This is a genomic window from Actinoplanes sp. ATCC 53533, from assembly GCF_003947245.1.
Genome location: NZ_QHHV01000136.1, coordinates 1 through 55873, shown reverse-complemented (window position 1 = coordinate 55873; position 55873 = coordinate 1). Strand labels below are relative to the sequence as shown.

The 55873-nt window shown below is 71.5% G+C and carries 55 protein-coding genes and 1 riboswitch (1 of these 56 cut by a window edge); of the genes, 24 read left to right on the top strand and 31 right to left on the bottom strand.

The features are described from left to right. Positions 1-220, top strand: the 3' portion of a protein-coding gene (locus DMB66_RS38165) for a YggT family protein (RefSeq protein ID WP_233625131.1). 38 nt of this gene lie to the left of the window's left edge; only the last 220 of its 258 coding nucleotides appear in the window; its start codon lies off the left edge, out of view; the stop codon is at positions 218-220. 96 nt (positions 221-316) lie between these two features. Here DMB66_RS38165 and DMB66_RS62960 read toward each other — a convergent pair whose 3' ends face one another. Beyond that, a complete protein-coding gene (locus tag DMB66_RS62960) occupies positions 317-487 on the bottom strand; it encodes a hypothetical protein (RefSeq protein WP_199752863.1) in 171 nt (56 codons plus the stop codon). A gap of 88 nt (positions 488-575) precedes the next feature. Between DMB66_RS62960 and DMB66_RS38160 the strand changes: the two genes are divergently transcribed. Then, positions 576-1283 (top strand): nucleotidyltransferase domain-containing protein, encoded by a 708-nt coding sequence (locus DMB66_RS38160; RefSeq protein WP_158647507.1) that lies wholly within the window; start codon positions 576-578, stop codon positions 1281-1283. A gap of 22 nt (positions 1284-1305) precedes the next feature. Here the strand turns inward: DMB66_RS38160 and DMB66_RS38155 are convergent, their stop codons facing one another. The 3 genes from DMB66_RS38155 to DMB66_RS38145 all read right to left on the bottom strand — a co-directional run bounded on the left by DMB66_RS38155 (position 1306) and on the right by DMB66_RS38145 (position 4857). After that, positions 1306-3522 (bottom strand): FtsX-like permease family protein, encoded by a 2217-nt coding sequence (locus DMB66_RS38155; protein WP_125808998.1) that lies wholly within the window; start codon positions 3520-3522, stop codon positions 1306-1308. After that, positions 3519-4247, bottom strand: a complete 729-nt coding sequence (locus DMB66_RS38150) for an ABC transporter ATP-binding protein (protein ID WP_125808997.1) — start codon at positions 4245-4247, stop codon at positions 3519-3521. Before DMB66_RS38150 ends, DMB66_RS38155 begins: the two co-directional genes overlap by 4 nt. Positions 4248-4332: 85 nt before the next feature. After that, the gene (locus tag DMB66_RS38145) at positions 4333-4857 is read right to left on the bottom strand and encodes a PadR family transcriptional regulator (RefSeq protein WP_125808996.1); all 525 of its coding nucleotides are present in this window, start codon (positions 4855-4857) and stop codon (positions 4333-4335) included. A 156-nt stretch (positions 4858-5013) separates the two neighbouring features. Here DMB66_RS38145 and DMB66_RS38140 point away from each other — a divergent pair, with 156 nt between their 5' ends. The 5 genes from DMB66_RS38140 to DMB66_RS38120 all read left to right on the top strand — a co-directional run bounded on the left by DMB66_RS38140 (position 5014) and on the right by DMB66_RS38120 (position 12052). After that, positions 5014-6426, top strand: a complete 1413-nt coding sequence (locus tag DMB66_RS38140; protein ID WP_125808995.1) for an ATP-binding protein — start codon at positions 5014-5016, stop codon at positions 6424-6426. Positions 6427-6496: 70 nt separating this feature from the next. Further along, positions 6497-7120: a TetR/AcrR family transcriptional regulator gene (locus tag DMB66_RS38135; protein WP_125808994.1), complete on the top strand. Its 624-nt coding sequence runs from the start codon at positions 6497-6499 to the stop codon at positions 7118-7120. 3 nt (positions 7121-7123) lie between these two features. Next, entirely contained in the window at positions 7124-8860 is a 1737-nt protein-coding gene (locus tag DMB66_RS38130) for an ABC transporter ATP-binding protein (protein WP_125808993.1), read from the top strand. 72 nt (positions 8861-8932) lie between these two features. After that, complete coding sequence (locus DMB66_RS38125) at positions 8933-10861, top strand: ABC transporter ATP-binding protein (protein ID WP_125809017.1); 1929 nt, start codon at positions 8933-8935, stop codon at positions 10859-10861. 114 nt (positions 10862-10975) lie between these two features. Next, complete coding sequence (locus DMB66_RS38120; RefSeq protein ID WP_125808992.1) at positions 10976-12052, top strand: hypothetical protein; 1077 nt, start codon at positions 10976-10978, stop codon at positions 12050-12052. 70 nt (positions 12053-12122) lie between these two features. Here the strand turns inward: DMB66_RS38120 and DMB66_RS38115 are convergent, their stop codons facing one another. The 9 genes from DMB66_RS38115 to DMB66_RS38080 form a co-directional block, all read right to left on the bottom strand. Continuing rightward, a complete protein-coding gene (locus DMB66_RS38115) occupies positions 12123-15266 on the bottom strand; it encodes a Calx-beta domain-containing protein (protein WP_158647506.1) in 3144 nt (1047 codons plus the stop codon). A gap of 510 nt (positions 15267-15776) precedes the next feature. Continuing rightward, a riboswitch (cyclic di-GMP riboswitch) is annotated at positions 15777-15855 on the bottom strand. Between the two features lie 303 nt (positions 15856-16158). Then, positions 16159-17397 carry a hypothetical protein gene (locus tag DMB66_RS38110; protein ID WP_199752862.1) on the bottom strand — a complete coding sequence of 413 codons (1239 nt, stop codon included), beginning with the start codon at positions 17395-17397 and terminating at the stop codon, positions 16159-16161. Positions 17398-17425: 28 nt separating this feature from the next. Then, the gene (locus DMB66_RS38105) at positions 17426-18943 is read right to left on the bottom strand and encodes a sugar transferase (protein ID WP_125808990.1); all 1518 of its coding nucleotides are present in this window, start codon (positions 18941-18943) and stop codon (positions 17426-17428) included. A 442-nt stretch (positions 18944-19385) separates the two neighbouring features. Next, positions 19386-19601, bottom strand: a complete 216-nt coding sequence (locus DMB66_RS38100; protein ID WP_125808989.1) for a ferredoxin — start codon at positions 19599-19601, stop codon at positions 19386-19388. Continuing rightward, positions 19598-20833 (bottom strand): NADH-ubiquinone oxidoreductase-F iron-sulfur binding region domain-containing protein, encoded by a 1236-nt coding sequence (locus tag DMB66_RS38095; protein WP_125808988.1) that lies wholly within the window; start codon positions 20831-20833, stop codon positions 19598-19600. Before DMB66_RS38095 ends, DMB66_RS38100 begins: the two co-directional genes overlap by 4 nt. Next, positions 20830-21405, bottom strand: coding sequence for a ferric reductase-like transmembrane domain-containing protein (locus DMB66_RS38090; RefSeq protein ID WP_125808987.1), 576 nt, complete (start codon positions 21403-21405; stop codon positions 20830-20832). The genes DMB66_RS38095 and DMB66_RS38090 overlap by 4 nt, the downstream gene beginning before the upstream one ends. Further along, positions 21402-21545, bottom strand: coding sequence for a hypothetical protein (locus tag DMB66_RS61645; protein ID WP_158647505.1), 144 nt, complete (start codon positions 21543-21545; stop codon positions 21402-21404). Before DMB66_RS61645 ends, DMB66_RS38090 begins: the two co-directional genes overlap by 4 nt. Then, positions 21542-22456 (bottom strand): FAD:protein FMN transferase, encoded by a 915-nt coding sequence (locus tag DMB66_RS38085; protein ID WP_125808986.1) that lies wholly within the window; start codon positions 22454-22456, stop codon positions 21542-21544. Before DMB66_RS38085 ends, DMB66_RS61645 begins: the two co-directional genes overlap by 4 nt. A gap of 1 nt (position 22457) precedes the next feature. Next, positions 22458-22736, bottom strand: a complete 279-nt coding sequence (locus DMB66_RS38080) for a hypothetical protein (RefSeq protein ID WP_125808985.1) — start codon at positions 22734-22736, stop codon at positions 22458-22460. 334 nt (positions 22737-23070) lie between these two features. Between DMB66_RS38080 and DMB66_RS38075 the strand changes: the two genes are divergently transcribed. After that, entirely contained in the window at positions 23071-23934 is an 864-nt protein-coding gene (locus DMB66_RS38075; protein WP_125808984.1) for a carboxylesterase, read from the top strand. Here DMB66_RS38075 and DMB66_RS38070 read toward each other — a convergent pair whose 3' ends face one another. The 6 genes from DMB66_RS38070 to DMB66_RS38045 form a co-directional block, all read right to left on the bottom strand. After that, entirely contained in the window at positions 23935-24552 is a 618-nt protein-coding gene (locus DMB66_RS38070) for a response regulator transcription factor (protein WP_125808983.1), read from the bottom strand. It lies immediately after the preceding gene. Further along, complete coding sequence (locus DMB66_RS38065) at positions 24549-25691, bottom strand: sensor histidine kinase (protein ID WP_125808982.1); 1143 nt, start codon at positions 25689-25691, stop codon at positions 24549-24551. The genes DMB66_RS38070 and DMB66_RS38065 overlap by 4 nt, the downstream gene beginning before the upstream one ends. Beyond that, the gene (locus tag DMB66_RS38060; RefSeq protein WP_125808981.1) at positions 25688-26506 is read right to left on the bottom strand and encodes an ABC transporter permease; all 819 of its coding nucleotides are present in this window, start codon (positions 26504-26506) and stop codon (positions 25688-25690) included. Before DMB66_RS38060 ends, DMB66_RS38065 begins: the two co-directional genes overlap by 4 nt. Continuing rightward, a complete protein-coding gene (locus tag DMB66_RS38055) occupies positions 26503-27339 on the bottom strand; it encodes an ABC transporter ATP-binding protein (RefSeq protein ID WP_125808980.1) in 837 nt (278 codons plus the stop codon). The genes DMB66_RS38060 and DMB66_RS38055 overlap by 4 nt, the downstream gene beginning before the upstream one ends. Before the next feature lie 160 nt (positions 27340-27499). Then, positions 27500-28267, bottom strand: coding sequence for an ABC transporter permease (locus DMB66_RS38050; protein WP_125808979.1), 768 nt, complete (start codon positions 28265-28267; stop codon positions 27500-27502). A 241-nt stretch (positions 28268-28508) separates the two neighbouring features. Continuing rightward, positions 28509-29423, bottom strand: a complete 915-nt coding sequence (locus tag DMB66_RS38045; protein ID WP_125808978.1) for an ABC transporter ATP-binding protein — start codon at positions 29421-29423, stop codon at positions 28509-28511. An 839-nt stretch (positions 29424-30262) separates the two neighbouring features. Between DMB66_RS38045 and rnhA the strand changes: the two genes are divergently transcribed. Then, positions 30263-30724 carry a ribonuclease HI gene (gene rnhA / locus DMB66_RS38040; protein ID WP_125808977.1) on the top strand — a complete coding sequence of 154 codons (462 nt, stop codon included), beginning with the start codon at positions 30263-30265 and terminating at the stop codon, positions 30722-30724. Between the two features lie 15 nt (positions 30725-30739). Here the strand turns inward: rnhA and DMB66_RS38035 are convergent, their stop codons facing one another. Then, on the bottom strand, positions 30740-30931 hold the full coding sequence (locus DMB66_RS38035; protein WP_125808976.1) for a hypothetical protein: 192 nt from the start codon (positions 30929-30931) through the stop codon (positions 30740-30742). A gap of 440 nt (positions 30932-31371) precedes the next feature. Here DMB66_RS38035 and DMB66_RS38030 point away from each other — a divergent pair, with 440 nt between their 5' ends. Continuing rightward, the gene (locus DMB66_RS38030; RefSeq protein WP_125808975.1) at positions 31372-32916 is read left to right on the top strand and encodes a multicopper oxidase family protein; all 1545 of its coding nucleotides are present in this window, start codon (positions 31372-31374) and stop codon (positions 32914-32916) included. Between the two features lie 56 nt (positions 32917-32972). Here the strand turns inward: DMB66_RS38030 and DMB66_RS38025 are convergent, their stop codons facing one another. Beyond that, entirely contained in the window at positions 32973-33404 is a 432-nt protein-coding gene (locus DMB66_RS38025; protein ID WP_233625130.1) for a MarR family winged helix-turn-helix transcriptional regulator, read from the bottom strand. A gap of 52 nt (positions 33405-33456) precedes the next feature. On the opposite strand from DMB66_RS38025, the gene DMB66_RS38020 reads away from it, so the two are divergent. From DMB66_RS38020 to DMB66_RS38005, 4 genes are all read left to right on the top strand, one after another. Next, positions 33457-34062 carry a TIGR03086 family metal-binding protein gene (locus tag DMB66_RS38020; protein ID WP_125808973.1) on the top strand — a complete coding sequence of 202 codons (606 nt, stop codon included), beginning with the start codon at positions 33457-33459 and terminating at the stop codon, positions 34060-34062. Positions 34063-34192: 130 nt separating this feature from the next. Continuing rightward, positions 34193-34993 (top strand): LLM class flavin-dependent oxidoreductase, encoded by an 801-nt coding sequence (locus DMB66_RS38015; RefSeq protein WP_233625129.1) that lies wholly within the window; start codon positions 34193-34195, stop codon positions 34991-34993. Beyond that, positions 34990-36144, top strand: a complete 1155-nt coding sequence (locus DMB66_RS38010) for an epoxide hydrolase family protein (RefSeq protein WP_125808971.1) — start codon at positions 34990-34992, stop codon at positions 36142-36144. The genes DMB66_RS38015 and DMB66_RS38010 overlap by 4 nt, the downstream gene beginning before the upstream one ends. A gap of 219 nt (positions 36145-36363) precedes the next feature. Further along, the gene (locus tag DMB66_RS38005; RefSeq protein ID WP_125808970.1) at positions 36364-36888 is read left to right on the top strand and encodes a carboxymuconolactone decarboxylase family protein; all 525 of its coding nucleotides are present in this window, start codon (positions 36364-36366) and stop codon (positions 36886-36888) included. A gap of 19 nt (positions 36889-36907) precedes the next feature. On the opposite strand, the gene DMB66_RS65345 is transcribed toward DMB66_RS38005, so the two are convergent. Continuing rightward, complete coding sequence (locus DMB66_RS65345) at positions 36908-37030, bottom strand: hypothetical protein (RefSeq protein WP_255441214.1); 123 nt, start codon at positions 37028-37030, stop codon at positions 36908-36910. 363 nt (positions 37031-37393) lie between these two features. Here DMB66_RS65345 and DMB66_RS38000 point away from each other — a divergent pair, with 363 nt between their 5' ends. Next, complete coding sequence (locus DMB66_RS38000; RefSeq protein ID WP_158647504.1) at positions 37394-38203, top strand: SGNH/GDSL hydrolase family protein; 810 nt, start codon at positions 37394-37396, stop codon at positions 38201-38203. 38 nt (positions 38204-38241) lie between these two features. Here DMB66_RS38000 and DMB66_RS37995 read toward each other — a convergent pair whose 3' ends face one another. Genes DMB66_RS37995 through DMB66_RS37985 form a run of 3 tightly spaced genes read right to left on the bottom strand, consistent with a single transcriptional unit; the run spans position 38242 to position 42273 of the window. Then, the gene (locus tag DMB66_RS37995) at positions 38242-38622 is read right to left on the bottom strand and encodes an MmcQ/YjbR family DNA-binding protein (RefSeq protein WP_125808968.1); all 381 of its coding nucleotides are present in this window, start codon (positions 38620-38622) and stop codon (positions 38242-38244) included. A 40-nt stretch (positions 38623-38662) separates the two neighbouring features. Then, on the bottom strand, positions 38663-39310 hold the full coding sequence (locus tag DMB66_RS37990; protein WP_125808967.1) for a hypothetical protein: 648 nt from the start codon (positions 39308-39310) through the stop codon (positions 38663-38665). Between the two features lie 32 nt (positions 39311-39342). Beyond that, positions 39343-42273, bottom strand: coding sequence for a LuxR family transcriptional regulator (locus tag DMB66_RS37985; RefSeq protein WP_125808966.1), 2931 nt, complete (start codon positions 42271-42273; stop codon positions 39343-39345). A gap of 111 nt (positions 42274-42384) precedes the next feature. On the opposite strand from DMB66_RS37985, the gene DMB66_RS37980 reads away from it, so the two are divergent. Then, on the top strand, positions 42385-42633 hold the full coding sequence (locus DMB66_RS37980) for an SCO4226 family nickel-binding protein (RefSeq protein ID WP_125808965.1): 249 nt from the start codon (positions 42385-42387) through the stop codon (positions 42631-42633). Positions 42634-42677: 44 nt separating this feature from the next. Here DMB66_RS37980 and DMB66_RS37975 read toward each other — a convergent pair whose 3' ends face one another. The 3 genes from DMB66_RS37975 to DMB66_RS37965 all read right to left on the bottom strand — a co-directional run bounded on the left by DMB66_RS37975 (position 42678) and on the right by DMB66_RS37965 (position 45417). Beyond that, entirely contained in the window at positions 42678-43625 is a 948-nt protein-coding gene (locus DMB66_RS37975) for an intradiol ring-cleavage dioxygenase (protein WP_233625128.1), read from the bottom strand. 227 nt (positions 43626-43852) lie between these two features. After that, positions 43853-44284 (bottom strand): GNAT family N-acetyltransferase, encoded by a 432-nt coding sequence (locus DMB66_RS37970; RefSeq protein WP_233625127.1) that lies wholly within the window; start codon positions 44282-44284, stop codon positions 43853-43855. A gap of 29 nt (positions 44285-44313) precedes the next feature. Next, the gene (locus DMB66_RS37965; RefSeq protein ID WP_255441213.1) at positions 44314-45417 is read right to left on the bottom strand and encodes an acyltransferase family protein; all 1104 of its coding nucleotides are present in this window, start codon (positions 45415-45417) and stop codon (positions 44314-44316) included. A gap of 206 nt (positions 45418-45623) precedes the next feature. Here DMB66_RS37965 and DMB66_RS37960 point away from each other — a divergent pair, with 206 nt between their 5' ends. From DMB66_RS37960 to DMB66_RS37950, 3 genes are all read left to right on the top strand, one after another. Further along, entirely contained in the window at positions 45624-46655 is a 1032-nt protein-coding gene (locus tag DMB66_RS37960; RefSeq protein ID WP_125808962.1) for a LacI family DNA-binding transcriptional regulator, read from the top strand. Between the two features lie 66 nt (positions 46656-46721). Continuing rightward, complete coding sequence (locus DMB66_RS37955; protein WP_125808961.1) at positions 46722-47075, top strand: hypothetical protein; 354 nt, start codon at positions 46722-46724, stop codon at positions 47073-47075. A 4-nt stretch (positions 47076-47079) separates the two neighbouring features. Further along, complete coding sequence (locus tag DMB66_RS37950) at positions 47080-48036, top strand: DNA polymerase domain-containing protein (protein ID WP_125808960.1); 957 nt, start codon at positions 47080-47082, stop codon at positions 48034-48036. A gap of 36 nt (positions 48037-48072) precedes the next feature. Here DMB66_RS37950 and DMB66_RS37945 read toward each other — a convergent pair whose 3' ends face one another. From DMB66_RS37945 to DMB66_RS37935, 3 genes are all read right to left on the bottom strand, one after another. Then, positions 48073-48816, bottom strand: coding sequence for an SDR family NAD(P)-dependent oxidoreductase (locus tag DMB66_RS37945; protein WP_125808959.1), 744 nt, complete (start codon positions 48814-48816; stop codon positions 48073-48075). 108 nt (positions 48817-48924) lie between these two features. Then, the gene (locus DMB66_RS37940; protein WP_125808958.1) at positions 48925-49416 is read right to left on the bottom strand and encodes an SRPBCC family protein; all 492 of its coding nucleotides are present in this window, start codon (positions 49414-49416) and stop codon (positions 48925-48927) included. A gap of 48 nt (positions 49417-49464) precedes the next feature. Continuing rightward, positions 49465-50007 (bottom strand): hypothetical protein, encoded by a 543-nt coding sequence (locus DMB66_RS37935; RefSeq protein WP_233625125.1) that lies wholly within the window; start codon positions 50005-50007, stop codon positions 49465-49467. 130 nt (positions 50008-50137) lie between these two features. Here DMB66_RS37935 and DMB66_RS37930 point away from each other — a divergent pair, with 130 nt between their 5' ends. From DMB66_RS37930 to DMB66_RS37910, 5 genes are all read left to right on the top strand, one after another. After that, positions 50138-50356 carry a hypothetical protein gene (locus tag DMB66_RS37930; RefSeq protein WP_125808957.1) on the top strand — a complete coding sequence of 73 codons (219 nt, stop codon included), beginning with the start codon at positions 50138-50140 and terminating at the stop codon, positions 50354-50356. 5 nt (positions 50357-50361) lie between these two features. Beyond that, positions 50362-51474 carry a sensor histidine kinase gene (locus DMB66_RS37925; protein WP_125808956.1) on the top strand — a complete coding sequence of 371 codons (1113 nt, stop codon included), beginning with the start codon at positions 50362-50364 and terminating at the stop codon, positions 51472-51474. Between the two features lie 2 nt (positions 51475-51476). After that, positions 51477-52133: a response regulator transcription factor gene (locus tag DMB66_RS37920; protein ID WP_125808955.1), complete on the top strand. Its 657-nt coding sequence runs from the start codon at positions 51477-51479 to the stop codon at positions 52131-52133. A gap of 10 nt (positions 52134-52143) precedes the next feature. Then, positions 52144-52671, top strand: coding sequence for an adenylate kinase (locus DMB66_RS37915; RefSeq protein ID WP_125808954.1), 528 nt, complete (start codon positions 52144-52146; stop codon positions 52669-52671). A gap of 221 nt (positions 52672-52892) precedes the next feature. Then, positions 52893-55873: GH92 family glycosyl hydrolase (locus DMB66_RS37910; protein WP_125808953.1), on the top strand; the 2981-nt coding region annotated here is incomplete at its 3' end.

Below are 55873 nucleotides of genomic sequence, written 5' to 3'. Positions count from 1 at the left end.
CGTGCGTGCGGTGCTGGACTGGACGGTGGCGCTGGCCGGACCCTCCGCCTACGGCTCGGTCCGCTCCCGGCTCACCGCCGGGGTGCACGCGGTCACCGAGCCGATCCTCGCCCCGGTCCGGCGGATCGTGCCGCCGCTGCGCCTCGGCGGGATGTCCATCGACCTGGCGTTCATCGTGGTCTTCCTGGCCATCGTGATCATCCGCTCGCTGATCGGCTGATCCCCCGTCCGACCGCCCCGCCACCACCCTTGGCCGGACTGAAGGCTGCCCGTTCGGTGGCCCGGCTGAGCGTTCAGCCGGGCCGCCGGTCGCGGCTCAGGCCGGCTCCGGCACGTTGCCCGGGTCGTCCGGGCCCGGCATGGGCTCGACCGGCGCCGGCGGCAGGGTCTCCGGCGTGTCCGGGGAAAGCTCGCCCGGGTCGTCGGGAACGGGCTCGCTCGGATCGATCGGCGGGTAGTCGTCCGGATCGGGCCCTGGCTGCACCATGTGCCCCAGTGTGCCCGACCACCGACCAACCCGCCGACCCGCCGCTCCCCCGGCGTGGCGCGGCCATCCGCCGGATAGCGTGACCGGCATGGATCCACGGCTGGCCGCGGCACCCGTCGTCCCGGCGTTCGCCGAGGCGATCCGGCCGCTGACGCACGCCCTCTATGTCGGCGGCTCGCTGGCCTCCGGCGACTACCGGCCCGGCATCAGCGATCTGGACCTCTGCGCCGTCGTGCCGCGGGAACCGGACGAGCGACAGCTCGTCGACCTGCACCGCGCCCTGCCCGGCGCGGACCTGCTGCACTGCGCCTACCTGCCCCTCGATGATCTCCACGAGCTGGGCCGCGAGCACCTGATCTGGGCACATCAGGAGCTGTACCGGCGGCCGTTCGGCGCGATCGCCCGCGCCGAGTTGTTCGCCTTCGGCCTCACGGTGCACGGCCCACCGCCGGCCGACCTGCTCCCCCCGGTCGACGACGCGACGGTACGGGCCGCGGCGCGCGACGAACTGTCCGGTTACTGGGCCGGAGCCTCCGCCAAGCCCGAGCTGTGGCAGCAGGCCGTTTACGTCGATCACGGGTTGACCACCCTCGCGCGGGCCGCGGCCACCATCGCCACCGGACGGCTCATCAGCAAGCAGGAGGCCATCGACGACCTGCACCGGCACGGCGTACCCGCGGAGCTGATCGGACAGATCCGCCGGCGCCGCGCCGGCGAGACGGTGGCCGTGTCGCCGGCGGACGCCGAGCTGAGTCGCCGGATCATGATCGAGCAGACCGCCCGGATCCTGGCGTGACCCCGGGGCAGGCGCAGCTACCTCATTCGTTGCGGGCCGCCTCCGGGCCGGTGATCCGGCGCAGCAGCGGCATCGTGGAGGCGATCACGGCAAGCGACGCCGCCAGCCCGCCGGCCACGATGGCATAGAACGAGATCGCGGGTGGGCTCAGCGACAGCTGCATCTGGGCGGTGAGGAACAGATGCGCCGCCACCAGCCCGGCGCCCAGCGCGACCACGGCCGCGATCACCAGCGGGGTGACGCTCTCCAGCAGGACCACCCGGCGCAGCGTGCCGAGCGAGACGCCGGTGAGCCGCAGCATGCTGAACGGGCGCTTGCGCTCGCTCAGGCCGCCCGCGACGCTCACCGCCAGGCTGCACCCGGCGATGGCCAGGCTGGCCAGGATCACCACGTTCGCCAGCCGCTTCCAGCCCTCGAAGACCCGCGCGGTATCCGCCCGGAACTCCACGTCGGAATAGGGCGAGTAGAGCATCGGGTGGGCTAGCTCCAGGGTGGTCCGGGCCGTCTCGAGCGCGGCGGTGGAGCCGTCCGTCACGGTCACGATCGACTGCACCCGGAACGTGAGCAGCGAGGCCGGATCGACGTCCGCGGCGGGAAAGCTTCCCGTCCAGTCGTCCGGGCCGGTCAGGTCGGGCCAGACCCAGGCGGTCCGGGCCCCGGCCGCGCACTGCGTGAAATCCGGCAGCCGGGCGATCTCGGCGCACGAGGCCAGCAGGTACGGCCACCCGAAGGCGCCGGCCTGACCCTTCGGGACCGGCACGCTCTCCGGCGGGATCCGGGTCACCACGTTGCCGAGCACCCCCGGCTGGGTCAGCAGCGCGGCCGGGACCGGGTCACCGGTCGGCGCCGCCTCCTCGTCGCGGAACAGGGTGAACAGGGCGGCGGCGCCCCGGTCCCGGCTCGGCGTGTCCTGCTGGGCGGCGATCGAGCCCATCACCCCGACGGCCACGCTGGTGACGAAGAGGGCGAGCACCAGCCCGCTGACCGAGCGGAAGCCCGCCCGCGGGTTGTCGGCGAGCCGGCGCGCGGCGATCAGCGCGGCCGGCCGGTCCGCGCGGCCGGCGACCAGCCGGGAGCCGGCCATCGTCAGCCACGGGCCGGCCACGATCAGGCCGATCATGATGACGAAGATGCCGGGCAGGAAGGCGAGGATCTGCCCGTTGGTGGTGCCCGGCCGGCGGCCCACGAAGTAGGCCAGTTCGGCGAGGCCGAGGGCCAGCGGGATCAGCCGCCAGGCCCGCGGCGGCCGGGGCGTGACCCGCCGGGTGACACCCAGCGGCGAGATCCGCACCCGGCGCAGCGCCAGCCGGGCGGCGAGCGCGGCGATCAGCGGCACCCCGAGCGCCACGCCGAGGAACGTCACGGGGTCGAGCGCCAGGTCCGCGGGGAACATCGGCGCGCCGGTGAGCGGGATCGCCGCGAAGGTGTCCCGGAAGGCGAAGAACAACGCGAAGCCGAGGACGGTACCGGCGAGCGCCGACACCGTGGACTCGACGGCGGCGACCACGGAGACCTGCGCCGGGGTGGCGCCGACCAGCCGCATCGCCGCGAACCGTTGCTCGCGGCGGGTGGCGGCGAGCCGGGTGGCCGTACCGATGAGGATGAAGAGCGGGAAGATCAGCGCCGCCGCGACCACCGACAGGACAAGCTGGAGCCCGGCCGCCGGGATGCCGCTCCAGCAGCCGTTCGGGCACAGGGTCGGCGCGGTGGTCGCGATGGTGCCGACCCGGGACACTCCGGCGCGCCGCGAGAGCTCCGCGGGGGTGTAGCCGACGACGGCCACCAGCGAGTCCGGGGCGGGCAGCGCGGCCGGGCCGATCGTGCCGGCGAGCCGGCGGCCCGGGAAGCGGTCGGCCAGCTCGGCGGCCGGGGTGGCGGCGATCAGCCGCACCAGCGCCGGCGACGCGTAATACTCCCCCGGGCCGGGCAGCCGGGGCAGGCCCGGCGGCACCGGCGAGTTCGGCCCGGTCGCGGCCAGATCGACCCGGCCGACGGTACGGCGATCGAAGCCGTCCACCCGCAACTGCCACCACAGTGGATCCGCGCCCCGTTCGGCGCCCGGCGCGTCCGCCGAGTTGGCCCAGCCGTACCGGTCGTTCTGGCTGGTCACGCCGTTGAGCCCGGCGAGCGCGAGCAGCAGCATGCCGGCCCCGAGGGCCACGGCCAGGGCGATCACGACCAGGCGTACGGCTGCCTCCCGGCCACCCGCGAGGGTGAGCCGCAGTCCGAAGCGGATCATGCGCTCGCCTTCAGTCCGGTCAAGGGCGGCGGCGGGGCGGTTGGACGAGGGATCGCCTCGGCGGTCAGCGAGTGCACCTTGCCGTCGCGGACGACGACCTCCCGATCGGCGTACGCCGCGACCCGAGCCTCGTGGGTGACCAGCACGACCGTGGTGCCCTGCTCGCGGGCCGCGCTGACCAGCAGGTCCATGACGTGCTCGCCGGTGAGCGAGTCGAGGGCGCCGGTCGGCTCGTCGGCGAACAGCACCCGTGGCCGGGCCACCAGCCCACGGGCCAGGGCGACCCGCTGGGCCTGGCCGCCGGAGAGCTCCCCGGAGCGCCGCTCCTCCAGCCCGTCGAGCCCGAGCCGGCCGAACCAGGTGCGGGCCTCGGCCACCGCCGCGGCCCGGCGCACGCCGCCGAGCAGCAGCGGCAGGGCGACGTTCTCCTGCGCGCTGAGCTCCGGAACGAGCTGGCCGAACTGGAAGACGAAACCGAACTTGTCCCGCCGCAGGCGGCTGCGCTCGGTCTCGCCGAGCCGGTCCACCCGCCGGCCCTCGAAGTGGATCTCACCGGCGTCGGGCACCAGGATGCCGGCCAGGCAGTGCAGCAGGGTGGACTTGCCGGAGCCGCTCGGCCCCATGATCGCGAGCAGCTCACCCTCGGCGACGGCGAGCTGGGCGCCCCGCAGCGCCGGCGTCTCGCCGAACGAAAGAACCACGTCGCGCGCCTCGATGACGGTCATGACCGAGCCACCTTTGTCCTGCCCTGCTGGCCCTCGCCGGCGAGGCCGCGGCGCGGTGCGGCCGGGTGCCGCCCGGTGCGGTCGGTCATGACCGCACCTCCCTGGCCAGGGCGTCGAGGCGGGCCGAGGTGAGATCGATCCAGCGCAGATCCGCCTCGAGGTGGAACAGGCCGTGGTCGGCGAGCAGGGCGTCGACCAGGCCGCCGGTGCGCTTGATCTCGGTGAGCTCGCGCATCCGTCGCAGATGGGCGGCGCGCTGGGTGTCGAGGTAGGCCTCGGCGTTGCGGCCGAGCATGAGGGCGAGGGTCACCTTGGCGAAGAGCACGGTCTGCAGGTGCGGCTCGGCGGCGACCGGCTCGGTCAGCCAGGCGTCCACCTCGGTGGCACCCAGGTCGGTGATGACATAGCGCTTGCGGTCGGGGCCCTCGCCGGGCTCCAGGTCACTGATGACCACCTTGCCGTCGCGGGCGAGCCGGGCCAGCGTCGAGTAGACCTGGCCGAACGAGAGCGGCTTGCCCCGCCCGAAGTAGGAGTCGTAGTCGCGCTTGAGGTCATAGCCGTGGCTGGGTTCGCGTTCGAGAAGCCCGAGAAGGGTCAGTGGCACCGTCATGCGAGCGACTATACGCTGAGAGTATACGCTGAGGAAATACCCCGATCTCGCCTCGCCTCGCACGCCGCCGCGGGTCTCCGTTCCGGAGCGGCCCGACGGCTACGCAGATCGGCGTATCCGCCACGCGACTGGTGGTCGTTGACTAGCGTCCAGCGCGTGGACGAGCGGGCAGCGCAATTCATCGCCGTGTTCCAGACCTTCCTCGACGAGGTGGTCACCGAGCACCGCGACCGGCAGCAGAGCGACGGTCCCACCCTGGCCGCCCTGCTGGAGGCCCATCTCGGCGTCGATCCGCGCCGGCTGCCGGTGGTCAGCGAGGAGATCCCGGCCTACCGGTTCGTCGACCTGGATGTCGCGCTCGCCGAGGTCGAGCAGCGCGGCGGGCCCGGACAGCTGCTCGGCATCGGCGGCGGGGAGCAGCGCCGGCACCACTCGCTCAGCGAGATCCTGGAGGCCTCCGGGCGCTTCGGTCAGTTCCCGGTCGGCGCGGTCGACTACGGCAGCACCGCGACCGGACCAGACAGCACCCGGCAGGTGGTGTCGTTCGGGATCCGGCTGTTCACATTCGCCGACGCGCCGGTGGCGGTCCTGCAGCGCGCGGCCGAACCGCACTCCGGCAACGCCGGCGCACGCATGGAGGTGCTCACCCCGGCTCCGGGCGCCGCCGCCACGCTGATCAGCACGGTCCGAGCGGTGATGCTCGAACGGTCGGTGCTGCGGGGACAGGTGCTGACGCTGGGCGGCTCGGACTTCGAGCCGGGCGTCGGCGGCATCACGTTCCACCGGCGTCCCACCCTCGCGCCCGAGGACATCGTGCTGCCCGCCGGCGTGCTGGAACGGCTGCAGCGGCACGTCGCCGGGGTCGCCCGGCACCGCGAGCGGTTGCGGGCCGCCGGGCAGCATCTCAAGCGCGGGCTGCTGCTCTACGGGCCGCCGGGCACCGGCAAGACCCACACGGTCCGCTACCTGCTCGGCGCGCTGCCGGACCTGACGGTCATCCTGCTGGCCGGGCCGTCCATCCAGTACGTCTCGGAGGCCGCGCTGATGGCCCGGGCCCTGCAGCCGGCTCTCGTGGTGCTGGAGGACTGTGACCTGGTGGCGGAGAGCCGCGACCACTACCAGGGTGCGCAGCCGCTGCTGTTCGAGGTGCTGGAGGCGCTCGACGGGCTCAGCGACGACGCCGACGTGGCGTTCCTGCTCACCACCAACCGCGTCGACGTGCTCGAACCCGCGCTGGCCCAGCGACCCGGCCGGGTGGACCTCGCCGTGGAGGTGCCGCTGCCGGGCCAGCAGGCACGCCGGTTGCTGGTCGCCCGGTACGCCCGCCGGCTCCCGTTCAGCGAGGGAGCTCTCGACGAGGTCGCGGCGCGCACCGAGGGCACCACGGCCTCGTTCGCCAAGGAACTCGTCCGCCGGGCCGTGCTCATCGCCGCCGAGGCCGACCGGGAGCCCGGCGATGCCGATCTGCGGCAGGCGGCGGACGAGATGCTGTCCGAGGCCCAGAACGTCACCCGCTCCCTGCTCGGCGCCACCGAGACCACGCCGACACAAATATCAATGGCTGAGTGAGTGCTCGCTCATTAGTATTCCCCGGGTGAGTCCTTCCGCACCGAGTCCGCGCCGCCGGCGGGTGCCCGCCATGGCACCCGAGGATCGGCGGGCCGCGCTCATCGCCGCGACGATCCCGCTGCTGCACGAGCACGGGCTCGACGTCAGCACCAAGCAGATCGCGCAGGCCGCCGGCGTCGCCGAGGGCACCATCTTCGGCGTCTTCCCGGACAAGCGGTCGCTGCTCACGGCGGCGATCGTGCACGCCTTCGACCCCGCGCCGACCCTCGACGCCATCGCCGCCATCGATCCGGGCCTGGGTCTCCGGGCCCGGCTGTCGGCCGCCGCCACGCTGATCATCGGCCGGTTCGCCGGCAACGCCCGGCTGATGTCCGCCGCCCGGCTGGCGCACCACGCCGCCGACCCCGACGGGGTGGCCCGGATGCACCAGGCCCGCGCCGACCTGCTCGCCGCGCTCACCGCGCTGATCGAGCCGGACGCGGCACTGCTGCGCCGCCCGCCCGCCGCGGTGGCCCGGCTGGTTCTGCTCTTCTGCGGAGCGAATACCTACGGCCCGTTCGGCGACCGGCGCTACGACGGCGACGAGCTGGTGTCGCTGCTGTTCGACGGGGTGCTGGTCGCCTCCGACGGCGCCACGACCTCGGCGATCCCGCTGATCGCCGCCCAACCAGACCAGACCGACGGGGGTGCCTGACCGGTGCTTGTCCGACTCCTGCGAGCGCGGCTCCGGCCGTACGGGAATGCGATCTTGCTGGTCGTGTTGTTCCAGTTCGTCGCCACGCTCGCCACGCTCTATCTGCCCACCCTGAACGCGGACATCATCGACAACGGCGTGGTGCCCGGCGACACCGGCTACGTCATGATGGTCGGCGCCCAGATGCTCGGCATCACGCTGGTGCAGATCGCCGCGCAGGTGGCCGCCGTCTACTTCGGCGCGCGCACCGCCATGGCCGTCGGCCGCGACATCCGGGCGGCCATCTTCGCCCGGGTGCTCGACTTCTCGGCCCGCGAGGTCGGGCAGTTCGGCGCGCCGTCGCTGATCACCCGCACCACCAACGACGTCCAGCAGGTCCAGATGCTGGTCCTGATGACGTTCCTGCTGATGGTGTCCGCGCCGATCATGTGCGTCGGCGGCATCCTGCTGGCGCTGCGTCAGGACGTGCCGCTGTCCTCGCTGTTGCTGGTCGTCGTGCCCGTCCTGGTCGCCGTGGTCGCGCTGATCATCGCCCGGATGCGGCCGCTGTTCCGCACGATGCAGGTGCGCATCGACAAGGTCAACCGGGTGATGCGCGAGCAGATCACCGGCATCCGGGTGATCCGCGCGTTCGTCCGCGACGACCGCGAGCAGGCCCGCTTCGGCGTCGCCAACGCCGAGCTGACCGACGTCTCGCTGCGGGTCGGCCGGCTGATGGCGCTGATGTTCCCGACCGTGATGCTGCTGGTGAACGTCTCCAGCGTGGCGGTGCTGTGGTTCGGCGGGCACCGGATCGACGACGGTTCGATGCAGATCGGCGCGCTGACCGCGTTCCTCAGTTATCTGATGCAGATCCTGATGGCGATCATGATGGCCACCTTCATGTTCGTGATGATCCCGCGCGCCGAGGTCTGCGCCGAGCGCATCGACGAGGTGCTGGCGCTGTCGTCGAGCGTGGTCATCGCCGCGAATCCGGTCACCGAGCTGAGCCGGCACGGCTTCCTGGAGCTGCGTGACGTCGACTTCCACTACCCCGGCGCCGAGGCGCCGGTGCTGTGCGGGATCGAGCTGACGGCCCGGCCGCGGGAGATCACGGCCGTCATCGGCAGCACGGGCAGCGGCAAGACCACGCTGCTCAACCTGGTGCCCCGGCTGTTCGACGCCACCGGCGGCACCGTGCTGGTCGACGGGGTCGACGTCCGGGAGCTCGACCCGGTGCTGCTGTCCCGGACGGTCGGCCTGGTGCCACAGAAGCCTTACCTGTTCAGCGGGACCGTGGCCTCGAACCTGCGCTACGGCAACCCGGACGCGACCGACGAGCAGTTGTGGACCGCGCTGGAGGTGGCGCAGGCCCGGGACTTCGTCGAACGGATGGAGGGCGGCCTGCAGGCGCCGATCGCCCAGGGCGGCACGAACGTCTCGGGCGGCCAGCGGCAACGGCTGGCGATCGCCCGGGTGCTGGTGCACCGGCCGGAGATCTACCTCTTCGACGACTCGTTCTCGGCGCTCGACTACGCCACGGACGCGGCGCTGCGGGCGGCGCTGACCGCGCACATCGCCGACGCCACGGTGGTGATCGTGGCGCAGCGGGTCAGCACGATCCGGGACGCCGACCGGATCGTCGTGCTCGACGGCGGAAAGGTGGTCGGCACGGGCACCCACGCGGAGCTGATGGACGGCAATGCCACGTACCGCGAGATCGTTCTTTCCCAGCTCACCGAACAGGAGGCCGCGGCGTGAACGACCGCACCGGAGCGCACGCCAAGGAGGTTCAGCGTGACCGCGCCTGAGCGTCGGCCCGCCGGGCCGCCGATGGGTGGTGGCCCCGCCGCCCGCATGATGGCCGGCGGCATGCCGACCGAGAAACTGCGGGATTTCAAGGGCTCCAGCAAGCGGCTGCTGGGCATGCTGCGCCCGCAACGGGTGCTGGTCGGCGTGGTGCTGCTGCTCGGCGCGGCCAGCGTGACCCTGTCGGTCGTCGCTCCCTACCTGCTCGGCCACGCCACCGACATCATCTTCGACGGCATCATCGGCAAGGGCCTGCCCGCCGGGGTCAGCAAGGCGGAGCTCGTCGAGCAGCTGCGCGCCGAGGGCGAGACGAACCGGGCCAGCATGCTGGCGTCCATGGACATCGTCCCCGGCCAGGGCGTCGACTTCAACCGGCTCGGGCACGTGCTGCTCTGGGTGCTGGTGCTCTATCTGGCCGCGTGGATCTTCGGGGTGTTCCAGGGCCGGCTGACCGCCACGGCGGTGCAGGCCGTCGCCTCCCGGCTGCGCGGGCAGGTCGAGGAGAAGCTGGCCCGGCTGCCGCTGTCGTACTTCGACCAGCAGGCGCGCGGCGAGGTGCTGAGCCGGGCGACCAACGACACCGACAACATCGCGCAGACGCTGCAGCAGACGTTCAGCCAGCTCGTCACGAGCCTGCTGACCATCGTGGGCGTGCTGGCGATGATGTTCTGGATCTCACCGCTGCTGGCGCTGATCGCGCTCATCACCGTACCGGTGTCGGTGCTGGTCACGACCAGGATCGGCAAGCGGTCGCAGCCGCAGTTCGTCGCCCAGTGGGCGACGACCGGCCGGCTCAACGGCCACATCGAGGAGATGTTCACCGGCCACTCGCTGGTCAAGGTCTTCGGCCGCGAGGGCGAGGCCGCCGAGACGTTCCGGGAGCACAACGACAAGCTGTACGTCTCCAGCTTCCGCGCGCAGTTCATCTCGGGCCTGATCCAGCCGGCGATGATGTTCATCAGCAACGTGAACTACGTGCTGGTCGCGGTCGCCGGCGGCCTGCGGGTCGCCTCCGGCTCGCTGTCGCTGGGCGACGTGCAGGCGTTCATCCAGTATTCGCGGCAGTTCAGCCAGCCGCTGACCCAGGTGGCCAGCATGGCGAACCTGGTGCAGTCCGGGGTGGCGTCCGCGGAGCGGGTCTTCGCGCTGCTGGACGCCGAGGAGCAGTCGCCCGATCCGGCCGGCCCGGTGCTCGGTGACAAGGTCCAGGGCCGGATCGCCTTCGAGGACGTGTCGTTCCGCTACCTGCCGGACAAGCCGCTCATCGACAACCTGTCGCTGGTGGTGGAGCCCGGGCAGACGGTGGCGATCGTCGGCCCGACCGGCGCCGGCAAGACCACGCTGGTCAACCTGCTGATGCGCTTCTACGACGTGACCAGCGGCCGGATCACCATCGACGGGGTCGACATCGCGGTCATGCCGCGCGAGGAACTGCGCGAGCACATCGGCATGGTCCTGCAGGACACCTGGCTGTTCGGCGGCACGATCTACGACAACATCGCGTACGGGGCCGATCACCCCACCCCGGAGTCGGTGGCGGAGGCCGCCTCGGCCGCGCACGTGGACCGGTTCGTGCGGTCGCTGCCGGACGGCATGGAGACGGTGATCGACGAGGAGGGCTCGAACGTGTCGGCGGGCGAGAAGCAGCTGATCACGATCGCCCGGGCGTTCCTGGCCGAGCCGAGCATCCTGATCCTGGACGAGGCGACCAGTTCGGTCGACACCCGCACGGAGGTGCTGATCCAGCGCGCGATGAACACGCTGCGGGTGGGCCGCACGTCGTTCGTGATCGCCCACCGGCTCTCCACGATCCGCGACGCGGACGTGATCCTGGTGATGGAGGACGGCGCGATCGTCGAGCACGGCACGCACGACGACCTGATCGCGGCGGACGGCGCCTACGCCCGGCTGTATTCGGCGCAGTTCGCTGAGGCGGCCGTCGAGGTCGAATAGCCGGCCGGATCGACTCCGGCCCGGCCTTTTCTCAGGTCCGGGCCGGATTCGTCCGAAAGATGCGGCGACGTCACCCCACTCCGGGTGGCGCGTTGCTGATGGGGGAGGCCGCCGGTGCGCAAGATCCATCAGCTCGGGATGACGGCGGTCGTGACGCCCACCTTGCTCCTCTCGGCGCCCCCGGCGGTGGCCGAACCGGCCGAGCCGGACCGGACGTTCGCGGTGACCGCCGGACATTCCTACACGATCAACACCTGGTACCAGGCCGGTTCGGCGGTTCGGGCGATCGCGTACGCGTACAGCGCGGCCCATGGGTGGCGCAAGTGGTTCACCGGTGCGCCGTACGGGCCGGCGACGACCTGGGCGCGGCTGGAGGCTACGACGCCGGCCGTACCGGCCGGCACCGAACAGCTGCGGGTGGACTTCGGCGCGGGCGCCGCGACCCAGGAGGTGACGCTGGACGACGCGACGGCGTTGCTGGCCCGGCCGGATGCGCGGCCGCGGGCCTACCGGCCGGCGCTGGGCCGCACCTCCGGGCTGGTGACCAACGGGTACGCGTACAGCAATCCGAAGCGCCGCGACGCGGTGCTCTCGGCGGTGTGGGAGGTGACTTCCGGCTCGCTGTTCGCGGTGCACGGCACCGGATACACCGGCAAGATCGACGACGGCTCCCCCGGCCCCCGCTCCACGGATTCCACCGGCTCGGCGGTCTTCCGGATGAACACCCGGCGCGCCGACTTCGCCAACGTCAAGGTGGCGTTCGACCTGAACATCGCGGCCCAGACGGCCACCTCGTACACCCCGGCGGTCAGCTACGACGGTGTGCACATCTGGCTGCGCCACAAGACCCAGTACGAGCTGTACGCCGCCAGCGTGGCCCGCCGGGACGGCAAGATCCTGATCAAGAAGAAGTGCCCGGGTGGGCCGAGCAACGGTGGCACCTACCACCTGCTCGGCGCCGAGGCCCCCGGGACCCCGATCGTCCGGGGCAAATGGCGACGGGTGGCCGCGACGGTGCAGAACAATCCCAGTGGTTCGGTGACCATTGTGATCTTCGTGGACGGCCGGGCGATCATCAGCGCGGTGGACCCGGGCATCGGCTGCGGACCCATCACGGCAGCGGCCACCGTCGGCATCCGCGGGGACAACACCCGGTTCCGCTTCGACGACTTCACGGTCACCCGGCTCTGACAACACACCAGGGGCGGCCCGTCGGGCCGCCCCTGGCTATGTCGTTCCGGAAGCTATGTCGTTCCGGAAATTACCTGACCCTGACGGTCCTGGTGTACGAGGAGTATCCGGTGAGGATTCCCCGCGAACCGATACCCACGATGTAGGCCTTGTAGGTGTAGGACCTGCCGGACGCCAGACCCGTGAGGGTCTTCGTGAACGTACCGGTCGCGGTCAGCCGGCCGGAGCCGACCAGGGTGAGGCGGCCGCCGGCGTTGACGCGGAAGACTCGGGCCTCGAGGCCGCGGATCTTCGGGTCACCGGTGACGGTGAGCTTGACAGTGCGCCTGCCGGTGGAGGTGGCCGCGATGTCCGGGTCCTCCCGGATGGAGACCTTGACCGCCGCCGAGGACAGATCGTTCGCCTTGGCCATGAAGTACATACCGTGGGTGGTCATCGCCGGGTTGAAGGCGAAGGCCCCCGAGGAACTGGCCGTGGTCTGGGTGATCTTGGCGTAGTCACCCTCGTCGGAGTCGGCGTTCCGACCCCACAGCTCGACGGTCGCACCGGCGGCGGCCTTGCCGGAGAGGCTGGCGTTACCGGCACCGAGCCGGAAGGAGGCCAGCGACTTCAGCGTCGGAGCGTCGTCGTCCGGCACGGTCGTTCCGGTGTTGGCCTTGATGATGGCTTCGCCGGAGGCCTTTCCGACAGTGGCGCCGGCCGGACCGGGCGTACCGAGCTTGACGAAGAAGTTCTCGTTGGCCTCGGTCAGGTTGTCGCTCTTGATCGGAACGTTGATCGTCTTCGACAGGGTGCCGCCCGGGATCGTGAGCGTGCCCTTCGTCTCGGTGTAGTCCGCAGGCTCCACGGCGCTACCGTCGACGGTGTAGTAGGGAATCGACACGGTCTGAGTGGTCGACGTCGCGTCGTTGTCGCTCGTGAAGGTCAGGTTGACCGCGATGTCGACGGACTGCTCGTTCTCACCGATCGAGACATCCTCGATCGACGCCGACGGCGGCAGATCCAGTGTGTCGTCGGCGATCTTGACGGCTGCGGTCGAGGTGGCGAAGCCCTTGAGCGACGACGTCGCCTCGCTCGCCGTGAACGTGAACGTCTCGGTCGCCTCGTCGATGTTGTCGTTCTTCAGCGCGAACGCGAGCGGCACGAAACTGACCGGCGCGTCCGTGAGCAGCCCCGTGAATCCCGCGGGAATCGTGATCGGGGTCGCGAGGGCAGTCGGGCTGGTGAAGTCGACGCCGCCCGACGTCGCCGGGTTGTCTCCGCTGCCGGCAGCCGCGAAGCCGATCTTGTACTCGTACTGCGAGGCACCGACGACGGTCCCGGTCACGTCCACGGTCCCGCCTTCCGGACCGCTGAACTGCCCGAAGGTGAGCTTCGGCGTGGCGTCGTCATTGCCGATCGTCACCCGTGCCGTGCTTACGGTGTCCGGCGAACTGTTGTCGACCTCGGCCGGCGGGGTGAAGTCAACGGTGAACGACTCCTCCCGCTCATAGACCTCGTCGCCGTTGACCGGTACGTCGAGGTATCCGACGGTCTCGCCGGCCTTGATGGTCACGGTCGTGCTGAGCTGGTTGTAGTCGTTGCTGCCCGTCGTCGAGGCGGCGTCGACGGCGCTGCCGTCGTTGAAGCCGGCGACGAAGATCGCATCCGCCATGGCCGGGCCACTCAACTTGACCGGGATCCGCGCCAGGGCCGTTCCGGAGTTGCCCTCCTGAACCGCCACATCCTCGGTCGTCCAGGTCGGCGGGTCGTCGTCGTCGGTGATGGTGAACGGGACCTCGCCGATGTCCGTAGCGTTGGCAACCCCGCTCGGGTCGGTCACCACCAGCTTGAAGGTCTCGTGCGGTTCGTCGATCCGATCGGCCTTGATGACGACCGGAATCGACACCGCGGCGGCGCCCGCGGCGGGAACCGTGATACTTCCGGCAGTCCCGACGTAGTCTGTGCCGTTCTTGGCAGTGACATCGACGAAGGTGTAGTTCAGCGTCGTCGGCAGGTCCCCGTCATCGAACTTGACGAAGATCTTCTTGTCGGTGGTGCCGTCATCCCCTTCGGCGAACGTACTGGTGTTGAACGGCCCGTCGTTGACGGTGCTCCACAAGACCGCCTGGCCGTCTTCGTCGTCAGTGATCAGGCCGTTCGCGGTCGACGGCGTGCCGAGCGTGGCATTGTCCGGATCACTGAGCGTGACCCTGACGTTCTCCGGGCCCTCGAAACCGGTAACGACCGGCGGCCCCACCGCCGGCACCGGGTGCACCGGGACCGGGATCATGACATTGGTGGTCTTGGCATACGCCGGAACCGCCACGTTGTCCGGGCCGTTGACCCAGGTGATGTCCGTGGCCACCGTCGCCGCAGCGGCGCTGCTCGTGGCCACACCCACTGCAGTGAGCTGGGCTTCCACTCCCAGCTCTGATGGATTGCTCAGCGTGAGCGGGAAGGTCAGTCGCCCACCCTCCTTGGCCGTCGCCGCATCGCCGACGCTGATCGTCGGCACCGCGTCGTCGTCCTTGATGCCGATCTCCACGGAGCTCTGGGCGTTGAACACGTCACCGCCGAGCGTCGTCCGGCTCGCGTCCTCCTCGACGGTGAAGGTCTGGGTGTCCACCTCGTCGGAGGTGTCGTCCCAGAGCTGCACCGTGGTGGTGCCGACGGTCTGATCCGCCGGGATGACGATTGTCGCGGTGGACGACAACGCCGTGTAGTCCCGGTTCGCCCCGCCCGTGGAGATCGCCGTGCCAGAGGTGGTCTTCACCGGAATGACGACATCGTAAGGCTGCGGGTTCGTCGAGGTGGCGGTGATGGTCACCGACTTCTGGACGCCGCCGGTCGCCGTCTCCGGAACCGTCGTCGCCCCGCTGAGGACGATCTCGTTGGTCGACGGGCTCTCAAAGATCGTGCCCGAGCCAGTCGAGGCGTTTTGGCCCGAGGTCGCTGCGATCAGCCGGAAGGTTTCGGACGCTGTGGCGTCACCGTCGACGAGCGACTGAACCGTCACCGTCACGGCGTTGGTGCCACCAGCAACCGTGCCGGGGAAGGTGTACGAGGTGAGGCTGGGCGTGGCGGTGAAGTCGGTGCCGCTTGTCGCGGCGGCGACGGCGCCCTCGTTGTTGGCCGCCACGAAGGTGACAGCCCCCGAGGAACCGGAACCGCCGTAGGTCACCGTGAAGGACGCCTTTCCGCCCTCCCAGGTCGTGGCGTCCGTGACTGTCAAGTCAGGGACGGCTGTCGGGCTGTCATAAATCGTGCCCGTTCCGTCTGCGGTGTCGGTTGTTGTGTCAGTGGCCCTGAGAAGGAAGGTCTCGGCATCGTCGGCGACTCCATCGGCGCTCGTCTGCACCGTCACCGTCAGCGTGTTGGCGGCACCACCGCCGCCGGGGAAGATGTGGGAGACGGGGCTGGACGAAAAAGGAGCGAAATCCGCGTTCGCCGTAGTGCCGTTGACCGGAGCGAAGTTGATGAGCCCCGAGTTGGCGGCGCCAGTGTAGGTCACCGTGAAGGACGCCTTCCCGCCCTCCCAGATCTCGGCGCTCGAGATGGTTAGGTCGTCAGCGGGTGTCGCTTGGGCGGGCGAGGCGACCATGACCGCCGGCACGAGGCCGAAGCTTCCGGCGACGGCAACTGACAGAGCGGTCCGCAGCCTTCTGGGTATGCGGCGCCTGGGCGGGACGGAGCCGCGCGGAGCCGCGTGGGCTGGTGGAAAGCGCATTTTCTTCCTATCTCCTTCGGCGGCTGGGCGACCTCCGCGGGGGAGGCCCCTGGCTTTGCGTCCCCGCCTCGCGACGGGTTTGCCTGTTCGGGCACCGCACCTGAGGGCGGTTCGGCTACCGGATTGAACCGGCATTGGCGGCGCTGGCCTCGGTCGAAAGATGAGACTTGAGGCCGCGCCTTCCGTAATGTAACCGCCTCAATACTCACTTACCGGTGGAATGCATCTTTTAGCCAAAATTCGCCCGAAGCCGGGTATGTGTCCCCGCGAGGAGACATCTCGACCACCACAGCTAGCCATCAGTAACTTCCGCCCCATGGCCGGGCACCATCACGGCCCACTGAGAACGGTCTTGCGCCATTTCCGGGCACTACTCGAACATGCCACCATAAGCTCTCTAAAAGCGGAAAAACCCCCAAAAGGCCGATCCCGAGCTTATTTCCGCCCGCACCGAGTTTTTGACCCCGCCGCGGCGGGCGACCGGCAGCCAGCTGAGCAGCACGATCAGCGCCAGCGCCGCCAGCAGAGGCAGCCGCCAGACCCGATTCACCCCGGGCGGCAGCGGCGCCGGCTGCGCGGCCACCCACGGCCGCGCGGTCTTCGACCACGCCAGAAAGGCATCACCGATCGGGAGTACGCCCACCGCATAGCGTTTGGACCACGGCGTCGACACCGGTACGCCGATCAGCTCCCCGTAGTTGGCCAGCGCCCCGGCCAGCCGCCCGTCGCCCTGCACGGCCGCCGCCCCCAGGGTCACGGTCGTCGCGGACAGGCTCACGCCGAGCGGCAGCGGGCCCGAGTCGACGTCGGCCGGGCCGTCGGTGCCCACGGGATATTCGCGCACCGCCGGCCCCAGGCGCAGCGGCCGCACCACGAACAGCGCGCGGAAACGCTGGTACTGCGACCGGGCGAACGCCGGGTCGACGTCGACGAGGAAGCGCTGGATGATGCTCTGCGACGTGCCCCGGGCCACCGACGTGGGTGCGCCCGACACCGGATCGACGGTGTGCGGCAGCAGCCCGGTCGCCGGGTCGAGCCGCTGCCGGGCCCCCGCCAGCCAGCGGCCGACCGTGCCGGCGTACCGGGGCGGCAGGAGCTTGTCGTGCAGGCGCAGCGAGGCCACCGCGACCGTCGAGTCGACCGGCCAGGCCTGGCCCGGATAGGCCGCCAGGTACGGCGTCGGCGCCGCGTCGAAGGCCGTGGCCAGCGCTGCGGAGGCCGACTCGAACTCCCGCCGCAGCGCCGGATCCGGCCCCAGCGACAGCACGCCGCCGCGAAGCCAGTTGGTCCAGCCCTGGTAGAAGACGCCGTAGGCGGGCGCGAGACCGGCGTCGAACGGCTCGCGGCCGGCCGGGGACTCCAGCCGGGCCAGCGCCCAGCGGGCCTCGCGCGCGTCCTCGGCCGGGTCGGCGGCGGTGCGGCCGAGGTCGACGTGGGCGAGGCCGTAGAGCGCGTGCAGGAAGAAATAGCCCTCCGGGAACAGCTGCTGGGCGTCCTGCGCGGCGCCGTCGTCGAGCTGCGCGCGCAGGAACGTCAGCTGACCTCGTACCCCCGTGGTGTCCTGCGGGGTGACCAGGCGCCAGGCCGCCACCAGGGCGATCAGGGTGACCAGGACCGCGGCTGTCCGGCGAGGCATGGCGCGAGCCTAGGCGGCTCGCGCCAGCTCAATAGGCTCCGGAGCCGCGCAGGACCGCCGTCGCGGTGCGCATCAGGATCACCAGATCGACGGTGAGCGACCAGTTCTCCACATACCGCAGGTCCAGCCGGATGGAATCCTCCCAGGAGAGGTCCGACCGCCCGCTCACCTGCCACAACCCCGTCATGCCAGGCTTGACCACCAGCCGCCGGCGCATGTCCTGCGGATATTGCTCGACCTCGCTGAGCAGCGGCGGGCGCGGGCCCACCAGCGACATCTCGCCCAGCAGGACGTTGATCAGCTGGGGCAGCTCGTCGAGTGAATACCGGCGCAGGATCCGCCCGGCGCGGGTCACCCGCGGATCCGCCCGGATCTTGAACAGCACCCCGGCGTGCTCGTTCTGCTGGCGCATCGCCTCGAGGTGCGCCTCCGCGTCGGTGTGCATGGTGCGGAATTTGTACATCCGGAACGACTCGCCGCCGCGGCCCGCCCGGGCCTGCCGGAAGAACACCGGGCCGCGGGTGTCCAGCCGGATGACCACGGCGATCGCCAGGAACACCGGCCCGAGCAGCGCCAGCAGCAGCGCCGCCACCGAGATGTCGAACATGGATTTGATCAGGCGGCGGCCACCGGAGAGCCGCGGGTGCTCGATGTGCATCATCGGCAGTCCGTCGACCGGGCGCACCGTGACGCGGTCGCCGGCGGTGTCGACCAGCGCCGACGAGACGATCAGGTCGATGTCGTCACGCTCCAGCTCCCAGGCCAGCCGGCGCAGCATCGGGCCGTCCAGCTCCGGGCAGGAGAGCACCATCACGGTGTCGGCGCCCGCGGCGGCGGCGGAATTCGCCGCCGCGCCCAGCTCGCCGAACACCGGCACGTCGACCGTGCGCGCCGCGTCGGCGAGCTGCCCCGCCGGCAGGCAGGCACCGACGACCTGAAACCCGTGGTATGTGCTGCGGTGCAGCTGACTGGTCATCTGCGCGACGGCGGAGGCGTGCCCGAGCGCGAGCACCCGGTGCATGCACGCGCCGCGCCGGCGGGACCGGTGCAGCACCTTGCGCAGCACGAAGCGGCCGGCCAGCGAGAGCACCGTGGTCAGCACCAGAGCGATCAGCAGATAGCCCCGGGCGATATCCGCGTTGGCCACGTAGGAGGCCAGCGCCATGCACAGGGTCAGCCGCACCCCGGCCCGCAGCACCCGTTGATATTCCTCGCCGCCGACGAACAGCACCCGCCGCTCGTAGGCGTGCGTCAGCCCCAGCAGGCCCACCCAGACGAACGGGATGAGCGCCGAGAACAGCAGATACCAGTCCGCGTACGGCGCGCCCTGGAACCGCAGCACGTAGGCGGCCAGGGTGGCCAGCACCGTCGCGCCGAAGTCGACGGCGAGCAGCAGCTTGACGTAGCGCGCCTCCCACATCCAGCGGTCGGCATGGCCGCGCCCATCGGGGGCACCGAGATCCCAGTCGGTGACCGGCGAATGCGCTGCCGTTGTCGGAATCGGTCCTGTCGCGGCGTCGTCCGCCGTTGTTTCCGTCGTTGTCACGACGCCCCTGCCTCTAGTGAGACCCCACGCCCACTCGGCAATTTCATGCACACCACTTACGACGCACCCCACCGTTTGGCCTCACGACAACAAAGCGCGAGGACACTCCGGCGGTGAACGCTAGACGACGGTCAAGGGAATGCCGAACCCGGTGGCGGGTCGCGGCCTCTGGACCAGGGTGAACCCCGCTCCACATCGGACAAGCTAGCAGGCGCACCGAGCGCTCCGTCAAGGGAAGAACGACCCCGGCCGGCGTCGGTTTCCGGACATGGGAGAACCGGATTCTCCGATGGTCCGGCCACGGCGTCGCACAGTAACATGGCGCGCCCGAACGGCGCGCCAAGAGCGATCGGGGACAATGGTGATCCACCGGGCCGAGACCGAAATAGATCACGCCCCGACCATTCCGCGATGGCACGGAGGGATCGGGGCGCGAGGCGGTTCAGCGCTGGACGAGCCGCAGTGCCAGGGCCGGGCACCGGTCGACGGCCCGCCGGGCGGAGGCCTGCAGCTGACGCGGCACCGCGGGCTCCGCCTCCCCGGTACGGGCCACCGGATAGCCCCAGTCGTCCTCGACCAGCAGCTCGGGCAGCAGCTCGGCGCAGAGGCCGCGACCGTCGCAGGCCGTCCAATCCACGTGCAGCCGGGTGGTGCTCATCGCCGTACCCCCTGGTGTGCGGAATCGACGGCCAGGCAGCGGCCCGCCAGGTGCGCGGCCACGTCCGCGTCGAAGGCGCTCATCGCGCTGATGATCATGCGGGCGGTGCCGTCCGGGTGCCGGCAGGCGCCCCGGCCGGTGACCAGCGCGGCGAGCCGGCGCACCTCGGCCGGCAGGCCGGCCCGCGCCCGGTGGTGGGCCAGGTCGCCCAGGGTGCCGGCCAGCCGCGGCAGGCCGTTGACGCACGGCCCACATTGCCCGGCGACCTCCCCGGCCAGGTAGCCGGCGATCCGGGCCGTCTCGGCCAGGCCGCAGGCGTGCCTGGGCAGGGCGAGCACGATGCCCGCGCCCGGTGACGCCCCGAACGGCGCCAGCGCCGCCCGGCTCACCTCCAGCTCCGGCCGGGCCGGGACCCAGCCGCCGTGGTAGCCGCCGAGAAGCACCGCCTGCAACGGCGACGTGGGGCCGCCGGCCGCGTCGACGAGGTCACCGAGCCGGACGCCGTACCCCGCCTCGATCACGCCGGGCGCGTCCACCGCGCCGCCGACGGTCGCCAGAAAGGTGCCCGGTTCGTCGTGGGTGCCCGCGGCGCGGAACCAGGCGGGGCCGTGCCGGGCGATCAGCGCGAGGTGGGCCAGCGTCTCGACGTTCTGCACCAGGGTCGGCGCCCCGCCCACCCCGGACTCGGTGATCCGCAGCAGCTTGTCGGCGGGCACGGCCGGCCGGCCGGAGACCGCGGCGACCACCGCCGACTCCTCCCCCGCGACGAAGGCCTCCGGCGCGACGGTCACGGTGACCGCCACCGGATCCAGGCCGGCCCCGCGCCGTGCGGCCAGCGCCGCCTGGACGCCGTCGGCCGAGGCCGCGGCGACATAGAGATGCGCGGTACGCGCGCCGAGCGCGGCGGCCACGAGTTGCAGGCCGTCCAGGACGAGATGCGGCTGGTACGCCAGCAGCGCACGGTCCTTGCCGCTGGCCGGCTCCCCCTCGGAGCCGTTCGCCACGACCACCGGCGTGCCCGGGGCCCGCAGCACCGCCTCGATCTTGCGCCAGGTGGGGAAGCCAGCGCCACCGCGGCCGGTCAGCCCCGCGGCGCGCAGCGACTCGACGAGCCGGCCGGCGTCCAGGACCGGCGGGCGGCCGTGGCGGCGCAGGTGGGTGTCGAGCCGGCCGTCGTTGGGACCCGCGAGCAGCCGCAGCTGCACCTGGGCCGGGGCGTCCACGGTGGTCACCGGGCCTCCTCGAGGATGCGGACCCGGCGCGGGGCGCGGGCGGGGAAACGGGCGAACGAGGGCGTGACCCGCCAGGCGACGGCAGCGACGACCAGGGCGGCGCAGAGCGCCAGGACCGTTCGCAGCCACCAGGTGCTGCTGTCGGTGCCGGTCTGCCAGCCGTGCAGCAGCGCGATGGGCCAGCACAGGTAGGCCAGCCAGTGCACGATCCGCCAGGTACGGGCGCCGAGGCGGTGCCGCAGCAGGCTGGTGGCGATCAACGCGAGCATCAGGTCGAAGGCGAGCGTGCCCAGCCCGAGCCAGAACGGCCGGTACTGCCCCACGAACGGCACCACCAGGTCGAAGAAGCGCAGCTGCGCGTACGGGTCGAAGTAGAGGCTGACCACGTGCCCGGCCAACAGCACGACGGCCAGCAGCGCGGCGTTGCGGTGCAGCATGTTGACGGCGAAGCGGGGCAGGCCGAAGGCCGTCCGGCCGGACCGGGCGCCGATGCCCAGCGCGACCACGACCGACAGCAGCACGAGCGAGACGACGCCGGTGCCCCGGCCGAAGTACCACAGCGCGTCGGTCATCTCGTGCCCTCCTCATCCGGTGCGGCTGGGTGCCGCTCGGTGCAGGCGGTCATGCTGTGCGGGCTGGGCATACCCTCCTGGCCCTCGCCGGCGAGGCCGGCGTTCGGTGCGGCCGGGTGCCGCTCGGTGCAGGCGGTCATGAGGGCCACCCGCCCAGCCGGAGCACGTCGAGGTCGGTGGTGACCAGCCGGGCGGGCACGCCGTCGAGCAGGTCCGGCGCCGCGTGGCCGCGCACGACGGCGGCTGTGCTCAGCGTGTTGGCCCGCAGGCACGAGTACGCCGCGACGGAGACCGTCCGCCACACCCGCGGCGCGGGCCGGCCCGTCCTCGGGTCGAGGATGTGGTGCAGCAGCTCGCCGGCGCGGCCCCAGGTCCGGCCCACGGTGCTGGAGGTGGCGAGCGCGGCGCCGGCCGGCAGCCGTACCGTGCAGCGCGGGTCGCCCGGCCGGTCCTGCACCAGCACCCGCCAGCCGCCGGCCGGCGCCGGCCCGGCGGTCGCGATGTCGCCGCCCAGCGCCACCAGCACGCCGACGCCGAGGCGCGCGGCGACCAGCAGGGCGGCCCGGTCGGCGGCGACGGCCTTGGCGGTCGCGCCGAGGTCCAGCAGGACGCCGTCGGGCACGGTCAGCTCGCGGTCGTGCAGCCGCACCGACCGCCAGTCCGGGGCGGCGAAGATCCGCACGGCCGGGGCGACCTCGCGCCCGGTGATGGCGGCGAAGTCGCGGTCATAGCCCAGCCCGCACAGCGCCGCCCCGATGGTGGGGTCGACGTCGCCGCCGGTCTGCCGGGCGGCTTCGAGGGCGGCACCGACCAGGTCGGCGAGCAGCGGGCTGACCGTCACCGGGCGGCCGCCGGCCCGGCAGGCCACGGCCAGCTCGGAGTCGGCCCGGAACCGGCTGCACGCCGCGTCGACGGCGGCGAGCTCGGCCGCGACGATGGCGGTGGCCTCGGCCAGCAGCGCCGGGTCGGTCACCACGATCCGGGCCACGGTGCCCCAGACGGACCACTGGGCGGTGTCCGCCCGCACCGGGAGGGTCTCGATCAGCGGCATGTCACGACCCTCCCGAGGTGGCCTGGCCGGAGTCGGAGCTGCTGGTGTCGTCGCTGTCGCTGGAGAGCGTCGGCGAGTCCGTGGTGGTCGAGCCGCTGTCGGTGGTGGCGCTGTCGGTGGTCGTCGAGCTGTCGGTCGTCGAGCTGTCGGTCGTGGTGGCGGTGTCGGTGGACTCCGCGGCACGGGCCGCGATCCCCACCGCGAGTGTCCCGGCGAGGCTGGCCGCGACCAGCGCCCCGGTGATCGCCGTGGTGCGGCGTAGTCCCTTGTCCCGGTCCATCGGATCGTCCCTCTCATTTGTTGACGACTCAATGAATGTGTCCTGCCGACCTCTCCCCGGCCTGTGGCGCTACTGAGCGGTTCCTGTGAACCTTCTTCTGTGCGCCTTCTTCCTGCGCACCGTCTTCCTGTACGTCTTCTTCCGGGCGTCTTCTTCCCGGGCGTCTTCTTCCTGGCGCCTTCTTCCTGGCGCCTTCTTCCTGTGCACCGATGACACGGCCAAGGGTCGATCAGGTTCCCGGGCCGGGCTTTACCGTCAGGTGACGTATGGCTGCCCGCCGCCGTCCAGGCCTACGTTGAGACCGCAGAGCGGCCCTCGACGAAGGAGCAAACCCATGTCCGAGCACCCCGCGACCGCCATCCCGGCACCCACCCTGGAAGACATCGCCGAGGTCAACGCGACCGGGCTGACCCCGGTCGTCTTCATCCATGGTCTGTGGCTGCTGCCCAGCAGCTGGGATCGGTGGGCCGAGGTCTTCAAGGCTGCCGGCTACGCCCCGATCACCCCCGGCTGGCCGGACGACCCGGAGACCGTGGCGGAGGCCAACGCGCACCCCGAGGTCTTCGCCAACAAGACGGTCGGCCAGGTCGCCGACCACTACGCCGAGATCATCGGCAGGCTCGACAAGCGGCCCGCCGTGATCGGCCACTCGTTCGGCGGCCTGCTCGCGATGATCCTCGCCGGGCGGGGACTGTCGGCGGCGACCGTGGCGATCGACGCGGCCCCGTTCCGCGGCGTGCTGCCGCTGCCGATCTCGTCGCTGCGCTCCGCGGCGCCAGTGCTGACCAACCCCGCGAACCGGCACAAGGCCGTGCCGCTGACCTACGAGCAATTCCGGTACGCGTTCGCGAACGCGGTCAGCGAGCAGGAGGCGCACGAGCTGTACGAGACCTACTGCGTACCGGCTCCGGGCGCCCCGCTGTTCCAGGCCGCGGCGGCGAACCTGAACCCGTGGACCGAGGTGAAGGTGGACACGGAGAATCCGGACCGGGGCGCACTGATGATCATCTCCGGCGAGCGGGACCACACCGTGCCGCGCTCGATCTCCGACGCCGCCTACAAGCAGCAGCTCAAGAACCCCGGCGTCACCGAGTTCGCCGAGATCCCCGGCCGCGGGCACTCGCTCACCATCGACAACGGCTGGCTCGAGGTCGCGCAGACCTCACTGGCCTTCGTGGAACGCTGCACCGAGCGCTGATCACAGCAGGCCGTTGCTCATCGCCCGGGTGACCGCGGCGGTGCGGTCGGCCACGTCCAGCTTCGCGAAGGCGCGCAGCAGATGCGTCTTGACCGTCGCCTCGGCGATGTAGAGCTCGCGGCCGATGTCGGCATTGGTCAGTCCCCGTGCCACCAGGCGCAACACCTGCGCCTCCCGGGCGGAGAGCGCCGGCGGCGCGGGGCTGCGGACCTGCCGGACCAGGGTGGAAGCCACGCTGGGCGCGAGCACGGTCTCGCCGCGGGCCGCCGCCCGGACGCCCTCGGCCAGCTCCGCCGGCGAGGCGTCCTTGAGGAGATAGCCGCCGGCGCCGGCCTCGATCGCGCGCAGGATGTCGCGATCGGATTCGTACGTCGTCAGCACCATCACCCGCGCCCCCGGCACCGTCGCCACGATCCGCGCGGTCGCCTCGACACCGTCGCCACCGGGCATCCGCAGATCCATCAGCACGATGTCCGGCCGCAGCTCGGCGGCGAGCGCCACCCCCTCGGGCCCGGACGACGCCTCGCCGACGACGGTCAGATCGGGCTCGGCCTCGAGCATGCCGCGGATGCCGTGACGCACCACAGGATGGTCGTCGACCAGGATCAACCGGATCACGCCGGCACCTCCACCTCGATGAGAGTGCCCGTCTGCGGGTCACTGTGCACGGTCAGCGTGCCGTTCACCTGCTCGGCCCGGGAGCGCATGCCGGGTACGCCGAAGCCGGGCGCGGTCGCCGCGTCGAACCCCCGGCCGTCGTCGCGCACCACGAGCCGCACACTGTCCGCGGCGAAGGCGAGCAGCACCGCGACCTCGTGCGCTTCCGCGTGCCGCCGTACGTTGGTCAGCGCCTCCTGCGCCGCCCGGAGCAGCACGACCTCCACGACGGTCGGCAGCGACCGGGTGTCTCCGGTGAGCCGGCAGGTCGCCGGGATGCCGGTCTCCTCGGTGAAGCGGGACACCTGCCGGCGTACCGCGTCGGGCAGCGAGCCGGCCGCCAGCGCGGCCGGCGCCAGCGCCGCGACCAGGGCCCGCGACTCGGCCAGGTTTTCCCGGGCGGTCCGCACGGCCAGCGCGAGCCGCTCGTCGGCGAGCGCCGGATCGGCGGCCTGCAGCAGCGTGATGATGCTGGTGAAGCCCTGCGCGAGGGTGTCGTGGATCTCGCCGGCCAGCCGGGCCCGCTCGGCGGCGACCCCGGCCTCGTGCGACAGCCGGGCGACCTCGGCGCGGCTGCTCTCCAGCTCGGTGATCAGGGTGGCCCGCTCCTTGCTCTGCTCGACCACCTGGTGGATCCACACCCCGAGCCAGACGGCGGCGACCGCGGTCAACACGAAGATCGGGCCGGTATGCGTGACGAACCGCCAGTCGCCGCCGCGCAGGAAGCCGGTCGCCAGCGGCAACACGTTCGCGACGACGACCGCGACCACGGCCGGCCGGATCTCGAGAACCAGGAAGATCAGCGGGCAGAGCGCGAAGAGCAGATAGCAGACCGTGCCGACCGCCGCCGAGCCGACGGCGAAGACCACCAGCACGATGACGACGAACGGGAGCCCGGCCCGCCCGCGCCGGCCCCAGCAGCCGTAGAGCACGGCGATCACCACGACCGAGCCGACGGCGACGGCGCGGCTCACGGCGGCGGTCTCGGACTGGGCCAGCACCGCCGCCACCACCCCGAGGGCGACGACGGCGTACAAGGTCGTCCAGGCCCGGGAGTACCGCTCGATGGGCTCCCCCGGGCCGGGTGACAGCATCATCATGCGTCGCGGGTGTTCGTCCAACGGAAGGTCGACAGACACAGCACTGATCCGATCACACACCAGGCCAGCAGCACCAAGGCGATCCGGCCGTGCTCCCAGGCGCCGCCGGCCTCGAGCCCGGCCGCGGTGTCCGGCAGGAACACCGACCGGAAGCCCTGCGCCATCCACTTGACCGGGAAGACCGACGCCACAGTGATCATCCAGTCGGGCAGCTGGGTGATCGGATGGATGAACACCCCGGAGATGAACTGCAGGGCGACCACCGGCACATTGAGCACGGCCCCGGCCGTACGCGCCGAGCGGACCAGCGCGCTGGCGGCGATGCCGAGCAGCCCGCAGGCGACGACCGAGAGCACCAGCAGCCAGCCGAAGGTGAACCAGCGCCCGGCGTCGGCCGGCAGCGGCAGATCGAAGAAGACGACCCCGGCCGTCAGCAGCACCACGACCTCCGCGACGGTCAGCACGGCGACCAAGATGAGCTTGCCGAGGAAGTACGCGGTGGCGGTGACCGGCGTGCCCCGCAGGCGCTTGAGCGTGCCGTCCTCCCGGTCGGTGGCGATGCCGACCCCCATGGTGATGAAGGCGGTCGAGACGATCCCGTACGCGATCATGCTGGCCGAGAAGACCTGCGCGGCGCTCAGCCCCGGCTGGTCGTAGTCGTCGCCGAAGATCGAGCCGAACAGCAGGAGCAGCAGGGCGGGAAAGAGAAAACTGAAGGTCAGCGCGGTGCGGTCGCGGAAGAACTGCAGGATCTCCACCTTGCCCAGGCTGAGTCCCATCCGGGCGGTCGAGGGAAGTGCTGCGGCGGTCGTCATCGCTGCTCTCCGATCAGTGCCAGGTAGGTGTCCTCGAGACTGGGCCGGGTGACCGTGAGGCCGGGCAGGTCGTCGCCCGCGGCGGTGAGCTTGGCGATCAGCGCGACGGGGTCGGCGGTCTGCTCGGACTCATGCCCTGCCGGGCCGGTCCAGCTGACCGTCGCGCCAGCACCGGCGCGCCCGCCGAGAGTGGCCGGGGTGCCCTCGGCCACCAGCACACCGTCGGCGATGACGGCCAGCCGGTCGGCGAGCGCCTCGGCCTCGTCGAGATAGTGGGTGGTCAGCAGGATCGTGGTGCCCTCGGCGGCGAGCGCCCGGACCAGCTGCCAGAACTGCCGCCGGGCATGCGGGTCGAACCCGGTGGTGGGCTCGTCGAGAAAGACGATCTCGGGCCGCCCGACGATGCCGAGCGCGACGTCCAGGCGGCGGCGCTGACCGCCGGAGAGCGCGCGAACCTTGGACTTGACCTTGTCACCGAGCCCGACCAGCTCGATGACCTCGGCGACGGCCCGCGGCCGCGGATAGAGGCTCGCGATGTGCCGAACGGTCTCGGCGACGGTGAGGTCGGCAGCGTCGGTGGCCGACTGCAGCACGATGCCGATCCGGGCGCGCCAGGCCCGCCCGCCGACGGCCGGATCCTGGCCGAGAACCCGCACGTCGCCGGAGTCCCGGCGGCGATGCCCTTCGAGAATCTCGACGGTGGTGGTCTTGCCGGCGCCGTTGGGCCCGAGCAGGGCGAAGACCTCGCCGTGCGGAACGGAGAGATCGATACCCGAAACCGCGGAACGGGAGCCGTAGGTCTTGCGAAGTCCGCGTACCTCGATGGCTGTCATGCGGACAAGCCTGTCGAACAAGGCAGGCCATCCGGGACGACCGCCCGGCTGTCACCCCGTGTCCACCGATCGACGGACAGCCGTCGCTGCTGGGCGACGCCCATTCCCAGCCGTCACCACAAGGCGGCGGTCACTCCCAGGTTTCGCTGCTGGGCGGCGGTCACTCCCAGCGGAACTTGCGGGCGGCGCCGGTGAGCGCCACCGCGGCCCAGAGGGTGAGGCTGAGCCAGCTGCTCGCCGGCACGCTCGTGCCGGCGGTCAGGGCATGACGCAGTGCGTCGGCATGCGCGGCGAGCGGAAGCAGGAAGCTCCCGGCCGGGCCGAGATCGGGGGCGGCGAACATGATGCCGCCCGCGGCGAGCATGAGCACATAGATCAGGGTCGCCGCGGCGGTGGTCGTCTCGGGCCGCAGCATGCTGGCGAGCAGCAGGGCGAGGCCGCAGTAGGCGGCAGTGGCGAGCACGGTCACGCCGACCGCGGGCAGGATCTGGGAGAGCTCCGGCCGCCAGCCGACCACGACACCGACCAGGGCGAGCGCGAGCACCTGCAACGCGACCAGGCAGCCGATGGCTGCGGTCTTGGAGAAGAGCAGCCCGGGACGGGTCAGCGGGGAGGCGCCGAGACGCTTCAGGACGCCGTAGCTGCGCTCATAGCCGGTGGTGATCGCCTGGCCGGTGAAGGCCGTCGACATGACCGTCAGGGCAAGCACACCCGGAACGACGAAACCCAGCCGGTCGTCGCCGGGCACGTTGGTGGCATGGGTCAGGCCCGCACCGAGCAAAACCAACAGGGGTACGCCCATGGCGAGCACAACGGCCTCGCCGCGGCGGGCGGTGAGCAGCAACTCCATGCGCACCTGCTGGCGCAGGATGGCCCGCATCGGCGCCCGCCCGGGCGCGGGCGTGAACGTGCCGGTCTTGGTGATCATCGCGCAGCTCCTGGCTTCATCGCGCAGCCCCGGCTGTCAGAGCGCAGCCCTCTGAGAGTGACTCCGGTCATCGCGCAGCCCCGGCAGTCAGAGCGCAGCCCTCCGAGGGGTGACTCCGGTCATCGCGCAGCTCCCGGCTTCATCGCGCAGGCCCGGCAGTCAGAGCGCAGCTCCCCGAGAGTGGCTCTGGTCATCGGGCGACGCCGGCGGTCAGGGCGAGGCTCCCCGAGAGTGGCTCTGTTCATCGGGCGGCGCCGGCGGTCAGGGCGAGGTAGACGTCTTCCAGCGTTCGGCGGCGGGTGTTCACCGCAGTGACCTGGGCGCCGGCCGTGGCGAACCAGCCGAGCACCAGGGCGATGGCCTCGGTGTCGAGGGCGCCGGCGATCGCATACTCGCCGGGTTTGTCCTCGGTGACCTTGGCATCCAGGCGGGCGGCGAGGCCGGCGACCGGCAGGGCGGGATCCGCGCGGATCTGAAGCAGGTCGATCCCCGCGGCGGCCGTGAGCTCCGCCGGCGTGCCGGTCGCGGCGACCACGCCGTTGTCCATGATCACCACGTGGTCGGCCAGGCTCTCGGCCTCGTCGAGCAGGTGCGTGGTGAGCAGGACGGAAACGCCGTCGGCGCGCAGGCTTTCGACAAGCTCCCAGGTGGTCTGCCGGGCGCCGACGTCCATGCCCGCGGTGGGCTCGTCGAGGAAGACCAGCTCGGGCCGGCCGACGAGCGCGATGGCCAGCGAGAGCCGCTGCTGCTCACCGCCGGACAGCCGGCGGAACGTGGTCTTGGCGAACTTCCGGAGCCCGAGACGGTCAAGCAACATGTCGGCGTCGAGGGGACTCGCGGCAAAGGAGGCGAAAAGGCGCAGAATGTCGCCCGCGGTAGCCCAGGGATAGACCCCGCCGGACTGCAACATGATGCCGAGCCGCGGCATCAGATCGTCGTGATCGGCGACAGGATCGAGCCCGAGCACCCGGACACTGCCGGCGTCCGGCCCCCGAAATCCCTCACAAACCTGCAGCAAACTGGTCTTACCGGCGCCATTGTTTCCGAGCAGGGCCAGGATCGCACCACGAGGCACGGTCAGCGAAACCCCGTCGACAGCAACGACATCGCCGTACTTGACGACGACATCCTGCACCTCGACGGCGGTCTCACGCATGCCGAAACTGTACTGGCTGGCCGGTCCACGACTTCGGCGCGTCCACACCGGTGTGGCCCACGCCGCGCTCATCCCGATCCGACGAAAGCCGCCACCCGCCCGGCCCAGAACCCACCAGCCGCAAAGTCGCAGGTCGCCGAGCCGCTGACGAGGAGCGGAATGTGAAAGTTTCCGGGCGGTTTTGCGCAGCGCCGGCGATTCGCTAGGCTGAACTTGGGAGCGCTCCCACCGCTCTCGGGCAATGCGGGGGCAGGCCGCCGGTCCGGTACCGGTTCCCCCCGGCAAGCCTGCGGCGTCACGCAGGCACCGGATTGGCGGCCTGACGCTCACTCGACGCGCTGGGAGGCTCCCGTTTCGCTACGACCGTCCGGCGCATCGTCTGCGCGGGCGGTCATTTCGGACCCGTGCCCGACCAGACGGTCGGTGCCCGGAGATGATCGACCCGCACAGGCCTAGAACGCCGACGCTCGCTGGCCGCCGCGTGGCCCAGCCCAACCCGACCCGACGCGACGCGGCCCAGCCCGACGCGACGCGGCCCGACGCGACGCGACGCGGCACGGCACGGCACGGCACGGCCCGACGCGACGCGGCCCAGCCCGACGCGGTCCAGCCCGACGCGACGCGGCACAGCCCGACGACGCCCGGCCCAGCCCGGCGCGGGCCCAGCCCAGCTACGCACGGCCCAGTGCGGCCCAGCCCAGCCCAGCTACGCACGGCCCAGTGCGGCCCAGCCCAGCCCAGCGACGCGCGGCCCGGCGCGACCCAACCGGAGCGGCCGCGCCGCAGGCGGCGAGGCCTACGGCGCAGTGGGCTGCGCGCTGGTCGGTAGGGTGCTCCGCATGACTGGCTCGGCCACTACGGTAGAGATCTACACCGACGGCGCTTGTATCCCCAATCCCGGCCCTGGCGGCTGGGGTGCCGTGCTGCGCTGGGGCACCAGCGAGAAGGACCTCTGCGGCGGCGAGGCCTCCTCCACGACGAACAACCGGATGGAGCTCATGGCTCCCATCCAGGCGCTGGAGAGCTTGACCCGCGCGCCGCTGGCGGTGCTGCTTTACACCGACAGCATCTACGTGCGCGACGGCATCACGAAGTGGCTGCCGCGCTGGAAGGCGAACGGCTGGCAGACCTCGGCGAAGCAGCCGGTCAAGAACGTCGACCTGTGGCAGCGCCTCGAGGCGGCAGTGAGCCGGCACGATGTGCAGTGGCATTGGGTCAAGGGCCATGCCGGCCACCCGGAGAACGAGCGCGCCGATCGGCTCGCCGCGCGCGGGCTGCAGGAGGCCGTCGCCGCCGGCTAAAGACCCGGGGAACCCCTACGTGCGGATCCCGATCCGGATCCACGCCCCGGCCAGCACGATGGCCAGGTGTCCGAGAATCGGCTCGCCCGCCGCTGGCCCATCGTTGTGATCCGCCTCCTCGCCGTGGTCGTTCTGCTCCAGGTTCTGACCCAAGCCGCCCTGGCCGGCGGCTTCGTCACCGGCGATGTCGGCCTGCTGGGCCTGCACTCCGCGAACGCCATACTGCTGACCCTGACCTCGGCTGCCCTGGTGCCGGCGGCGATCCTGCTCGTCCGCCCCGGCCGCGGCCCGTGGTGGCCGATCGTGGTCAGCGTCGCGCTGTGGTCGGCGGTCGTGTTCCAGGTCGGCCTGGGCTTCTCCCGCCAAGTGGGCCCGCACATCCCGGTGGGCATGGCCATCATGGGCCTCACTGCCGCTTTCACCTGGTGGGCCTTCAGCTACCGTCCCGCCCGCCGTCAACCCGCTCCGCCGCCAGCGCCATCCCCGGCGACAGCCCCACCCGCGATGGCACCATCGGCGCAACCCCCAGCGACAGCCCCACCTGCGATGGCACCATCAGCGCAACCCCCAGCAACAGCCTCGCCTGCGATAGCGCCCGCCTCAGCTGCGACAAACGCGGCCGCACCTCGGATCTCGGGCCGGCAGGCGTGAGGACCGGCCCGAATCTCGCCGCCGGCCGGCTGTCGCGGCGCGGGCTGCTTGCCCTGGCCGGCGCCACCGGCACGGCCGCATTCACCGGCTGCGGCAGGCCCGCCGACGGCCCCGGCACCGGCTCCCTGTTGACCAGCGCGCTCGCCCTTCCGGAACGATTTCGCACCCCGCTGCCGATCCCGCCAGTCGCGAAGCCGCTGCTGCGCAACTCCGCCGGTGACCACATCACCCTCACCCAGCGGGTCGCCGACGCCCACCTGCTGCCCGGTCACACCACCCGCATCTGGGGTTACGACGGCATCTTTCCCGGGCCGACCCTCCGGGCCCGGCGTGGCCGTCCGCTGACTGTCACGATCCGCAATGAGTTGCCCGTGCCGACCTCCACCCATCTGCACGGTGGTGTCACGCCGCCCGACTCGGACGGGTTTCCGCTGGACCTCACCATTCCGGCCGGCTATTCGCCCGCGCCGCCGCACATGCACGGCGCCGGCGCCCGGGTGCATGAGGTCAGCCGCGACTACCGGTATCCGATGGAGCAGCGGGCCGCGACGCTCTGGTATCACGACCATCGCATGGACTTCACCGGACCGCAGGTCTGGCGAGGACTGGCCGGAATGATGATCGTCTCGGACGACGAGGAGGACGCCCTGCCGCTGCCGCGGGGCGAGCGCGACCTGCCGCTGCTGATCTGCGACCGGGCCTTCGAGGCCGACGGCTCGCTGCGCTATCCGATGCGGGACATGTCGATGGAGTCGCCCGGCGCGCGGGGGGCCTTCGAGTCCGGGCTGTTCGGCGACGTCATCCTGGTCAACGGCGCCGCCTGGCCGCGGCACGAGGTCGCCGCCGTCCGATACCGGCTGCGGCTGGTGAACGGGTCGAACGCCCGGCGGTATCGGCTCTCGCTGACGCCGGCCGCCGAACTGGTGCAGATCGGCAGCGACGACGGCCTGCTCGCCGCGCCCGTCAGCCATCAAGGGATCATCCTGTCGCCCGGTGAACGGTGCGACATGGTGGTCGACTTTTCCGCCTTCCCCGTCGGCAGTGAGGTGACGTTGGTCAACACCTTCGGCACCGGCGTCACCCGGGACGTCATGCGCTTCGCCGTCACCCGTACCGCCGAGGATGACACCCGGATCCCGGCCCGGCTCGCCGATCTGCCCGTGCTGACCAAGGCCGACGCCGTCGAGACACGGCAGTTCGACTTCCGCTTCAGCGGCAGCCGCTGGACGATCAACAGCCAGTCCTACGACCCCGCGGGCTCGCTCGCCGCGCCGCGCCTCGGCACTGTCGAGCTGTGGCGGTTTACCAGCGACTTCCACCATCCGGTGCATGTGCACCTCGGGCACTTCCAGGTGCTGTCGCGAAGCGGGCGCGACCCCGAACCGTGGGAATCCGGCTGGAAGGACACGGTGGACGTACGACCGTATGAGGCGGTGGAGGTGCTGGTGAAATTCGAGGGCCATCGCGGTCGCTTCATGCTGCACTGCCACAACCTTGAGCACGAGGACATGGCGATGATGGCGAACTTCGACGTCGTTTGAAAGCACCTGGCCCCCCGTTCCGTGTGGATCCGGTTTAGCAGGGCGCACCGACACAATCAGTCCGGCTCGGGGCTCAGCCGCTGGAGAACCCGCAGGAAGACGCGCTTATCTGCCAACGTCAGCTCGCTCAGCAAGCGCTCCTCGGCGAGGCGGATGTCGGCCCGCACGGAGACGTACAACTGCCGCCCGGCCGGCGTCAGCCGCAGTAGCCGTACCCGTCGGTCCTCGGGGTCCGGCTCGCGCTCGATCAGAGCGCGTTCCTGCAGTTCGTCGAGGGTCCCGATGATCCGGGTCTTGTCCGCGCCGATGGCGCGGGCGAGCGCCGCCTGAGTGCGCATCGGCTCGTCGGCCAGGGCGCTGAGCACGGCGTATCCCCACATCGACACGTCGTGCGCGGCCAGCGCGGGCCGCTCCGCCGCGATCAGCGCGCGGCCGAGCCGCACCACCAGCGCGCCGAGGTCGGGGCGGTCACGATCCGAATCGGGCACGGCCGAAAACATACCCCTTGACATATCGTGTGCTCACGCAGATCGTAAGCACATGCATACTGTTGACCTCCTCGCGAGCCATGCACGAGCCGTCCGAGCGACCGTCCCCCTCGTCGCGCGGGTCCTCCCGCCGGACTTGTCCTTGCCGACACCATGCGCGGAATGGGACCTCGGCCACCTGCTCGCCCACATGACCGCCCAGCACCGGGGTTTCGCGGCGGCAGCCGCGGGTCGCGGCGGCGACCTCGACATCTGGCGGCCCCAGGCGCTGGGCGACGACCCCGGCCGGGAGTACGCGCAGGCAGCCGAGTCGGTCATCGCCGCCTTCGCCGAACCAGATGTGCTCGACCGGGACCTCCTGCTGCCCGAGATCACCTCAACGCCCATCCCCGGCCGGCTCGTGATCGGCTTCCATCTCGTCGACTATGTGGTGCACGGCTGGGACGTCGCCCGCACGCTCGGCATCCCGTACGAGCTGCCACCGGACGTGCTCGCCGTGGCCCTGCCCATCGCCGAGGCCGTGCCCGACGGGGAGACCCGCCTGACGCCGGACGCGGCCTTCGCACCGCGCCTACCGGACCCCGGCGAAGATCCGTTGGACCGCATCCTCGCCCTGCTCGGGCGGGATCCGGGCAAGAATGTCGTACCGCGCCGCTAGCGTCCCTGACCATGAATCCACGGGTAGCAAGCATCGGCATCATCCACCCCGGCTCTGCGCTGCGCGCGCCGGCCGGCAGACAGGTGATCAGCTGTCCGGAGCCACCGGGCCCGCGCTGATGAGATCCGGCGTGATCCTGCCGGGTGGCACCGCCCCTCAACAGCTGGAGCAGGCCATCCTCGCCGAAGAAGCGGGCTGGGACGGGGTGTTCGTGTGGGAGGCCGCGTCCGGCGTGGACGCCTGGAGCCTGCTCGCCGCGATCGCCGCCGCCACCACCCGGATCCGGCTCGGCACCATGCTGACCCCGCTGCCCTGGCGACGCCCGTGGAAGGTGGCGAGCCAGGTCGCGACCGTCGACCAGCTCTCCGACGGCCGGGCGGTGCTCGGCATCGGCGTGGGCGCGCTCACGACCGACCTGCCGGTCACCGGCGAGGTCACCGACCTGCGCGAGCGCGCGGCCATGATGGACGACGGCATCGATCTCATGCGGGCGCTGTGGGCCGGCCGCACCAGCTATCACGGCCCGCACTACGACTATGAGGTGGAGCGCGACGACCTGGCCCAGGTGGGCCGCCCGGTGCAGGAGCGGATCCCCATCTGGGTCGTGGCGGTGTGGCCGCGACCAAAATCCCTGCGCCGGGCGCTGCGGTGCGACGGAGTCATCCCCGGCCACGACGGCGGCCCCGAGGAGATCCGCGCGATGCGGGCCTGGCTGACCGAGCACGGGGCGCCGCCCGGCCTGGACATCCTGGCCGAGGGCGAGACGCCCGCCGACGATCCCACGGCCGCCTGGGCAGCGGTGACCCCGTGGGCCGAGGCGGGCTGCACGTGGTGGATGGAGACCCGCTGGGAGATGCCCCACCACAGCGCCGAACGGATGCGGGAGATCCGGAAGCGCATCGCGGCCGGGCCACCAAGCCGGCCGGCGTGATCACACCGTTCGAGATCCGGGCCGGCGACGACGTGCTCGCTGATCTGCGCGAGCGACTACGACGGACCCGCTGGCCCGAGCCCGCCACGGCCGACGGCTGGGCACAGGGCGTGCCGTTGGCGGAGCTGCGGGCATTGTGCGCGTACTGGGCGGACGGGTACGACTGGCGGGCGGCCGAGACCCGGCTCAACCGGATGCCTCAGTTCCGGACGGTCGTCGACGGCCTCGGCATCCACTTCGTGCACGCGCGGTCGCCGCATCCCGGGGCCGTGCCGCTGATACTCACCCACGGCTGGCCCGGCTCGATCGCGGAGTTCGCCAAGGTGATCGGTCCGCTCACCGATCCGGTCGCGCACGGCGGCGAGGCCACGGACGCCTTCCATGTGGTCTGCCCGTCGCTGCCCGGGTACGGCTTCAGCGACCGCCCGGCCGAGCGGGGCTGGACGGTCGAGCGGACCGCCTCGGCGTGGGCGCAGCTCATGGAGCGATTGGGATACCCGCGATTCGTGGCGGCGGGCCATGACTGGGGCACCAGCATCAGCACGAGCATCGCCCAGCAGCATCCCGAGAGGATCATCGGCATCCACCTCATACCGCCGTTGGTGTCACCCGACCCTGCGACGCTCGGCGCGCTCACTGAGGCAGAGCAGGCGGCGTTGCGCGATCTCGAAGCCTCGGGTGAGAGCGGCGACGGATATTCGCTCGAGCAGTCGACGAGGCCTCAGACGATCGGCTACGGACTGGTCGACTCCCCCGCCGCGCTGGCCGCCTGGATCATCGAGAAGTTCCAGTCGTGGACCGACTGCGACGGTGACCTGTCGACGATCCTGACGCGCGACGAGTTGCTCGACAACCTGATGCTCTACTGGCTGCCGGGCACGGGCGCGTCGGCAGCCCGGCTGTACTGGGAGAGCTTTCGAGCGGTCCAGGCCCGGTTCCGACTCGGCACCACCGACCTGGTGGAGGTGCCGACGGCCTGCTCGATCTTCCCGAAAGAAAACCCGAGACCGTCGCAGCGGTGGGCAGCGCGGCGATTCACCGACATCCGCTACTGGGGCGAGCCGTCCCGCGGCGGCCACTTCGCGGCGATCGAGCAGCCGGCACTGTTCGTCGCGGAGCTCCGGGCAGGCTTGCGAGCGGTGCGGCGATGAGGCGAGGCGGTGCGGCGAGGCGATGAGGCGAGGCGATCAGGCGGTGCGGCGAAGCAGTGCGGCGATAGAGGAGGCGGAGCCACGCGATAGGCGGAGCCACGCCATAGGCGGGGCGGCTCGTCGGCCGGCTTGACCCGCGGCGCTGCCGGCCGCAGCGGTCCTAGCAATGTGGACGTAGGTGTACTGGACAGGCCGGCCGCCGCGACGCACGATGGCTGTGTGCCGCACATCAAGCTGCCGGATCTGCCCGGCATCGTCGGGCTCCTGGCCCGGTTTCCGCAGACCGCCGGCCCGCTCAACGGCCTGGCCGACGCGTTGCTCCGTGGGCCTTCGCCGCTGACGCCCGGCGAGCGCGAGGCCATCGCCGCCTATGTGTCGAGCCGTAACGAGTGTGCCTTCTGCAGCGGCGTCCACGGCGCGGTCGCGACTCACTTGCTGCATCAGGAGGGCCGGACAGCCGAGCACGCGGAGACAGACCCGAAGATGCGGGCGCTGCTGACGATCGCGGAGAAGGTGCGCGTGGACGGCCGCAGCGTCAGCCACGCGGACATCGCCCTCGCCCGCGAAAACGGCGCCGACGACAAGACTCTTCACGACACGGTGCTGATCGCGGCGGCCTTCTCGATGTACAACCGGTACGTCGACGGCCTGGCGACGCTCGCGCCGGATCAGCCCGAGGTGTATGCGCGGCATGCCAAGAATCTGGCCGAGGGCGGCTACCTGACGCTCCCCAACGCCGACTAGACGGTCGATTCCACGGCGGTCAGTGGTCGCACGCGGTCACGGAACGCATGATCGGTTGGCCGGTGTGCCAGGTGTGCCAGGTGTGCCAGGTGTGCCAGGTGTGCCAGGTGTGCCAGATCCCGGCGGGCACGCAGCCGACCACGCCACAGGATCCGCATCGGCTCGCCGAACCGGAATCAACATGGATGCGCACGGGCACGGAGCCAACCACGCCGCCACAAGATCCGCACCGGATTGCCAACCCTCGATCAACATTGATTCGCTCCCGGCCGAGATAGGCGAGCCCTGGCTCAGCGACGACCAGATCATCGCCTTCGCGGAGGGCATTACCGTCACCGACGAAGCGACCCGATCGGAGGCACGCCTCCCCGGTGCGCGGTCAGGCCGGTCGAGCGCTGCACGATCGTCCCCAAGAGACCGGCGACAGGGGCAGGACCCTTGCCGGTGGAATCAGCGGCGATACATGATTCCGTTTCACGATAACCCTCCCAAACCTAGGGAAAACATGCGTAAAGCACCATCCCTTCTCGCCGCCGCCCTGATGGCCGCGGTCGCGTCGGTCGCCCTCGCCGGGCCCGCACATGCCGCCGTCGCCCCCGGCGAGTACGTCGCTCTCGGCGACTCCTACGCTTCCGGCGTCGGCGCCTACCCGTACCTCGCGGCCAGCGGCGCCTGCAAGCAGAGCCCGAACAGCTATCCCCGGACCTGGGCCAAGAACCATCCCGCGTTCACGCTCAAGGACATGACCTGCAGCGGCGCCACCATCGCCGATGTGCGCGCCAAGCAGGTCGGCGCCCTGAGCAAGGCGACCACGCTCGTGACGATCACCGTCGGCGGTAACGACGCCCACTTCACCGACACCGCCACCACCTGCCTCACCGGCACCGACGACGCCTGCGTCGAGGCCGCTTTCTCCAGCGCCTGGGCCTCCGTCCTTGTGGTGCCCTCCTACCTGGAAGACCTCTACAACGATGTCAAGAAGCGCGCGCCGAACGCCCGGGTCATCGTCATGGGTTACCCCCGCCTGATCGACGCCGGCAGCGGCAGCTGCGGCGCGATCACCCCCAGCGCGACCAAACGGGAGTGGCTGAACTACGCCGCCGACAAGTCCGCCGAGGGCATCAAGTCGGCCGCGGACAAGGCGGGCGTGACATACGTCGACGTCCGGAACGGCTTCACCGGTCACCAGGCCTGCAGCGCCACGCCATGGATCAACGGCGTCGATCTGAACCACTACAGCGAGATCTTCCACCCCAACTACACCGGCCACGCCGGGGTCTACACCTACCTGCTCACCGTCCACACCATGGCCTGATCAGGAGAAGCCGGAGGCGACGGGTCGTGGACAGGCAGTCAGATCTCGCGGCGGCCGGGATCCGGGTCGAGGTCGGGCAGTCCCGCGACGTAGGCCGCGGCCACGCGCTTGGGAACCACCATGCGCCAGGCGTCGATCACCAGCTCTTCCATCTGGCGGTGGTCGAGCTCCGCGAGCCAGGCCTGAACCCATTGGAAGCGCATGTCGGACGCGCTCGGCAGATGGAAGACCTGCGGCTGGGCGGCGACCAGCGACGCCCTCTCCTCCCTCGGGAAGCCGAAGCCCATGACCGTCTCGTCGCGGGAGAACGCCACGTAGACGATCTTGCCGACCCGGAACTTCACGCGGTCGTAGATCAGGTGCTCGGTGGTGCGGGGCAGCTTCGTCGCCACCTCGCGGACCTCTTGAACGGTGACCATGGGCGCACCCTAGCGCCGGGCTGTGACATTTCCCGGTGGATCAACAGGCGCGCGGGCGGGGCACCGACGGCAGGCGGGTCGTCTCCGGGGATTCGTCGTCCTCGGGCATCGACTCACGAACCTTGGCCCTGGCCACCCGGTCCGGCGTCAACCGGTACGTCGGCGCCTTGACCAGTTCGTCCGGCACGAAATGACGTCCACCGACATCATCCACCGACGGCGAGGGCGACGGCACGGCACCAGAAGCAGCTGGCCGCGGCACGGCACCAAAAGCAGCCGGCGACGACACAGCAGCGGAAACAGACGACCCCAGCGCAGCACCAGAAGCAGACGCAGGCGGAACGGCAGCGGGAACAGACGGCGGCGCGGCGGCGGCAGCAGGAGCAACCGAGAAGGAACCAGCAGCCGGCAGATCCATCGAAGGATCGGGCCGCACCCCCTCAGGTCGCACCTCACCGCCCGCCGAGGTCACGACCACCGTGCCCCGGACCGCCCGCCGGGGGCCGATCAACCGCGCCGCCAGGCTGAAGACGCTCCGGGTCGCCGTGTCGTATCCGTCCCGGTATGCCTCATCCCGGTCCAGCACCGTGCGATACCACTGGTGCAGCCGGCCGGCTGCGTATCCCAGGCAGGCCGTGAACGCGGCCAGCGCGGTGATGAGGAGGGCGTCGTTTCCGGGGGCGGTCATGGTCCGATTCTTGCCATTGCATAGACCGGTAGCTATAGCCCGTTTGACGTACCCCGATCGGTCGACAATCGCCGAGAATGTGTCGCAGCCCACGTCGCTATCTGGGCCCGGCGGGACGCCGCGAGCTTGGTCAAGATGTGCTCGACGTGCGCCGAGACCGTCTTCGGGGAAATCGACAACGCTGCTGCGATCTCCCGGTTGGTGGCGCCCTCCCCGATCAGGCCGGCGACCTCCATCTCCCGCGGGGTGAGCTGCGGCAACCCTGGCGCGGCCCGCGCAGGATGACCCGGCGCAGTCGACCCGGGTCGTCCCGGCGCGGCCGACGACGATTGCCCCGGCGCGGCCCGCGCGGATCGAGCGCCGGCGGGCAGCAGGACCACCGCCCCGGCCGCCTCGGCCTGGGCCGCCGCCTGGTCCGACAGCCGGGCCGCGTCCGCCGGGCGCCGGGAGCGGTGCGCGCACCGGGCCTGGTCCGACACTGCCTGCGTACCCTCCCAGAAGCGCCGCCGCCCCCGCCAGAACGCGGCGGCCCGCTCCAGCTCGGCCCGCGCCTTGCCGGTCTGTCCTTCATGCAGGTGCACCAGCCCGGCACCGTGGTCGATCGCCCCCAGCGTGCCCGGGATCTCCCGCTTGCCGAGCAGCGCCGCCGTCCGGGCCAGCCAGTCCCGGGCGCCGGTCAGGTCCCGAGTCGCCAGGTAGGCCCGGACCCCGGTCACCACGTACGGGAACAGATAGGCGGCGTCCCGGACCTTCGCCGACGCGCTGTAGCCGCGCTCGCACCAGCCGATCGCCTCGCCCGCCTCGCCGCGCAGCAGCGCGATCGAGGCCAGGCCCCACCAGGCCGGGGAGACCCGCTGCAGCTCGCCCATCGCCTCGCCGAGCGCGGCCGCCTCGCGCATGCTCTCCGCCGCCGCGTCCCAGCGGGCCCGCCCCAGCGCCACATAGCCCAGCACGTGCAGCGCCGTGATCCGGGTGGTGATGCCCCGCCCGTCGGCCAGCGCGCGGGTGGCGCCGGTCTCGGCCGCTTCCCACGAGCCCTCGGCCCAGTCCACGTGGGCCAGGTGGGCGGCCATGTAGTGCCGGTCGTTGAAGCGCTCGACCGACTCCGCGTACGCGATCCCCTCGGCCAGCCACCGCCGGGCCCGGTCGTATTCGACCAGCACCGACGCGGATGAGCCGAGCATCCGGTAGCCGCGGGCCGCCTCCGCCTCCAGGCCGCGGCGGCGAGCCCGGCCGATCGCGTTCGCCAGCATCTGCCAGCCCTCGTCCATCCGGCCGCCGAAGACCAGGATCGAGCCCAGCGTCCCGCCGAGGTGGCAGCGCAGCGGGTGGTCGCAGTCCTCGATCGAGAACGCCTCGGCCAGCACGCCCACCTCGGTGGCCTCCTCCAGCCGGCGGTCCAGCATGTAGGCCGCGGCCAGGGCCGCGTGCAGCCCGGCGCGGATCTCCTGGGCCCGCTCGCCGGAGTGCTCCGCGATCAGGTCGAGGCCCTCGCGCAGCAGGCGGGTGCGCTCGTCCAGGCCCGCGCCGAGCAGGTGCCGGACCGCGACGAGTTGCGGCACGAGATCGGCCGCGCTGAGCGCGTCCCCCAGCTCCAGACGCATCCGGTACGCCCGCAGCAACGTCTCCTCCGCATCGCTGTTCTCGTCGACCGCCGCGAGTTCGGCACCGAGCGACGTCAGCAGCGTGGCGTGCCCGGCCGCCGGGAGGTCGGCCGGCGCGGTCCGCAAGGCCCGCCGGTACAGCTCAACCGCCTCGCGGTGCGCCGACATCCGCACCGCCCCGGCCGCCGCGGTCACCGCACACCGGTGCGCCTCGGCGGGGCGGTGGGCGCGCTCGTACTGGTCGCTCACGAAGGCGTCGGAGAAGCCCGCCGCCAGCGCCGCCTCAGCCGCGCGGGCGTGCAGTTCGCGGCGGCGGAGCGGGGGCAGGTCGGCGTGCAGGGCGTCGCGGATCAGGGCGTGCCGGAAGTCGTAGGTGAACCCGTCGGGGTGCGGCTGGACGAAGAACCGCTCGGCCAGCTCGCGCAGCCCGGCGTCGATCGCGTCCGCGGGCTCGCCGGTGATCGCGGTGAGCAGGTCCACGTCGAAGGAGCGGCCGATCACCGACGCGGTGCCGGCCAGGGACCGGGCGGGCGCGCTCAGCGAGGCGGCCCGGGCCAGCACCGCGTCCGCGAGGGTGTCCGGCAGCGCCGCCGCCGCGCCGACCGTGGCGAGGAACTCCTCGACGTGCAGCGGGATGCCGTCGCTGCGGGCGAAGATCGCGCCGGTCACCGTGGCGGGCAGGACGGTGCCGGAGATCGCGGCGGCCAGGGCGGCGGTGTCCGCGGGGCTCAGCCGGGACAGCCGGGCCTCCTCGGCGTGCCGCTGATTGAGCAGCCGGGTGCGCCATTCGCGCATCGGGACCCGGGGGTAGAGCTCGTCGCTGCGGTATGTGCCGATGATGAGCATCGGCAGCGCGGGCAGCCGGTGGGCGAGCCGGGCCAGGGTCTGCAGGGTCAGGTCGTCCGCCCAGTGCAGGTCCTCACAGGTCAGCAGCACCGGCTGCGGCTCCGGCCCCGATCCGGTCATCAGCTGCGGCTGCGGCTGCGGCACCGATCCGGCACCGGCCTCGGCGAGCGCGTCGGCCAGGCCGGTCACGAGCAGGCGGCGCTGCCGGTGACTGTCGCCGTCGTGGGACTGGCCGAGGAGCTTCGCTGTGCGCGTACCGAATGCGGAGAGCGCGTCCGCGATCAGGCCGCCGGCGACGTCGGTGTCCGCGGGGAACGCGGCCACCCCGACCACCCGGAAACCGCGCGCCGCGGCCCGGCCGGCGATCTCGGTCAGCAGGCGGGTCTTGCCGATGCCGGCCTCGCCGGCGAGGAAGAGCAACTCGCCATGGCCGGCGGCGGTCGCCGTGAGCCGGCGGTCCGCGAGGGCCAGCAGGTCGTCGCGGCCGACCAGCACGTGGCTCGGGGCGCGCATGGCGTGACTCTAGGCCGACCCGGCCGGCCTTCCTAGGTGTAATGACCGATGTCCGACGGAGCCCGTCCGCGCAGGCTGGGGCCGGAAACCGAGCGGAGGGGGACGAGTTCGATGGCGAAGTTCATGGACGTGCACAGCGGGTTCCACGGGGTGACCTCGGCGGAGCTGGACGCGGCGCACGCCGCCGACCTGAAGATCGAGGCCGAGGAGGGGGTGCACTTCGAGCGGGCCTGGCTCGACCCGGAGCAGGGCAAGGTGTTCTGCCTGTCGACCGGGCCGAGCAAGGAAGCGGTGCAGCGGATCCACGAGCGGGCCGGGCATCCGACGACGGAGATCTACGAGCTGACCACCGAGGTGTGAACGGCGTCCCGCCCGGCCGGCCCCGGCCGGGCGGGACCATCCGGTCAGGAAGACGCGGGGCGCGGGGCGCCGGACGGCGGAGCGCCGCCACCACCGGCGGGGGCGTCGCCGCCGCCGGTCTCCTCGCCGGACGGGTCGATCGCGATCGCCAGCTTGGCGACGTAGCCGGCGGCGACGCTGCCGGTGACGGTGGCCAGCTCGGTGACGCCCGAGTCGTCGCCGAAGACGTTGTCGGTGGCGAGGCTGACCTGGCTCATGTTCGAGATGCTCTTGCTATAGCCGTCGGTCGCGTAGACGACGTCGGACACGTCCTCCGGGAGCGCGATCTGGGAGGTCTTGACGATGGGGCCGTCACCGCTGGTGGCGTTCGCCAGCGACGAGTACACCTCGAAGTGGATGTGCGGCCACCGGCCCGAGTAGCAGGCCGGGAAGATGCTGGTGAAGGTGGCGGTGCCGGTGGCGTCGGTCTCCTGGATCCCGCGCAGGTAGTTCTGGTCGGTGATCCCCTCGGAATACAGCGAGTAGTTGCCGTCCCGGTCGCAGTGCCAGGCGTAAACCGCCGCCCCGGTGATCGCCTTACCGGTGAGGTCGGACACGACGAGCGAGAACTCCAGCGGAACGCCCGCCGCGGTCCCGCTCGAACTACCGAACGACTTCCGGATGTCCTTGCGCACGATGCCCGACTCGGTCCGCACGTCGGGCCCATTCGAGCCGTCCGCCGGGTACGGCCCGGCCGTCTCCGAAGCGACCTCGGTAGCGGTGCCGGCGGCGGTGCTGGTGCTGGTGCTGGCACTGGCGCTGGCCGTCGACGTGCTCCCGGTGTCGGTCGTGCTGCCGCAGGCCGCCGTCCCGCCGACGATCGCCAGGGCGCCCGCCCCGCCGAAGGCGGCGAGCAGCCGGCGGCGGGACATGGTCCGCAGGTCGAACTGCAACCCCTTGTCATGCACCCGGCGCACGTATGCGGCGTTGTCCTGATCCCCTTGCTCCTGCACGATCGTCGCCTTTCCTCGCCCAATGTCTCCCAGTAGCCAACCAAGCCTCACTGTGCGTCATCTGTGTCTTCGCTGTGGGCGGGTTTTCAATGTCGGGCATGGTGACAGTGGGAACAGTGAGTCCGGGACACGTGGGACCGCCGGGCGGCTCGGTGTGCTGGATCAGGTGCCGGCCGACCTGGCCGGCGGAGCGGCGGCTGGCCCCCGAGGAGACCGTCCGCCGGCTCTCACGATGATCGGTAGCGGCGCAGCGTGACCGGGCTGCCGTCGGGCGCGGTCCAGCCGGCCGGGCCCGCGGCCACGAAGATCCAGCCGGTCCGCTCGTAATACGCGGCCGCGGCGTCGTTGGCCACCTCGAGGACGAGTTCGCCGCCGTGAGCCGACCGGGCCCGGTCGATCAGCTCCCCCGCGAGACCGGCCCCGCGCCGCCCCGGGCTCACGAAGAGCCTGCTCACCTCGCCCTCCCCGGTCACGATCGCGTGCCCGGCGACGGTCTCGCCGTCGACCGCGACCCACGCCCGGCGGGTGCCCGGCGGGGTGAGCCAGGCGACCGGGTCGGCGGGCCAGTTGAGCGGATAGCCGTCCCTCTCGTGCACCGCGCGCAACGTCGTCACGCAGGCCGGCAGGTCAGCGGGCTCTCTCGAGCGAATCACCGTCACCCGGCCGATCATATTGACCGGGCCGCTGCCTAGCCGGCGGCCACCGGGGTGGGAGCCTGCACCGCGACCGGGGGCTGCCGAGGCAGGCGCCGCTTCACGAACGGCGAGAAGCCCGGTGGCCGGCGGGCCGCGACGTCCTCGACCCAGCCGAGGACGAGCACGACCACGGCGAGCGCGGCGAGCGCGATGCTGAAGTCGACGGCACTCTCCAGGCCCTGGGTGGGGATCCGCCACAGCTTCAGCGGGTCGAAGAGCCAGACGGCGATGGTGATGGCCACGTTGTGCCACAGGTAGATGGTCACGGCCCGGTTGTTCACCATCGACACGAAGCCGGTCAGCGGCCGGGCCCGGGCGAGCCAGTCCATCCGCGGCGCCCAGCGCAGCAGCGCGAGCACGAAGCCGATCGAGAAGACCGCGTACGCGACCGGCAGGCCGGTCAGGTCCATCCCGGTGTCCGCGGGGTGCAGGTACGCCCAGCCGAGGCCGCCCGTGACGCAGGCGGCGGCCAGGCCCAGGACCACCGCGGGCCGGAGCTTGGCGAGATCGCCCTCGCGATGCGCGAAGCCGAGGATCCAGCAGGACCCGAACGCGAGCACGTTCTGCACGACCCAGCCGGCGGTGGTTCCGAAGGTGTCCGGGTACGCGGTCAGCAGCATCAGCCCGAACAGCGGCAGCAGCACGGTCGGCAGGTTCCACCGGCGGTAGAGCCGCAGCAGCAGCGGCGAGAGCAGGACCAGCCACAGGTAGGTGACCAGATACCAGAGCACCCCGGCGGCCGGATAGCCGAACTCGCTCGCCGGCGGGTCCGCGATCGGCAGGACCCAGAGCAGCAGGTGCGGCCACGACGGCCGGTCCGGCCAGCCGCGCTGGATCATCAGCGGTACGAGGATGAGCGCCATCACCCACAGCGCGGGCAGTAGCCGGCGGACCCGGCTGCGCACCGCCCGGGCCGCGGAACGGTCCAGCGACTTGACCATGAGCGAGCCGCCGAGGGCGAACATGACGCCCATCGACGGGAAGACCAACTCGAGCGCGGCGACCGGGAAGGCGTGGAACAGCACGACCCGGACGATGGCCACAGCACGCAGAGTGTCGAAGTACCGATCCCGTCCGGCGGCAATAGTGCCCGACATAACGCCTCCAACTACCATTCCTCGCCCGAACCAAAACGGTCAGAGACTACAGACAGTAGTGTTTTTGGGGATCTCCGCAGCGGTCCGAACGGCTGGTCCGCCGCGCCGTTCCGCCGGGCCGGGCCAGCCGCCCCGGTCGGCCTCGATGTCATAATTGCCGCCTGAGCCGCCTTCGCACCGCCCCCTCGCCCACAGTTCGGAGCACAATGCCCGCATCCCGGTCCGCCGTCGACGAAGCGGCCGCCCGCCGGCCGACGCTGACCCAGGTGGCCGCGCTGGCCGGGGTCAGCCTCAAGACGGCATCGCGGGCGCTGAACAGCGAGCCCAACGTGGCCGAGGACACCGGCCGCCGGGTTCGCGACGCGGCGGACCAGCTCGGCTATCGGCTCAACGGCATCGCGCGCGAGCTGCGCCGGGGTGCGACCTCGGCGCTGGTGGCGCTGATCAGCGGCGACCTGACCAACCCGTTCTACTCGGCCGTGGCCAGCGGCATCGAGCGCGAGCTGCGCCAGCACGGGCTGCAACTGGTGACCGCCAACAACGACGAGGACCCGGAGCTCGAACGGGCGCTGATCGACACCTTCCTCGAACGCCGGGTCCGGGCGCTGCTGCTGGTGCCGAGCGCGGACAGGCACGCATACCTGGCGATCGAGGGCAACCGCGGCGTGCCGTTCGTCTTCCTGGACCGGCCGCCGGACGGGGTCGCCGCCGACGTGGTGGTCATCGACAACGCGGGCGGGGCGCGGGCCGCCGCCGAGCATCTGCTCAGGGGCGGGCACCGGCGCATCGCGATGGTCGCCGACCTGGCCCGGACGGTGCCGCAGCGCGGGCGGATCGAGGGCTTCCAGGCGGCGATGCGCGCGGCCGGCAACACCGAGTGGGAGCCCTACCTGCGCACCGACGTGCACGACGTGCGGCGGGCCGAGGAGACGGTGCGGGAGCTGCTGGCGCTCGACCCGGCGCCGACCGCGCTGTTCACCACCAACAACCGGCTGACCACCGGCGCGCTGCGGGTGCTCAAGGACCGGCCGGACCCGCCCGCGCTGATCGGCTTCGACGACTTCGACCTGGCCGAGGTGATCGGCACGACGGTGGTGGCGCACGACGCGGTGGCGATGGGCCGGGAGGCGGCCCGGCTGGCGTACGAGCGCATCAGCGGGCTCGCGGTCCCGGCGCGATCGATCGTCATCTCCACCTCCGTCATCGCCCGCGGCAGCGGCGAGCGCCCGCCCCGCTGACCCGGCTGTTCACGATGCGGTGACGGAGCCGGGCATCCGGCCCGCAGCTCCCCTAGAGTGCTGCTTGTGACGTTGGAGATCGAGCGGGCGCCGCTGTCGCGCATCGACGTCGGGCTCAGGTCGGCGAGTGAGATCCGCGCGGACCGGCGGGCCGCCGCGCTGCGCACCGAGGTCGCGCTCAAGGTCACGCTCGTCACCCTGCTGTGGCTCGTCTCGGTGTCGCTGCTGGTCGGCTGGGGTCTCACCGGGCCCGAACGGGAGCCGGGCACCCTGCTGGTGGCGGCCCTGGTCGCGGTGGTGCTGCCGTTCGTGGGCGCGGTCATCGCCACCCGGCACGGCCAGTTCTTCCTCGGCGGCGTGTATGTGGTGCTGACCCTCGCGATGGTCCTTCCCGCGCTGAGCCTGGTGCGGGCAGGATGAGGCCATGGCGGACAAAGAGGAACGGGCCGGCGTACCCCTGACGAACCTGGACCAGGAGCTCTTCCCCGGCGCCGAGGCGACGAAGCGGGACCTGGTCGACTACCTCGACGCGGTGCACGATCCGATCCTCGGCGTCCTGCGCGACCGCCCGCTGTCGGTGATCCGGGTGCTGCGCGGGCAGGACAAGTTCATGCAGAAAAACCTCCCCAAGTACACGCCGGAGTGGGTGCCGCGAACGGCCGTGTGGGCCGAGGCGTCACACCGCGAGGTGCAGTACGCCCTCTGCAACGACCGCCGCACGCTGCTCTGGTTCGCCAACCAGCGAGCGGTCGAATATCACCCCACGCTCATGACGACCGCCGACCGCGACCATCCGAGCCACCTGATCATGGACCTGGACCCGCCGGAGGGCGCCGGCTTCGACGTCGTGATCCGGGCCGCCCACCTGGTGCGCCGGGCGCTGGCCGACTCCGGGCTGGCGGGTGCGGTGAAGACCAGCGGCGCCAAGGGCGTGCACATCTTCGTCCCGCTCGACGGCAGCGCCGCCACCTGGGACGTGGCCGCCGCGACCCGGGCCGTCGCGGCGCGCGCCGAACGCCTCGATCCCGAGCTGGCGACGACCGCGTTCATCCGCGAGGACAGGCACGGCAAGGTCTTCCTCGACGCGACCCGCTCCGGGGGCGCGAGCGTGGTGGCGGCGTACAGCCCGCGGGTGCGGCCCGGGTTGCCGGTGTCCTTCCCGGTGGGCTGGGAGGTGCTCGACGACGTGACACCAGCCGACTTCACCGTGCGGACGGCTCCGGAGCTGCTGAACGGCAGCGATCCGTGGACGGCGCACATGCCGGCGCCGCAGCCGCTGGACGCCGGGCTGGTCGCGGAGGGCCACACCATCCCGGTGGCCCGGGTGGCGGCCATGCACGAGGGCAAGCGCCGCGCCCGCGCGAAACGCGACGCGGACTGACCGCCCCCTGACCGCCCACCCGGGCCGCCGCACTCGTCAGACCGTGAATCCGCCGTCGACGTTGATCGTGGCCCCGGTGACGTACCGGGCGCCGTCACCGGCGAGGTAGGCGACCGCGGTCGCGATCTCGGCCGGCGTCCCGTAGCGGCCCAGCGCGGTGAAGCCGCTGATGGTGGCCGAGGCCGGGCCGTCGGCCGGGTTCAACTCGGTGTCGGTCGCGCCCGGGTTGACCAGGTTGACGGTGATGCCGCGCGGGCCGAGGTCCCGGCTGAGACCCTTGGTGAGACCCACCAGGGCGGTCTTGCTCATCGAATACAGCGAGAACCCCGGAAACACCGTCCGCTCCACCATGTTGCTGCCGATGGTGATGATCCGCCCGCCGTCGCCCATGTGCCGGGCCGCGGCCTTCGACGCGACGAACGGCGCCCGCACGTTGACCGCGATCGTCCGGTCGAACTCGGCCAGCCCGATTTCCTCCACCGGACCGACCAGGAACAGCGCCGCGTTGTTGACCAGGATGTCCAGCCGCCCGAACTCGGCGACCGCCCGGTCCACCACAGCGGTCACCGCCGCCGGATCCGCGCAGTCCACCCGCACCGCCAGCCCGCGGCGCCCGAAACCCTCGATCTCCTTCACCACGGCGGCGGCCCGATCGTCGCGGTGCTGATAGGTCAGCACCACATCGGCGCCGTCCTCGGCCAGCCGCGCCGCGACGCCGGCGCCGATGCCCCGGCTGCCACCCGTTACCAATGCCACCTTGCCGTCAAGAACCGTTGTCATGCCACCACAGTGATCGAGAACCGGACGCTGGTCTGGCGGCATTCAGACCTCGCGTTCACCCGATGATGAGCCGAGTCGCATTGACGGTGGTCTCGGGCAGACCGCGATTCAGCCCTTCGCCTCGCGGACGTCCTCTCCGTGCTCGGCGAATGCCTTGAAGTCCCGCATGTGCAGCAGCGACTGCTTGCGGAAGGCGCCGGGCATCAACAGCCCCACCAGCCGCATCAGCAAGCCGCTGAACCGGTACTCGTTTTCGCTCACCCAGAGCGTCGTCTCCGGGCCGGCTTCGGTCAGCCGCTCGCGCGCGGCGCTCCACATGCCCTCGCCGACGATCTCGCGGTCGAAATGGACGACGCTCTCCCTCGCGATCCCGTGCAGGTCCACCGGGTCCCGGCGCGTGATGGTCTCGGTGCCCTCGAACGTCTGCTGCCCCATCCGCAGCACCACCCGCGACTTGGTGCCGACCTGCCCGTGCGCCCCGCTCAGCGGCTCATGCAGCACCAGCCCTCGTAGCCACTTCGGCAGGTGTGCCGGGTCGGCGAGCAGCTGGGCCACCCTCTCCCGCGGCAGGGCGATCTCCATCGAGACGGTGTACTTCATGGCGGGGCCGCTCCAACTCTCGGGTGAAACGGAAGCACGCCAACAGTACTAACCCACGAGGTCGCGCCAGAAGGTGACGGTGGCCCGGCCCGGCTTCAGCGGTTCGCCGCCGAATTCGTGCCGGAGGTAGGCCGTCAGGTCGGCGCCGTAGCTGATGATGTCGGTCTGCATCACCGACAGCACCGGGTGCCCGGACGTGCCGCGCCCCGCCGGCAGGTAGCGGTGCGAATAGACCGGCACCAGCCGCGGGACGGTCATCAGCGAGCGGCGGGCGGCGGCCACGGCCTCGGCGGTCTCGGCCGGCTGCTGGCCCCAGCCCTCGTACCAGAAGCCGTTCTCCGCGACGTCGAAGAGCACCCCCTCCACCGGCAGGGCGAGCCTCTCGCGGAGCTGCCCGCGGTCGCCGTCGCGCCAGTCCGGCCAGCCTCGCCCGAACGGCAGGCCCGCGGCCAGGAAGGCACGGTGGTCGTCGGCGAAGGAGAATCCGAACTCCTGCTCGACCGCGGCGAGCTCCGAGGAGGTGAGCCCGGGACGGAGCGGGAAACGGCCGTAGGAGGCGAGCACGTCGGCGGCGGTGCCTTCGTTGATCACGCGGTCAGCCTAGAACGACGTACACCGATTGGTGTAGCCCCGTACTCCTGAGGAGTCGCCGCGAAAGACGGCGCCGGGACGACGCGGCGGGACCGCCGCCGGACCTAGTTTCGCTGCCATGACCGAGACCATGAGACGCCATTTGTACCTGCTCACCGCCGGGGTCGGCGCCCTGGCCGCGCTCGCCGCGCTGGACGTCGTGGCGGGACCACGACTGGGCATCGCCGACCATGAGACGCTCGTCTCGTTGGCCCGGCGGCTCACCCTGTGGGTGACGGCCGCCTTCCTCAGCTTCGTCGCATTGCGGCCGCTGCGCCCGCTGCGGCCGGTCACAGGGACGGGAAGGTGACCACCATGCCGCGCTCACTGCCCTGGGTCGCCGCGCTGCTGACCCTCGTCGGCATCCCGGCCGGCCTCGCCGTCACCGGTGGAAACCTGGACATCGTCATGACCGGCACGGTCGCGTTCTGGCTGTCCGCGCTGATGCTCCTGGTCGGCCGGTGGCCGCTCACCGTGCTGATCGTCAGCGTGTGCGGCACGATCGCCATGCACACGTCGCACCTGATCGGCGCCGGCTGGGCGTGGCCGTCGACCGCGGCCTTCGTGGCGCTTGCCCTCGTCGGGCGGCTGCGGGCGGCCGTGGCGATCGGCATCTTCACCATCGCGTACGGCCTGATCTGGGACGGTGTCGTCGAGCAGCTGCCGTCCGACCGGGTGCTCGGTCAGCTCGGTGGCGAGGCGCTCTGGCTGGCCGCGGCGCTGGCGGTCGCGCTGGCGTACCGCAGCACCCGGCGCTGGCAGGACGAGGTCGCGGCGCGGCTGCGGCAGTCGCTGCACGAGCAGGAGCTGGACGCGTTGCGGCGGCGCGCCGAGGAGCGCGTCGGCATCGCCCGGGATCTGCACGACGTGGTGTCGCACACGCTCGCCGTGGTGGGTGTGCACCTCAACGTGGCGCTGGACGCGTTCGACGAGGAGCCGGAGGAGGCGCGCGACGCCCTGCGGCTGGCCCAGGACGTCCGGGGCCGGGCGATGAGCGACCTGAAGTCGCTGGTGGACGTGCTGCGCGAGGGCAATCGGATCGAGACCCCGGCCGCCGGGCTGGAGGGGCTGGCCGGCCTGACCGATCAGGTGCGGGCCGCCGGGGTGGCGGTGAGCGTCACCGAGCTGGGCGAACGGCCCGAGGTGCCGGCGCCGGTAGCGACGGCGGTCTACCGCGTAGTGCAGGAGGCGCTGACGAACACGGTGCGCCATGCGGAAGCCACCCGGGTGACGGTGACCCTGCACTACACCCCGGCGAGCGTCACAGTGGAGGTCGCCGACGACGGCGCCGGCAACGCGGGGATCACGGAGGGGCACGGGATCATGGGGATGCGCGAACGGGTCGCGGCGCTGGGCGGAGCCTTGACCGCCGGGCCGGGGCCGGGTGCCGGTTTCACCGTCCGCGCGACGATCCCGATCGCGGCCTGAGCATGACCGTCTCCGTCCTGCTCGCCGACGACCAGCACCTGGTCCGGGCCGGCTTCCGCAGTCTGCTCAAGCGCGATCGGGAGATCGTGGTGGCCGGCGAGGCGGCCACCGGGGACGAGGCGGTGCGGACCGCCTGCACGCTGCGCCCGGACGTGGTGCTGATGGACATCCGGATGCCCGGCCTGGACGGGATCGCCGCGACCCGGCGGATCACGGCGGACCCGGAGCTGCGGGACTGCCGGGTGATCATCCTGACCACCTTCGAGACCGACGAGTACGTCTTCGCCGCGCTGGAGGCGGGCGCGAGCGGCTTCCTCACCAAGGAGATCGACCCGGACGGGCTGCGGCACGCCGTCCGGGTGGTGGCGGCCGGCGAGGCGCTGCTCTCGCCCAGTGTCACCCGCCGGGTGATCAGGCAGTTCGCCCACCGGCCGGCCGCGGTGCCGGCCGGTGGCGCGCGACTGGCGGCGCTGACCGCCCGCGAGCGTGAGGTGGTGAGCCTGGTCGCCACCGGGCTGTCCAACGAGGACATCGCCCGCGAGCTGGTGATCAGCCCGCTGACCGCGAAGACCCACATCACCCGGGCGATCGCCAAGCTCGGCGTCCGGGACCGGGTCCAGCTGGTGATCCTGGCGTACGGGGAAGGGCTGGTCGGCTAGCCTGTGCCGGATGCGCCGCATTCTCGTCTACGGGGTGACCGGATCCGGCAAGTCGACACTGGCGGCGCGGATCGGGCGGCGGCTGGAGTTGCCGTACCACTCGGTGGACGACCTCACCTGGGAGCCGGGGTGGGTCGCGGTGCCGGACGAGGTGCAGCGGGAGCGGATCGCGGCCATCTGCGCGACCGACTCCTGGGTGCTCGACTCGGCCTACAGCATCTGGAAGGACCTCCCGCTGGGCCGGGCCGACCTGGTCGTGGGGCTGGACTTCCCGCGATGGCGCTCGCTGGGCCGGCTGCTCCGGCGCACCGCGCGCCGGATCGTGCTGCGGACGGAGATCTGCAACGGCAACCGGGAGCGGATGCGCAACCTGTTCCTGTCCACGGACAACCTCGTCGTCTGGCAATTCCAGTCGTTCGGCCGCAAGCGGCGGCGGATGCGGGCCTGGCAGGCCGACCCGGCGATGCCGCCCGTGGTGTTGCTGCGCTCGCCCGCCGAGGTCGAGCGCTGGCTGGCCGAGCTGCCCCAGCACCGCTAAACGGACACGTTCGCACACAGGCCCCGCTCCGCCCGTTTGACCTTATGGGAAGGCCCGGATCAGGCGCAAGGGCAGGATAGCCGGTAAATTGACATCGATGTCAATCGTGAGCGTTCATGTGCGGTCGAAACCCTTGCGCATCGAGAGACTTAGAAGTGACGATGTGTCGGATCCCGTGAAACATCCCTAAGAGTAAGAAGCAGCCCCGAGAAGGAGACGGCATGCACCGGCCACGATGGGGTGTCGCCCTGTTATCCGTCACATTGGTCACGGCTGCGGCAGCCGTCGCCACGGGCGGTGCCGCCCTGGCGGCCGCCGCCGCCTCGTTCGGCTCGTCGTTCGAAACCGACGATCCCCAACCCACCTGGACCGACACGGTCGACGCGGCGGCCGGCAGCGACGGCGTCGACGGCAACCTGACCGTGGGAATGCCGGGCAGCCTGCGCGGCCACGTCACAGCCGTCGCGGTCAACGCGGAACCGATCAGCAACGAGGGCGGCGGCAACCTCAACGACGGCGACCCGGCCACCAAGTGGCTGGTCGACACCCCGACCAGCTGGGCGCAATACACGCTCGACGCCCCCGCCGAGGTCATCAAGTACGCGCTGACCTCCGCCAACGACGCGCCCGAGCGCGACCCACGGGACTGGACCCTGCAGGGCTCCGCCGACGGCACCACCTGGACCACGGTCGACACCCAGACCGGACAGGCCTTCACCGCCCGCTTCCAGACCAAGACCTACACCGTCGCCGACCCCGCCTCGTTTCCGATCTACCGGCTGACCATCACCGGGCACCCGTCCGGCAACCTCACCCAGCTCGCCGACCTCGAGCTCGCCGACGCCAACGTGACCCCGCCGCCGGCCGGGCCGATGCAGAGCCGGATCGGCCGGGGGCCGGGCAGTTCTCCCACCGCGAAGGCGGGCGTGGGCTACACCGGGCTCAGGGCGTTCCAGATCGCCGGCCGGCACACCGCCGAGGGCCGCGGCCACTCGGCCAACAAGGTCTTCGACGTCGACGTCGCGGTCACCGCCGACACCGAACTGTCCTACCTGGTGCTGCCGGAGTTCAACCGCGAGGACCTGTCGAACCCCGCCACGTACACCGCGGTCGACCTGGCCTTCACCGACGGCACCTTCCTGTCGGAGCTCAAGGCCGTCGACCAGAACGGCATCGTGGTCAGCGCCGCCGCGCAGGGCGCGTCGCAGACGCTCTACACCGGACAGTGGAACAAGCGGACCGCGCGGATCGGCGAGGTCGCGGCGGGCAAGACCGTCGACCGCATCCTGATCGCGTACGACAAGCCGAGCGGTCCCACCGCCTTCCGGGCCTGGTACGACGACATCGCGCTCGCCGAGGTCCCGGCGCCCCGGCCGAAGGAACACCTCTCGGAGTACGCGGAGACGCGCCGCGGCACGCAGTCGTCGGGTGACTTCTCCCGAGGCAACAACTTCCCCGCGACCGCGGTGCCGCACGGCTTCAACTTCTGGACCCCGGTCACCAACGCCGGCACCACGAATTGGCTGTACGAGTACCACCGCCAGAACAACGCCGCGAACCGCCCGACCCTGCAGGCCTTCTCCGCCAGCCACCAGCCCAGCCCGTGGATGGGTGACCGGCAGACCTTCCAGGTGATGCCGAGCGCCGCGAACGGCGTGCCCGACGCCGGCCGGGCCAACCGGGCGCTGGCCTTCGGCCACGAGAACGAGGTGGCGAAGCCGTACTACTACGGCGTCACCTTCGACAACGGGATCAAGACCGAGCTCGCGCCGACCGACCACGCCGCGCTGTTCGAGTTCACCTTCACCGGGGACAGCTCGAACCTCATCCTGGACAACGTCAACAACAACGCCGGGCTGACCGTCGACGCCGCGAACCGCACGGTCTCCGGCTGGTCGGACGTCAACAGCGGCGGCCTGTCCGCCGGCTGGACCCGGATGTTCATGTACGCCACCGTCGACGCCCCGGTCACCGCGAGCGGCATGCTGCCCACCGGCAACCGTCCGTCCACCGGCTACCTCAAGTTCGACACCACGCGGAACAAGACCGTGCGGATGCGGATCGCCACCTCGCTGATCAGCGTCGAGCAGGCCCGGCACAACCTGGACCTGGAGATCGCCGCCGACGCCACCCTGGCCTCGGTCCGGGACCAGGCCCAGGCGCTGTGGGACGCCAAGATGCGCACCGTCGAGGTCGAGGGCGCGTCCGCCGACCAGCTCACCACGCTCTACTCGAACCTGTACCGGCTGTTCCTCTACCCCAACTCCGGCTTCGAAAATACCGGCAGCGCCGCCCAGCCCGTCTACAAGCACACCGTGCAGTCCGCGGTGACCAGCCCGGCGAGCACGCCGACCCAGACCGGTGCCCCGGTCAAGGACGGCAAGGTCTACCTCAACAACGGCTTCTGGGACACGTACCGCACGACCTGGCCGGCGTACTCGCTGCTGACGCCGGGGCAGGCGGGCGAGATGGTCGACGGGTTCGTCCAGCAGTTCCGCGACGGCGGCTGGATCTCCCGCTGGTCGGCGCCGGGCTACGCCAACCTGATGGTCGGCACGAGTTCGGACGTGGCGTTCGCGGACGCGTACCTCAAGGGGGTGCCGGGTATCGACGCGGAGACGGCCTACCGGGCCGCGGTGCGGAACGCGACGGTCGCGCCGCCGAACGCCAACGTCGGCCGCAAGGGCCTGGCGAGCTCGATCTTCAAGCGCTACACGCCGAGCGACGCGACCGGGGAGGCGATGTCGTGGGCGATGGACGGCTACATCAACGACTACGGCATCGCGAACATGGCCGAGGCGCTGGCGAAGAAGGGCGGGCCCAAGGCCAAGGAGTACGCCGAGCAGGCCGAATACTTCCGCAACCGGGCACAGAACTACGTGACCATGTTCGACCCTTCGGTGGACTTCTTCCAGGGCAAGGACTCCGCGGGTGCCTGGCGCAACCCGCCGTCCACCTACGACCCGCGGGTCTGGGGCTACGACTACACCGAGACCGACGGCTGGAACATGGCGTTCCACGTGCCCCAGGACGGTCAGGGCCTGGCCAACCTGTACGGCGGCCGGGACGGCCTGGCCAAGAAGCTGGACAAGTTCTTCGCGACCCCGGAGACGGCCACCTTCTACGGTTCCTACGGCGGCCCGATCCACGAGATGTACGAGGCCCGCGACGTCCGGATGGGCCAGTACGGCCACAGCAACCA

Excerpts from the sequence above, each read along its gene's own strand:
- DMB66_RS37945 (WP_125808959.1), bottom strand. The coding sequence starts at position 48,816 with ATGACAACGGTTCTTGACGGCAAGGTGGCATTGGTAACGGGTGGCAGC.
- DMB66_RS38160 (WP_158647507.1), top strand. The coding sequence starts at position 576 with ATGGATCCACGGCTGGCCGCGGCACCCGTCGTCCCGGCGTTCGCCGAG.
- DMB66_RS38075 (WP_125808984.1), top strand. The coding sequence starts at position 23,071 with ATGTCCGAGCACCCCGCGACCGCCATCCCGGCACCCACCCTGGAAGAC.
- DMB66_RS37950 (WP_125808960.1), top strand. The coding sequence starts at position 47,080 with ATGGCGGACAAAGAGGAACGGGCCGGCGTACCCCTGACGAACCTGGAC.
- DMB66_RS37915 (WP_125808954.1), top strand. The coding sequence starts at position 52,144 with ATGCGCCGCATTCTCGTCTACGGGGTGACCGGATCCGGCAAGTCGACA.
- DMB66_RS38110 (WP_199752862.1), bottom strand. The coding sequence starts at position 17,397 with ATGCCTCGCCGGACAGCCGCGGTCCTGGTCACCCTGATCGCCCTGGTG.
- DMB66_RS38100 (WP_125808989.1), bottom strand. The coding sequence starts at position 19,601 with ATGAGCACCACCCGGCTGCACGTGGATTGGACGGCCTGCGACGGTCGC.
- DMB66_RS38055 (WP_125808980.1), bottom strand. The coding sequence starts at position 27,339 with ATGACAGCCATCGAGGTACGCGGACTTCGCAAGACCTACGGCTCCCGT.
- DMB66_RS38090 (WP_125808987.1), bottom strand. The coding sequence starts at position 21,405 with ATGACCGACGCGCTGTGGTACTTCGGCCGGGGCACCGGCGTCGTCTCG.
- DMB66_RS38020 (WP_125808973.1), top strand. The coding sequence starts at position 33,457 with ATGCATACTGTTGACCTCCTCGCGAGCCATGCACGAGCCGTCCGAGCG.
- DMB66_RS38125 (WP_125809017.1), top strand. The coding sequence starts at position 8,933 with ATGGGTGGTGGCCCCGCCGCCCGCATGATGGCCGGCGGCATGCCGACC.
- DMB66_RS37990 (WP_125808967.1), bottom strand. The coding sequence starts at position 39,310 with ATGACCGCCCCCGGAAACGACGCCCTCCTCATCACCGCGCTGGCCGCG.
- DMB66_RS38150 (WP_125808997.1), bottom strand. The coding sequence starts at position 4,247 with ATGACCGTCATCGAGGCGCGCGACGTGGTTCTTTCGTTCGGCGAGACG.
- DMB66_RS37925 (WP_125808956.1), top strand. The coding sequence starts at position 50,362 with ATGCCGCGCTCACTGCCCTGGGTCGCCGCGCTGCTGACCCTCGTCGGC.
- DMB66_RS38085 (WP_125808986.1), bottom strand. The coding sequence starts at position 22,456 with ATGCCGCTGATCGAGACCCTCCCGGTGCGGGCGGACACCGCCCAGTGG.
- DMB66_RS38080 (WP_125808985.1), bottom strand. The coding sequence starts at position 22,736 with ATGGACCGGGACAAGGGACTACGCCGCACCACGGCGATCACCGGGGCG.
- DMB66_RS38050 (WP_125808979.1), bottom strand. The coding sequence starts at position 28,267 with ATGATCACCAAGACCGGCACGTTCACGCCCGCGCCCGGGCGGGCGCCG.
- DMB66_RS37985 (WP_125808966.1), bottom strand. The coding sequence starts at position 42,273 with ATGCGCGCCCCGAGCCACGTGCTGGTCGGCCGCGACGACCTGCTGGCC.
- DMB66_RS38065 (WP_125808982.1), bottom strand. The coding sequence starts at position 25,691 with ATGATGATGCTGTCACCCGGCCCGGGGGAGCCCATCGAGCGGTACTCC.
- DMB66_RS37920 (WP_125808955.1), top strand. The coding sequence starts at position 51,477 with ATGACCGTCTCCGTCCTGCTCGCCGACGACCAGCACCTGGTCCGGGCC.
- DMB66_RS37980 (WP_125808965.1), top strand. The coding sequence starts at position 42,385 with ATGGCGAAGTTCATGGACGTGCACAGCGGGTTCCACGGGGTGACCTCG.
- DMB66_RS37965 (WP_255441213.1), bottom strand. The coding sequence starts at position 45,417 with ATGTCGGGCACTATTGCCGCCGGACGGGATCGGTACTTCGACACTCTG.
- DMB66_RS62960 (WP_199752863.1), bottom strand. The coding sequence starts at position 487 with ATGGTGCAGCCAGGGCCCGATCCGGACGACTACCCGCCGATCGATCCG.
- DMB66_RS38155 (WP_125808998.1), bottom strand. The coding sequence starts at position 3,522 with ATGATCCGCTTCGGACTGCGGCTCACCCTCGCGGGTGGCCGGGAGGCA.
- DMB66_RS37930 (WP_125808957.1), top strand. The coding sequence starts at position 50,138 with ATGAGACGCCATTTGTACCTGCTCACCGCCGGGGTCGGCGCCCTGGCC.
- DMB66_RS38060 (WP_125808981.1), bottom strand. The coding sequence starts at position 26,506 with ATGACGACCGCCGCAGCACTTCCCTCGACCGCCCGGATGGGACTCAGC.
- DMB66_RS38135 (WP_125808994.1), top strand. The coding sequence starts at position 6,497 with ATGGCACCCGAGGATCGGCGGGCCGCGCTCATCGCCGCGACGATCCCG.
- DMB66_RS37960 (WP_125808962.1), top strand. The coding sequence starts at position 45,624 with ATGCCCGCATCCCGGTCCGCCGTCGACGAAGCGGCCGCCCGCCGGCCG.
- DMB66_RS37940 (WP_125808958.1), bottom strand. The coding sequence starts at position 49,416 with ATGAAGTACACCGTCTCGATGGAGATCGCCCTGCCGCGGGAGAGGGTG.
- DMB66_RS37995 (WP_125808968.1), bottom strand. The coding sequence starts at position 38,622 with ATGGTCACCGTTCAAGAGGTCCGCGAGGTGGCGACGAAGCTGCCCCGC.
- DMB66_RS38145 (WP_125808996.1), bottom strand. The coding sequence starts at position 4,857 with ATGACGGTGCCACTGACCCTTCTCGGGCTTCTCGAACGCGAACCCAGC.
- rnhA (WP_125808977.1), top strand. The coding sequence starts at position 30,263 with ATGACTGGCTCGGCCACTACGGTAGAGATCTACACCGACGGCGCTTGT.
- DMB66_RS38045 (WP_125808978.1), bottom strand. The coding sequence starts at position 29,423 with ATGCGTGAGACCGCCGTCGAGGTGCAGGATGTCGTCGTCAAGTACGGC.
- DMB66_RS61645 (WP_158647505.1), bottom strand. The coding sequence starts at position 21,545 with ATGACCGCCTGCACCGAGCGGCACCCGGCCGCACCGAACGCCGGCCTC.
- DMB66_RS38000 (WP_158647504.1), top strand. The coding sequence starts at position 37,394 with ATGCGTAAAGCACCATCCCTTCTCGCCGCCGCCCTGATGGCCGCGGTC.